General features: G+C 70.3%; 54 protein-coding genes (2 of these 54 only partly in view). 36 read left to right on the plus strand and 18 right to left on the minus strand.

Annotated elements, in window-relative coordinates:
• From pyrH to ABD295_RS03185, 4 genes are all read left to right on the plus strand, one after another.
• Positions 1-469 carry the 3' portion of a UMP kinase gene (gene pyrH / locus ABD295_RS03170; RefSeq protein ID WP_344302156.1) on the plus strand. Its footprint begins 245 nt before the window's first position, so 469 of the gene's 714 nt are visible here — the last part of the coding sequence; its start codon lies beyond the left edge, outside the window; it ends in the stop codon at positions 467-469.
• A gap of 79 nt (positions 470-548) precedes the next feature.
• Positions 549-1,103 carry a ribosome recycling factor gene (gene frr / locus ABD295_RS03175; RefSeq protein ID WP_344302702.1) on the plus strand — a complete coding sequence of 185 codons (555 nt, stop codon included), beginning with the start codon at positions 549-551 and terminating at the stop codon, positions 1,101-1,103.
• Between the two features lie 30 nt (positions 1,104-1,133).
• Positions 1,134-2,024: a phosphatidate cytidylyltransferase gene (locus tag ABD295_RS03180; protein WP_344302157.1), complete on the plus strand. Its 891-nt coding sequence runs from the start codon at positions 1,134-1,136 to the stop codon at positions 2,022-2,024.
• The gene (locus tag ABD295_RS03185) at positions 2,021-2,533 is read left to right on the plus strand and encodes a histidine phosphatase family protein (protein ID WP_344302158.1); all 513 of its coding nucleotides are present in this window, start codon (positions 2,021-2,023) and stop codon (positions 2,531-2,533) included. The genes ABD295_RS03180 and ABD295_RS03185 overlap by 4 nt, the downstream gene beginning before the upstream one ends.
• A gap of 17 nt (positions 2,534-2,550) precedes the next feature.
• On the opposite strand, the gene ABD295_RS03190 is transcribed toward ABD295_RS03185, so the two are convergent.
• Positions 2,551-4,608 carry a hypothetical protein gene (locus ABD295_RS03190; protein ID WP_344302159.1) on the minus strand — a complete coding sequence of 686 codons (2,058 nt, stop codon included), beginning with the start codon at positions 4,606-4,608 and terminating at the stop codon, positions 2,551-2,553.
• Positions 4,605-5,126, minus strand: a complete 522-nt coding sequence (locus ABD295_RS03195) for a TadE family protein (protein WP_344302160.1) — start codon at positions 5,124-5,126, stop codon at positions 4,605-4,607. The genes ABD295_RS03190 and ABD295_RS03195 overlap by 4 nt, the downstream gene beginning before the upstream one ends.
• Before the next feature lie 127 nt (positions 5,127-5,253).
• Here ABD295_RS03195 and ABD295_RS03200 point away from each other — a divergent pair, with 127 nt between their 5' ends.
• From ABD295_RS03200 to rlmN, 3 genes are all read left to right on the plus strand, one after another.
• Complete coding sequence (locus ABD295_RS03200) at positions 5,254-5,559, plus strand: hypothetical protein (RefSeq protein ID WP_344302161.1); 306 nt, start codon at positions 5,254-5,256, stop codon at positions 5,557-5,559.
• A gap of 61 nt (positions 5,560-5,620) precedes the next feature.
• Positions 5,621-5,986 (plus strand): hypothetical protein, encoded by a 366-nt coding sequence (locus tag ABD295_RS03205; protein ID WP_344302163.1) that lies wholly within the window; start codon positions 5,621-5,623, stop codon positions 5,984-5,986.
• Positions 5,987-6,025: 39 nt separating this feature from the next.
• The gene (gene rlmN, locus ABD295_RS03210; RefSeq protein WP_344302164.1) at positions 6,026-7,138 is read left to right on the plus strand and encodes a dual-specificity RNA methyltransferase RlmN; all 1,113 of its coding nucleotides are present in this window, start codon (positions 6,026-6,028) and stop codon (positions 7,136-7,138) included.
• A 6-nt stretch (positions 7,139-7,144) separates the two neighbouring features.
• Here rlmN and ABD295_RS03215 read toward each other — a convergent pair whose 3' ends face one another.
• Genes ABD295_RS03215 through ABD295_RS03230 form a run of 4 tightly spaced genes read right to left on the minus strand, consistent with a single transcriptional unit; the run spans position 7,145 to position 9,887 of the window.
• Complete coding sequence (locus tag ABD295_RS03215; RefSeq protein WP_344302165.1) at positions 7,145-7,555, minus strand: type II toxin-antitoxin system VapC family toxin; 411 nt, start codon at positions 7,553-7,555, stop codon at positions 7,145-7,147.
• Positions 7,556-7,562: 7 nt separating this feature from the next.
• A complete protein-coding gene (locus ABD295_RS03220) occupies positions 7,563-7,793 on the minus strand; it encodes an AbrB/MazE/SpoVT family DNA-binding domain-containing protein (protein WP_344302167.1) in 231 nt (76 codons plus the stop codon).
• 56 nt (positions 7,794-7,849) lie between these two features.
• Positions 7,850-8,944, minus strand: coding sequence for an LOG family protein (locus ABD295_RS03225; protein WP_344302169.1), 1,095 nt, complete (start codon positions 8,942-8,944; stop codon positions 7,850-7,852).
• 31 nt (positions 8,945-8,975) lie between these two features.
• The gene (locus ABD295_RS03230) at positions 8,976-9,887 is read right to left on the minus strand and encodes a serine protein kinase RIO (RefSeq protein WP_344302171.1); all 912 of its coding nucleotides are present in this window, start codon (positions 9,885-9,887) and stop codon (positions 8,976-8,978) included.
• 345 nt (positions 9,888-10,232) lie between these two features.
• On the opposite strand from ABD295_RS03230, the gene ABD295_RS03235 reads away from it, so the two are divergent.
• Positions 10,233-11,675, plus strand: coding sequence for a M1 family metallopeptidase (locus tag ABD295_RS03235; RefSeq protein ID WP_344302172.1), 1,443 nt, complete (start codon positions 10,233-10,235; stop codon positions 11,673-11,675).
• Positions 11,676-11,710: 35 nt separating this feature from the next.
• On the opposite strand, the gene ABD295_RS03240 is transcribed toward ABD295_RS03235, so the two are convergent.
• Both ABD295_RS03240 and ABD295_RS03245 read right to left on the minus strand, forming a co-directional pair.
• Positions 11,711-13,099 (minus strand): NAD(P)/FAD-dependent oxidoreductase, encoded by a 1,389-nt coding sequence (locus ABD295_RS03240; protein ID WP_344302173.1) that lies wholly within the window; start codon positions 13,097-13,099, stop codon positions 11,711-11,713.
• Positions 13,084-13,566: an Lrp/AsnC family transcriptional regulator gene (locus ABD295_RS03245; RefSeq protein WP_344302174.1), complete on the minus strand. Its 483-nt coding sequence runs from the start codon at positions 13,564-13,566 to the stop codon at positions 13,084-13,086. The genes ABD295_RS03240 and ABD295_RS03245 overlap by 16 nt, the downstream gene beginning before the upstream one ends.
• A gap of 171 nt (positions 13,567-13,737) precedes the next feature.
• Here ABD295_RS03245 and ABD295_RS03250 point away from each other — a divergent pair, with 171 nt between their 5' ends.
• Genes ABD295_RS03250 through ABD295_RS03270 form a run of 5 tightly spaced genes read left to right on the plus strand, consistent with a single transcriptional unit; the run spans position 13,738 to position 19,245 of the window.
• On the plus strand, positions 13,738-14,985 hold the full coding sequence (locus ABD295_RS03250) for a polyamine ABC transporter substrate-binding protein (RefSeq protein WP_344302176.1): 1,248 nt from the start codon (positions 13,738-13,740) through the stop codon (positions 14,983-14,985).
• Between the two features lie 3 nt (positions 14,986-14,988).
• A complete protein-coding gene (locus ABD295_RS03255) occupies positions 14,989-16,110 on the plus strand; it encodes an ABC transporter ATP-binding protein (protein WP_344302177.1) in 1,122 nt (373 codons plus the stop codon).
• Positions 16,107-17,015 (plus strand): ABC transporter permease, encoded by a 909-nt coding sequence (locus ABD295_RS03260; protein ID WP_344302178.1) that lies wholly within the window; start codon positions 16,107-16,109, stop codon positions 17,013-17,015. Before ABD295_RS03255 ends, ABD295_RS03260 begins: the two co-directional genes overlap by 4 nt.
• Complete coding sequence (locus ABD295_RS03265) at positions 17,015-17,824, plus strand: ABC transporter permease (protein ID WP_344302179.1); 810 nt, start codon at positions 17,015-17,017, stop codon at positions 17,822-17,824. The genes ABD295_RS03260 and ABD295_RS03265 overlap by 1 nt, the downstream gene beginning before the upstream one ends.
• Positions 17,825-17,853: 29 nt before the next feature.
• Complete coding sequence (locus tag ABD295_RS03270) at positions 17,854-19,245, plus strand: NAD(P)/FAD-dependent oxidoreductase (RefSeq protein WP_344302180.1); 1,392 nt, start codon at positions 17,854-17,856, stop codon at positions 19,243-19,245.
• 134 nt (positions 19,246-19,379) lie between these two features.
• Here the strand turns inward: ABD295_RS03270 and ABD295_RS03275 are convergent, their stop codons facing one another.
• A complete protein-coding gene (locus tag ABD295_RS03275) occupies positions 19,380-20,783 on the minus strand; it encodes an aspartate aminotransferase family protein (protein WP_344302181.1) in 1,404 nt (467 codons plus the stop codon).
• Between the two features lie 193 nt (positions 20,784-20,976).
• Between ABD295_RS03275 and speB the strand changes: the two genes are divergently transcribed.
• Both speB and ABD295_RS03285 read left to right on the plus strand, forming a co-directional pair.
• Positions 20,977-21,978 (plus strand): agmatinase, encoded by a 1,002-nt coding sequence (gene speB, locus ABD295_RS03280; RefSeq protein WP_344302182.1) that lies wholly within the window; start codon positions 20,977-20,979, stop codon positions 21,976-21,978.
• On the plus strand, positions 21,978-23,600 hold the full coding sequence (locus ABD295_RS03285) for an amidohydrolase (protein ID WP_344302183.1): 1,623 nt from the start codon (positions 21,978-21,980) through the stop codon (positions 23,598-23,600). The genes speB and ABD295_RS03285 overlap by 1 nt, the downstream gene beginning before the upstream one ends.
• 114 nt (positions 23,601-23,714) lie before the next feature.
• On the opposite strand, the gene ABD295_RS03290 is transcribed toward ABD295_RS03285, so the two are convergent.
• The gene (locus ABD295_RS03290) at positions 23,715-24,938 is read right to left on the minus strand and encodes an LCP family protein (protein WP_344302184.1); all 1,224 of its coding nucleotides are present in this window, start codon (positions 24,936-24,938) and stop codon (positions 23,715-23,717) included.
• A gap of 124 nt (positions 24,939-25,062) precedes the next feature.
• On the opposite strand from ABD295_RS03290, the gene ABD295_RS03295 reads away from it, so the two are divergent.
• Both ABD295_RS03295 and ABD295_RS03300 read left to right on the plus strand, forming a co-directional pair.
• Positions 25,063-26,496 (plus strand): gamma-aminobutyraldehyde dehydrogenase, encoded by a 1,434-nt coding sequence (locus tag ABD295_RS03295; protein WP_344302185.1) that lies wholly within the window; start codon positions 25,063-25,065, stop codon positions 26,494-26,496.
• Between the two features lie 164 nt (positions 26,497-26,660).
• On the plus strand, positions 26,661-27,893 hold the full coding sequence (locus tag ABD295_RS03300) for a saccharopine dehydrogenase family protein (protein ID WP_344302186.1): 1,233 nt from the start codon (positions 26,661-26,663) through the stop codon (positions 27,891-27,893).
• On the opposite strand, the gene ABD295_RS03305 is transcribed toward ABD295_RS03300, so the two are convergent.
• The gene (locus ABD295_RS03305; RefSeq protein WP_344302187.1) at positions 27,890-28,939 is read right to left on the minus strand and encodes an LLM class flavin-dependent oxidoreductase; all 1,050 of its coding nucleotides are present in this window, start codon (positions 28,937-28,939) and stop codon (positions 27,890-27,892) included. The two genes, ABD295_RS03300 and ABD295_RS03305, sit on opposite strands and share 4 nt — an antisense overlap.
• A 59-nt stretch (positions 28,940-28,998) precedes the next feature.
• Positions 28,999-30,342, minus strand: a complete 1,344-nt coding sequence (gabT, locus tag ABD295_RS03310; RefSeq protein WP_344302188.1) for a 4-aminobutyrate--2-oxoglutarate transaminase — start codon at positions 30,340-30,342, stop codon at positions 28,999-29,001.
• Between the two features lie 26 nt (positions 30,343-30,368).
• Between gabT and ABD295_RS03315 the strand changes: the two genes are divergently transcribed.
• From ABD295_RS03315 to ABD295_RS03345, 7 genes are all read left to right on the plus strand, one after another.
• Complete coding sequence (locus ABD295_RS03315) at positions 30,369-32,264, plus strand: propionyl-CoA synthetase (RefSeq protein ID WP_344302703.1); 1,896 nt, start codon at positions 30,369-30,371, stop codon at positions 32,262-32,264.
• Positions 32,265-32,310: 46 nt separating this feature from the next.
• The gene (gene dxr / locus ABD295_RS03320; protein ID WP_344302189.1) at positions 32,311-33,417 is read left to right on the plus strand and encodes a 1-deoxy-D-xylulose-5-phosphate reductoisomerase; all 1,107 of its coding nucleotides are present in this window, start codon (positions 32,311-32,313) and stop codon (positions 33,415-33,417) included.
• Between the two features lie 8 nt (positions 33,418-33,425).
• Complete coding sequence (locus ABD295_RS03325; RefSeq protein ID WP_344302190.1) at positions 33,426-34,781, plus strand: M50 family metallopeptidase; 1,356 nt, start codon at positions 33,426-33,428, stop codon at positions 34,779-34,781.
• A 25-nt stretch (positions 34,782-34,806) separates the two neighbouring features.
• On the plus strand, positions 34,807-35,958 hold the full coding sequence (ispG, locus tag ABD295_RS03330) for a flavodoxin-dependent (E)-4-hydroxy-3-methylbut-2-enyl-diphosphate synthase (RefSeq protein WP_344302191.1): 1,152 nt from the start codon (positions 34,807-34,809) through the stop codon (positions 35,956-35,958).
• Positions 35,959-35,964: 6 nt separating this feature from the next.
• Positions 35,965-37,221, plus strand: coding sequence for an MFS transporter (locus tag ABD295_RS03335; RefSeq protein ID WP_344302192.1), 1,257 nt, complete (start codon positions 35,965-35,967; stop codon positions 37,219-37,221).
• 9 nt (positions 37,222-37,230) lie between these two features.
• A complete protein-coding gene (locus tag ABD295_RS03340) occupies positions 37,231-38,079 on the plus strand; it encodes a GNAT family N-acetyltransferase (RefSeq protein ID WP_344302193.1) in 849 nt (282 codons plus the stop codon).
• Between the two features lie 401 nt (positions 38,080-38,480).
• On the plus strand, positions 38,481-38,873 hold the full coding sequence (locus ABD295_RS03345; protein ID WP_344302194.1) for a DoxX family protein: 393 nt from the start codon (positions 38,481-38,483) through the stop codon (positions 38,871-38,873).
• Here the strand turns inward: ABD295_RS03345 and ABD295_RS03350 are convergent.
• Positions 38,812-39,864 (minus strand): hypothetical protein, encoded by a 1,053-nt coding sequence (locus ABD295_RS03350; protein ID WP_344302195.1) that lies wholly within the window; start codon positions 39,862-39,864, stop codon positions 38,812-38,814. The two genes, ABD295_RS03345 and ABD295_RS03350, sit on opposite strands and share 62 nt — an antisense overlap.
• A gap of 75 nt (positions 39,865-39,939) precedes the next feature.
• Positions 39,940-40,935 (minus strand): hypothetical protein, encoded by a 996-nt coding sequence (locus tag ABD295_RS03355; RefSeq protein ID WP_344302196.1) that lies wholly within the window; start codon positions 40,933-40,935, stop codon positions 39,940-39,942.
• Positions 40,936-41,132: 197 nt separating this feature from the next.
• Here ABD295_RS03355 and ABD295_RS03360 point away from each other — a divergent pair, with 197 nt between their 5' ends.
• The 3 genes from ABD295_RS03360 to ABD295_RS03370 all read left to right on the plus strand — a co-directional run bounded on the left by ABD295_RS03360 (position 41,133) and on the right by ABD295_RS03370 (position 44,152).
• Positions 41,133-42,902 (plus strand): proline--tRNA ligase, encoded by a 1,770-nt coding sequence (locus tag ABD295_RS03360; protein ID WP_344302197.1) that lies wholly within the window; start codon positions 41,133-41,135, stop codon positions 42,900-42,902.
• Between the two features lie 3 nt (positions 42,903-42,905).
• Positions 42,906-43,631, plus strand: a complete 726-nt coding sequence (locus tag ABD295_RS03365; RefSeq protein WP_344302198.1) for an HAD family hydrolase — start codon at positions 42,906-42,908, stop codon at positions 43,629-43,631.
• Between the two features lie 383 nt (positions 43,632-44,014).
• Positions 44,015-44,152 carry a hypothetical protein gene (locus ABD295_RS03370; protein WP_344302200.1) on the plus strand — a complete coding sequence of 46 codons (138 nt, stop codon included), beginning with the start codon at positions 44,015-44,017 and terminating at the stop codon, positions 44,150-44,152.
• Here the strand turns inward: ABD295_RS03370 and ABD295_RS03375 are convergent.
• Complete coding sequence (locus ABD295_RS03375) at positions 44,142-44,576, minus strand: ferritin-like domain-containing protein (RefSeq protein WP_344302201.1); 435 nt, start codon at positions 44,574-44,576, stop codon at positions 44,142-44,144. The genes ABD295_RS03370 and ABD295_RS03375 overlap by 11 nt on opposite strands.
• The gene (locus ABD295_RS03380; protein ID WP_344302202.1) at positions 44,573-45,088 is read right to left on the minus strand and encodes a hypothetical protein; all 516 of its coding nucleotides are present in this window, start codon (positions 45,086-45,088) and stop codon (positions 44,573-44,575) included. Before ABD295_RS03380 ends, ABD295_RS03375 begins: the two co-directional genes overlap by 4 nt.
• A 78-nt stretch (positions 45,089-45,166) precedes the next feature.
• On the opposite strand from ABD295_RS03380, the gene rimP reads away from it, so the two are divergent.
• From rimP to ABD295_RS03425, 9 genes are all read left to right on the plus strand, one after another.
• Positions 45,167-45,652: a ribosome maturation factor RimP gene (rimP, locus tag ABD295_RS03385; protein WP_344302203.1), complete on the plus strand. Its 486-nt coding sequence runs from the start codon at positions 45,167-45,169 to the stop codon at positions 45,650-45,652.
• A gap of 2 nt (positions 45,653-45,654) precedes the next feature.
• Positions 45,655-46,623, plus strand: a complete 969-nt coding sequence (nusA, locus tag ABD295_RS03390; protein ID WP_344302204.1) for a transcription termination factor NusA — start codon at positions 45,655-45,657, stop codon at positions 46,621-46,623.
• 173 nt (positions 46,624-46,796) lie between these two features.
• Positions 46,797-47,117 (plus strand): YlxR family protein, encoded by a 321-nt coding sequence (locus ABD295_RS03395; RefSeq protein ID WP_344302205.1) that lies wholly within the window; start codon positions 46,797-46,799, stop codon positions 47,115-47,117.
• 157 nt (positions 47,118-47,274) lie between these two features.
• A complete protein-coding gene (gene infB, locus ABD295_RS03400; RefSeq protein WP_344302207.1) occupies positions 47,275-50,061 on the plus strand; it encodes a translation initiation factor IF-2 in 2,787 nt (928 codons plus the stop codon).
• A 144-nt stretch (positions 50,062-50,205) separates the two neighbouring features.
• Entirely contained in the window at positions 50,206-50,661 is a 456-nt protein-coding gene (gene rbfA, locus ABD295_RS03405; RefSeq protein ID WP_344302208.1) for a 30S ribosome-binding factor RbfA, read from the plus strand.
• The gene (truB, locus tag ABD295_RS03410; protein WP_425573952.1) at positions 50,658-51,563 is read left to right on the plus strand and encodes a tRNA pseudouridine(55) synthase TruB; all 906 of its coding nucleotides are present in this window, start codon (positions 50,658-50,660) and stop codon (positions 51,561-51,563) included. Before rbfA ends, truB begins: the two co-directional genes overlap by 4 nt.
• 121 nt (positions 51,564-51,684) lie before the next feature.
• Positions 51,685-52,542: a hypothetical protein gene (locus tag ABD295_RS03415; protein ID WP_344302209.1), complete on the plus strand. Its 858-nt coding sequence runs from the start codon at positions 51,685-51,687 to the stop codon at positions 52,540-52,542.
• 75 nt (positions 52,543-52,617) lie between these two features.
• A complete protein-coding gene (locus ABD295_RS03420) occupies positions 52,618-53,559 on the plus strand; it encodes a bifunctional riboflavin kinase/FAD synthetase (protein ID WP_344302210.1) in 942 nt (313 codons plus the stop codon).
• A 7-nt stretch (positions 53,560-53,566) separates the two neighbouring features.
• On the plus strand, positions 53,567-54,580 hold the full coding sequence (locus ABD295_RS03425; RefSeq protein WP_344302211.1) for a hypothetical protein: 1,014 nt from the start codon (positions 53,567-53,569) through the stop codon (positions 54,578-54,580).
• A gap of 109 nt (positions 54,581-54,689) precedes the next feature.
• Here the strand turns inward: ABD295_RS03425 and ABD295_RS03430 are convergent, their stop codons facing one another.
• Together ABD295_RS03430 and ABD295_RS03435 are read right to left on the minus strand one after the other, a co-directional pair.
• Positions 54,690-54,932, minus strand: a complete 243-nt coding sequence (locus ABD295_RS03430) for an HPr family phosphocarrier protein (protein WP_344302212.1) — start codon at positions 54,930-54,932, stop codon at positions 54,690-54,692.
• Positions 54,933-55,005: 73 nt separating this feature from the next.
• On the minus strand, positions 55,006-57,115 hold the 3' portion of the coding sequence (locus ABD295_RS03435) for a PTS fructose transporter subunit IIABC (RefSeq protein ID WP_344302213.1). 5 nt of this gene lie beyond the right edge of the window; the window shows 2,110 of its 2,115 coding nt (coding positions 6-2,115); its start codon lies beyond the right edge, outside the window; it ends in the stop codon at positions 55,006-55,008.

A 57,115-nucleotide genomic window follows, 5' to 3' on the forward strand; every position in this document is an offset into this window, starting at 1 on the left:
CCTGGCCCTCCAGGAGTTCCTCGAGCAGCGCGGCATCGTCACCCGGGTCCAGACCGCCATCGCGATGGGCCAGATCGCCGAGCCCTACATCCCGCTGCGCGCCATCCGTCACCTCGAGAAGGGTCGCGTCGTGATCTTCGGCGCCGGCATGGGGCTGCCGTTCTTCACCACCGACACCGTGGCCGTGCAGCGCGCCCTCGAGACCCACTGCGACGCCGTCCTGTTCACCAAGAACGGCGTCGACGGCGTCTACTCCGCAGACCCCCACCTCGACCCCACCGCGACGAAGTACGACGAGCTGACCTACGACGAGGCGATCAGCAAGAACCTCCGGGTGATCGACCAGACGGCGTTCACCCTGGCCCAGGAGAACAAGATCAAGCTCATCGTGTTCGGGCTCAAGCCCGAGGGCAACGTCCTGCGGGTCGTCGAGGGTGAGAAGATCGGCACACTGGTCAGCTCTGGCTGAGCCCCGCCCAGGCGAGCCCCGGCGAGACCACCCTCCCGTCGTACCCCGCAGCACCCGACCGAGCAGGAGCACCTCCGTGATCAACGACATCCTCAACGACGCCGACCAGAAGATGGACAAGTCGGTCGAGTCCACCCGCGAGGAGTTCTCCGCTGTCCGGGCCGGGCGCGCCAACCCCAACATGTTCAGCAAGATCACCGTCGACTACTACGGCACGCCCACCCCGCTGCAGCAGCTCGCCTCCTTCAGCAGCCCGGAGGCCAAGACCGTGCTGATCGCGCCCTACGACATGAGCCAGATCGGCGCCGTCGAGCGCGCGATCCGCGACTCCGACCTCGGCGTCAACCCGGCCAACGACGGCAAGGTCCTGCGCTGCGTGTTCCCCGAGCTGACCGAGGAGCGGCGCAAGGAGTTCATCAAGGTGGTCCGGGCCAAGGCTGAGGACGGCCGCGTGTCGGTGCGCAACATCCGCCGTCATGCCAAGCAGAGCCTGGAGAAGCTCGCGAACGACGGCGAGGTCGGCAAGGACGACGTGACCGGCGCCGAGAAGCGACTCGACGCGCTGACCAAGGCGCACACCGACAAGATCGACGACCTGCTCAAGCACAAGGAAGCCGAGCTCCTCGAGGTCTGAGGTCCTCCTCATGTGTGCCGGAGCCGCTCGATGACCACCTCGCCCGCGGCGCCGCCGTCACCTGCCGGCCCGCCGGCGCGCGACCACGGCCGCGCCGGTCGCAACCTTCCCGCAGCGGTCGCTTCCGCCGTGGTGCTGCTGGCGGCGATCGCGTCGTCCCTGGTCTTCTGGAAGACCGCCTTCATGCTCATCGTGGTGGTCGCCGTGGTGGTCGCGGTCTGGGAGCTCCACAAGGGCTTCTCGGCCAAGGGCATCGACCTGCCCGAGCAGCCCCTCATGGTGGGCGGCGCGGTGATGGTCGTCGTCGCCTACTTCTGGGGCACCGACGCCCTCGTCACCGCCACCGCCGTCTCTGCCCTGGTGGTCATGCTGTGGCTGCTTCGCCGCGGCGTCGCGGGCTACGTGCAGAACGCCACGGCGTCGGTGTTCACCCTGCTCTACGTCCCCTTCCTCGGCTCCTTCGTCGCGCTGATGCTGGCCGAGGGGGGGAGCACCGGCTTCGACCGGTTCGACCAGGGTGTGAAGGGCGTGCTGACCTTCATCCTGGTGACGGTCGCCTCCGACACGGGCGGGTACGCCGCCGGCGTCCTCTTCGGCAAGCACCCCATGGCCCCGGTGATCTCGCCGAAGAAGTCGTGGGAGGGCTTCGCCGGGTCCCTGGTCTTCTGCGTCGCCGCGGGAGTGGCCCTCGTGGTGCTGATGCTCGACGGCGACTGGTGGGTCGGGGTCGTGCTGGGACTCATCGCGGTGGTGATGGCGACCCTCGGCGACCTCTGCGAGTCGGTCATCAAGCGTGACCTCGGCATCAAGGACATGAGCCAGATCGTCCCTGGGCACGGTGGGCTGATGGACCGGCTCGACTCGCTGCTCGCCACGATCGCCCCGATCTGGCTGTTGCTGCACGTGACCGTGTTCGCGTGATCGCAACGGCAGGCGTCTGGCTGGTACGCCACGGCCGCCCACTCGTCGACCGGAGCCTGCCGGCGCACGCCTGGCCGCTCGACCCGGCGCACGCCGCCGACGTGCTCGCCCTCCGGCCGCGGCTCCCTGCGACGGCCCTCTGGTTCTGCTCGCCCGAGCCCAAGGCCCTCGGCACCGCCCGGCTGCTGACCGAGCGACCGGTCGAGGTCGTCGGCGACCTGCGGGAGCACGAGCGGGCGGCGGGTTGGATCGAGGACTTCCCGTCGGCAGTCCGCCGTGCCTTCGACGAGCCCGACGCGACCGCGGCGCCGGGTTGGGAGCCGCTGGCGCCATGTCGACGACGGGTGGTCGCGGCGTACGACGTGATCCGGGCGGCGCACCCCGACAGCGATCTCGTCCTGGTGGGGCACGGGACCGCCTGGACGCTCCTGGCCGCGCACGTGCGCGGAGACGCGCCAGACCTGAGGGCGTGGGAGCGCCTGGGCCTCCCCGACGTCATCGTGCCCTGACGGCCCCGACCAAGGACCTAGCGGACCAGGCCCACCAGGCCGAGGTCCGGCAGGGTCACGGCAGAGTTGGGGTCGACCTTCATCAGCACGCGCGTCCCCGCGCCGTTCAGCTCGAGGCTGCTGCAGATGTACTGCGCGTTGGTCAGGTTCAGCAGCGCACCACCACTGAGGATGAACGGCTCAGCGTTGGGGGTCATGAAGATCCCGCGGACGTTGAAGATGCCACCACCAGTCATGTTGTAGGTGTCCGAGCTGTTCGTGCCGCTCTCTGCCCACAGCGCCAGGTCCTCGGGCCCGTTGATGTCCGACCAGGCAGCGGCGCTACCCGGCAACGGGTCCATCGTGCTGGGGTCGAGCGTGGCATCGACGGAGTCGGGGGCAGTCCAGTCGATGTCGCCGCCGGTCTGGGTGAACTGCCCGTAGCCGCGACCGGAGTTGATGCCGGGGCAGGGCGCTGCCGTGGGTGGGGTGCCGCTGGTCGTAGGCACGCACCCGGTCGAGCTGCCGCCCATCATGAACGTCGTCGTACGGCACAGCCGGAGCAGGCCGCCGGTCTGCTTGAAGACGCCCGACCTGACGAACAGCGTCGCCTTGCTCGAGCTCTGCCCGGAGCCGCACAGGCCGGTGGCGCCGAGATTGGCTGCGTTGTTGTTGACCTCGACCGAGGCGTTGTTGCCCAGGTCGATGGCGCTCGCGTTCGCGACGTGGTTGCCGATGTAGACCTTCGTCGCGTTGGGCATCCGCAGCGTGCGCGCGGGATTGAGCCAGCCGCGGAAGTAGATCGTCCCGGCGTCGAGCGTGAGTCCGGCGGTGTCGCCGATGAACTTCCCGTTGCAGTCCACATAGAGACGCGATGCCGACGTGAGGCTCAGGGCCGTGACCTGGGCCGGGGTCGGCTTGCACGCATCGACGCTGGCGGGGAACTTCGTCCAGCCGGTGATCGGTCCCGTCGCACCCGTGGCGAAGACGCCGGTGGCGGCGGAGATCGCTCCCTTGACGCCCGTGAAGTACCGCTCGTCGACCAGACGTCGCGTGACGAGGCTGCGCCCGACCACCTCCTGGCTGGTGCCGCCGGTAGTCAGGGCGGTGCTGCCGTGGACGTTGTCCAGAGAGTCACGGATGACCGTCCCCGACAACCCGTTGGTCAAGGCCACCGACGAGATCAGGCCAGGCTTCGATGGGTCGGGAGAGGTGGGATTGGACACCAAGGGGCCCGCGAACGCGACGATGCCGTTGCCGCCACCACCGATGAAGACGTTGGAGTTGCTGCCTCCGGTGCAGCCGACGCCGTCGCCGTCGCTGTGGATGGTGCCGGGCTGCGAGATCCCGTTGTTCGAGACTGCGCCGAACACGTGCACGTAGGAGTCACCACTGTTGGATCCGGTGCGCAGTACGGGGCAGCCGGTCTGCTTGAGGAGCAGGAGAGCAGGGGCGCTGTCGCCCGGTTGGGCCTTGACCCGACCGACGCTGCGGATGCTGGTGACCAGGTCGGACTCGGTCGCGAGACTCCCCAGCCCCGGGGTGCGGCTCTGGGTGATGGTGATGGCCAGCTGGTCGCAGCCGGCCTGAGAGGCCAGCCCGGTGTCCGAGCTGGAGGCTGGGAGGGAGTCCTCGGTCCAGCCAGACCCGGTGAACGTGTAGCCGCTCTCGATCTTGATGTCGAACGACGCTCCGCCCGACTCCCCGGACCAGGTCCAGACCGCCCACGTCGACTTGTCGGTCGGCTTGCAGGCCTTCTTGCGCAGAGAAGCGTCTGTACAGCCGCTGGTGCTGGCCGCGCCCAGGCCGTTCTTCCAGCCGGTAGTGGTGTCGACCCCGGCGAAGCGGCCACTGTTGCGCTGGAGGTACTGCGCCGCGGTGCAGACGCCGATGTAGGAGTGGGGGTAGCCGTCCCCCGCGTTGAGGGCGTGCAGGCCCGCCAGGGTGGCGGAATCGGCCGCCGACTTGTCGATCTGGCGGTCGACCCGCACCAGACCCAGGTCCAGCACGAAGGCAGCGGCGACCATCAGCAAGGTCATGAAGAGCGCGACCATGACCAGGACGGCCCCGCGCTCGTCGCGATCCCGGCGGCTCACTTCGCCGTGCATGAGGTTCCCACGACGCGGCCGTAGTACGCCACGGACTGCGCCCCGATGGTCAGGTCGAGCTCAGTGACGACCAGCTGGATCTGCTCGGGATGGGCCATCCACACCCGCACCGCGCAGCTGCCGGCCGCCATCCCGCTCGGCGCGCTGGGTGCAGTACCGCAGGCGCTGCCGCCGTTCGAGGCCAAGGTGACGCCGGCGGCCGTCACGAGGTCGACGCAGATCTCGTCGTCGGTGGGCGAGGAGCCGGTGCTGCCGAAGTAGGTCTGCTGCACCCGCGTCTGCACTGACGACGCCCAGGTCGCAGGGACGGTGGCGTCGGCGGCCGCGCCGTAGCGCGCCGCCTCGCGCACCGCGTTGGTCGCGGTCAGGTGGTTTGAGTAGACGAGACCGGTGGTGACGGTCCCCATCAGGAGCGTCAGCAGGACAGGGACGATCAGGGCGAACTCGAGCGCGGCCGCGCCGCGCTCGCTGCGCTTCCGGTCGAGGCCGGAGGGATGTGTCGACACCTGAGCCTCCTTAGGACACGTCAACCCCACCAGAAGTAGGGCTCGCCAACTGTGACGGACGACTTTGGACAACGTGACGCGGAACGGCTCACCCGGACGGGGCCTGCACCGGTGCATGCTGTGCTCCGTGGAGCGCGAGACGAGCTGGCTCGCCGTCGTCGGCGGCGTGCTCGGAGGCGTCGTCGCGTTCGGCATCTGGACGATGCTGATGGTGGCACTGGCGTACGGAGTCACCGCGGCGATGGGGGACACCGGCGGGACCGTCGTGCTGCTGACGCTTCTCGTGGTGTCGCTGGGCGCAGCGCTCCTCCTCCTTGTCCTGCCCGGCACCCGGCACGCAGCCTCCGGCCTGGTCGGGGGACTGGCGGGCGGCTTCCTGGTGACCGCCGCCGGCACCGTGCTCCTCGCGCTCGCCGCGGGCTGGTCGCTCTGAGCCGGCGCCCGTTCGGCGAGGTGTCACCCCCCGGCGTACGGCCGGAACTAGCATGAAGTCGATGGGCATCCACGACGTCGAGGACCGCACGATGGCCGGCGAGCCGGCCCGGCAGCAGCCGCCGGACTGGTGGCACCGCGACCACCCGACCTTCACCGCGTTGTCCGGCTTCTTCAGCGGCATCGCGTTCCTGTGTCTGGTGCCCGCCTCCTATGTCGCACTCACCCGGCTGCTCGTCTCGGACGAGACGGCTGAGGCGCTGTTCCCCTTCGTCATCGTGCTGCTGGCGGTCCCGATCGGGCTGGTGGTCACGGCAAGCACCCGCCGGTTCGGCAAGTACATGCTGCTCGGCATGGCGCTGTGCGCCCTCGTGGTCGCGGGCGTCGCGTCCGTGGTGATCTGGGCGCTCGCGCGAGGCGAGCTCTAGATTCGCCCCAGCCTTCGCGCTGCGGGACACTGGAGCGTCATGGTCACCCAGCTTCCGCTCGTCTTCGACGCTCCGCGTCGCGGCAAGCCGCCGCGCCACCTCGCCGACCTCACCGTCGACGAGCGCGTAGAGCTGCTCAAGGAGAAGGGCCTGCCGGGGTTCCGGGCCAAGCAGCTGTCGGCCCACTACTTCGCGCGCCTGGTCGACGACCCCGACCAGATGACCGATCTGCCCGCGGACCAGCGGCACGCGCTGGTCGAGGCCCTGCTGCCCACGCTGATGACACCGGTGCGCACCCTCGAGGCCGATGGCGGCACGACCCGCAAGACGCTGTGGCGGCTGCACGACGGCGCACTGGTCGAGTCGGTGCTGATGCGCTACCGCGACCGCACCACCGTGTGTGTCTCCTCGCAAGCCGGCTGCGGCATGGCCTGTCCCTTCTGCGCGACCGGTCAGGGCGGCCTGCAGCGCAACATGTCGACCGCCGAGATCGTCGAGCAGGTCGTGGCGGGCGCCCGATCCCTCGCCCGTGACGAGGTACCGGGAGGACACGGACGGGTCTCCAACGTGGTCTTCATGGGCATGGGAGAGCCGTTGGCCAACTACAACGCGGTCATCGGCGCCGTACGCCGGCTCACCGAGCCGGCCCCGGCCGGCCTGGGCATGTCGGCGCGCGGCGTCACCGTCTCGACCGTCGGGCTGGTCCCGCGGATGCGGCAGCTCGCCGACGAGGGGATCCCCGTCACGCTGGCTCTCTCGCTGCACGCTCCCGACGACGAGCTCCGCAACGAGCTGGTCCCGGTCAACACCCGCTGGAACGTGCAGGAAGCCGTCGAGGCGGCCTGGCACTACGCCGCCACGACCAAGCGTCGGGTCTCGATCGAGTACGCCATGATGCGCGGCATCAACGACCAGGGCTGGCGTGCCGATCTCCTCGGCGACGTCCTGCAGTCCTACGGCGACTGGGGCTGGGTGCACGTCAACCTCATCCCGCTCAACCCGACCCCGGGCTCGAAGTGGACCGCCTCCGACCCGGCCGACGAGCGCGAGTTCGTGCGCCGGCTCGAGGCCAAGGGCATCCCGACGACGGTGCGTGACACCCGGGGCAGCGACATCGACGGCGCCTGCGGTCAGCTCGCGGCCGTCGAGTAGGACCGATCAACCCGGCGAAGCCGGCGAGTCCAGATCGACGGTGGGGAAGAACGTGCGATAGCGATGCGCGTCCCGGGTCAGCAGCCGATAGCGACCCACTGCGGCGTGCGCACCGATGTAGAGATCGGGGAGGGGTGCGCGACGGACTCCACCGCGCCTTCGGTAGGCGAGAAAGGCCTTTCCGGCGACAAAGCCGGCGCTGTAGGGCAGTGGCTCTCGGCGGAACACGGTCTCGGGCAAGAAGGCATCGAGGTGCTCGATGCGATCGAAACGCGTCGACACCTCTGCGTAGACGACGGGGTTGACGCAGACCTGGCCCAGGTCGATGGCCCTGGCAAGCGCGTCGGCTGACCAGCCGGACCATGTCGCGTCCTCGGTCGCGATGTCGAGCAGGACGTTGGAGTCGACCAGCGTCACCGTCGACTCACTCCCCACGCAAGAGCTCCATCAGCTCGTCGGTGGTGGGTCCGCCCTTTGCTGCAGCGCCGCGCATCCGCTCGACGACGCGGTGGCCGACCGTGGTCGCGGTGCTGCGATGGACGATCCGGAGCGTGACTCCGTCCTCGACCACGTCCACCTCGTCTCCCTCGAAGAAGCCGTGCTTGTGCCGCAGCTCGGCTGGGATGGTGACCTGCCCCTTGCTGTTCAGACGCATCTCGCTCCTCCGTGTCTGGTATTACCCAGGATACGTGTCGGATAGATCCAGCGCCATCAACGCGTCGCTATGACGGCGGCGGCTTCCTCGGGCGAGTCGACCAGGTGCACGCGCGACTCCATCGTCCGCTCGCGCGCGAGCGCCTCGAGAAGAGGCCACGCAGGCAGCCGCTCGGTCCAGTGCTCACGCCCGACGAGCACCATCGGCGCCACGCTCGCGGGGTCGGCGTAGTAGTTCTCGCAGGCGTCCTGAAAGACCTCTTGCACCGTGCCGGCCGCACCTGGCAGGAACACGATCCCCACGTCGCAGACCTCGAGCAGGATCGCCTCCCGAGTCGAGTTGCGGAAGTACTTCGCGATGGCGGTCGCGAAGACGTTGGACGGCTCGTGGCCGTAGTGCCACGTGGGTATGCCCAACGTGCTCGTCAACGTGCTCCCCGCGTCGTCGTCGACGAGATCGGTCACCGCGAAGGCGGCCGCGACCCAAGCGGCGACGTCGGGACGGTACGACGGCACGCTCGCCAGCACGCCGAGGGCACGCTCGAGGAGCGCGGCGGGGGAGCGGGCAGTGAGCGCGCCGAGGTTGGCTGCCTCCATCGCGCCCGGCCCGCCCCCGGTGGCGACCACGTGGGCGACGCCGAGCGCGCGTCCGAGATAGGCGGCGGCGGCGTACTCCTCGCTGCCTCGGACCAGCGCGTGGCCGCCCATGACGCCGACGAGGTGCCGCCCGCGGACCCAGTCGAGGAGCGCGCCGTCGACGGCGTGATCGTGCAGGGCGCGGGCGAGGGAGCGCTCCCGGTCGGCCGGGAGCCGTGACCAGGCGTAGGTGCGGGCGTCCAGAGAGTCGGCGTACGACGAAGCGTCGTAGAGCTCGCGACCGGTGTAGAGGGACGACCGTCCCGTGTCGACCGGGACGTCGGGGATCCGGGGCAGGACCACTGCGCCACGAGCTTGGAGCGCGGCCTGGTCGGCGACGGTGCACGCGACCAGCACCACCCCGGCCACGTCGACGGCAGCGAGGGCGTCTTCGTGCGTGCGCAGGTCGAGGTCGTGCAGGTGCCAGCCGCGCATGGAGGTGGCTCCCGCGGCGAGACGGCGGTCGAGGTCGGTCAACGACGCGACCTCGACCGTCCGCCCGCGGGTCCGCCTCACGTGCCGACCTTAGGACCTCGGGAGCACGGTCCTAGAACGAGGTGGAGATGATGTCCCCGAAGAGCTCGTGCTCGTCGACCTCGAGCCCGCGCGACCTGAACCAGCCACAGACGTTGGTGAGGTCGCGCAGCAGGAAGTCCATGCCTTGCGGGTTGCCGACCAGGTCGACCACCTGCGGAAGGTCGATGATCACCAGGCGCTCGCCCGCGGCGAGGATGTTGTACGCCGACAGGTCGCCGTGCACGAGCCCGGCCTGGGCCATGGTGGCGACGGCCTCGTGCAGCTGCTCGAAGTACCACCCGAGCAGCGCCGGGTCGGGCCGGGTCTGGGCGAGCCGAGGCGCGGTCTCACCGTCGGCGGTGATCCACTCCATCAGGATCTCCGAGCCGTCGACCTGCACCGGATAGGGGACCGGCAGGCCGAGCGTCCAGCAGCGCTTGAGTGCATCCCACTCGGACGTGACCCACTGACCGGCTGCCATCACGCGACCCCAGGTGCTCTTGGCCTTGACCGCGCGGTTGTCGCGCGAGCGCTTCATCGAGCGGCCTTCGGTGTACAGCGCCGAGCGGTGGAAGGTGCGGTGTTCGGTGCTCCGGTAGCGCTTGGCGACCATCACGACGCCGTTGTCGGGGTCGTGCTGGTCGGCACGCTCGACCAGGAAGGCGTCGGCCTCCTTGCCGGTCTTGAGGATGCCGAGCTCGGTGTCGACGGCGCCGCGCGAGGTCACCACCCAGTCGGGGCGTGGCTCCGGGCCGCGGCACAGCGGCTCGACGTCGTACCAAGTCGTCCACCGTTGGGTGGACTCGTCGATCTCGTCGTAGGTGGAGAAGTCGAAGACGAACCGCGAGTCGATCTCGTCGAGCGACTCGCTCTGGCTGCGTGGTGGAAAGAGGTGTGGGAAGGCGTCAGACGGGTCGTCGTACGCCGGAAGCTGTGAGGACAACGGAGGTGCTCCAAGAAGTCGAGAGGGTGTGGTCTGAGGACAGGCCAACGACAGTCGTGGTCATGTCACGCTCCTCTCGACGGGGCACGGCCGGCGCCGCACGGTGACAACAGGGTGCGGCACGCAGCAGGTGGGCGCAACCGCTTTTCAACCGCACGACCGGGGCGGCGAACGTTCACTATCTAAATCAGAGTAACTTACTCATATAACGATGCGAGACGCCGACGCCCACGCTGAGCCGAAGTCCTGCCCGCGGCGGCGTGGGAGCCCGCGCCTATGCTCGACGCCGTCCGGCAAGGACCGCCGATGGAGCCTTGTCAGCATCGACCCGACGGGATCTTGCGCATGCCCCGCTCCGCACGCCGCCACCTCGGCTCCGCCGCGGCGGCCCTCGCACTCACCGTCGCCGCCACCGGAGCCGCGCCGCCGCTCGCTGCGGTCGCCGGGGTCGATAGGCTCGCCGAAGCAGGCGCTCCCGGCATCGGGGATCCCTACTTCCCGCTCGACGGCAACGGCGGCATCGACGTGCTGCACTACGACGTCCGCGACCGTTACGCCTTCGGCAGCCGACGCCTCACGGGGCGCACCCGGCTCGACGTGCGTGCGACCCAGGCCCTGACGTCGTTCCACCTCGACCTGCTGCTGGCGGTCAGAGGAGTGCACGTCGACGGCGCCAAGGCTGCCTACCGCAAGGTCGGCAAGCACGAGCTGCGCATCACGCCGGCCCGACCGCTCGCCTCGGGCCAGGAGTTCCGGGTGACGGTCGCCTACGCCGGCAGACCCGCGACCAAGTCGTACGCCGGCGAGAGCAACTGGCTGGCCAACGCCCACGAGGTCGTCACCATGAACGAGCCGCACATGGCTCCGTGGTGGTTCCCCGCCAACGACCACCCGCTCGACAAGGCGACCTTCGACCTGAGGATCACCGTCCCCAAGGGCAAGCAGGTCATCGCCAACGGTCTGCCCCAGGGTCAGCGCACCCGCGGCGCCTGGACGACGCACCACTGGCGCGCAGCGGACCGGATGGCGACGTACCTCGCCTTCTTCGCCGCGGGCGACTTCGCCGTCGACCGCGGCACGTCCGGCGGGGTGCCGTGGATCAACGCCGCGTCCCGGCACCTCCCCGGCAACGGCCCGAAGGTCGCGCTGCGGTGGCTCGGCAAGACGCCGCGGATCACCAAGTGGCTCGCGAGCGAGCTGGGCGAGTACCCCTTCCGGAGCAACGGAGGGCTGGTCACCAGCCTCGGGGTCGGCTTCGCGCTCGAGAACCAGACCCGCCCCACGTACCCCTACGTCGGCGGCGGCTCGACCTGGCTGCTCGTGCACGAGCTGGCGCACCAGTGGTTCGGCGACTCGGTGTCCATCGCCGGGTGGCGCGACATCTGGCTCAACGAAGGGTTCGCGAGCTACTTCGAGTACCGCTGGGCCGAGACCCACGGCGGGCAGAGCGTCGACAGCTGGCTGCGCCACACCTACACGTTCTACAACGCCGGCGACGGTTTCTGGGCGCTGTCGGTGGCCGACCCCGGGGCCCGGCAGATCTTCAGCGGGCCCGTCTACGAGCGCGGCGCGCTGACGCTGGCGGCCCTGCGCAACGTGGTCGGCGACGACGCCTTCGGCTCGATCCTGCGCACGTGGGTGGAGGAGCGCCGCGACGGCAACGCCACCACCGCCGACTTCGTCGCTCTTGCCGAGCGGCTCAGCGGCCGTGACCTCGACGCGTTCTTCGAGGCCTGGGTGTACGCCGGCGTGAAGCCGGCCGACACCGTGGCCAACGGTCTCGGCTGAGAGGCGTCTCGAAACCCGGTGAGGTGCCCCCGATCTCAGTGCCCGCCCAGGAGCGGCGCCATCGCCTTGGCGACCAGGCTCGGCCGACGGGTGAGCCGCTCCTCGGCGTCGGCGAAGGTCATCGCGCGCAGCCCGGCGTTGATGCCGAGCCAGCGCAGCGGCTCGGGCTCCCACTTCTTGGAGCGGTGGCCGACCCACGGCAGCCGGGTCAGGTCGGAGTCGCGGCGGAGGATGAGGTCGCGCAGCGTGCGGCCCGCGAGGTTGGTGGTGCCGACGCCGTCGCCGACGTACCCGCCGGCCCAGGCGAGCCCGGTGGCCTGGTCGAGCCCGACCGAGGCGCACCAGTCGCGCGCGATGCCCAGCGCGCCGCCCCAGGTGTGCGTGATCCGCGCGTCCGCCACTGACGGGAACAGGTCGACCAGGGTGCGTCGCAGTCCGTTGAACACCCGGGGCTCACGGTCGTACTCCGGCTTGGTGCGGGACGCGAAGTGGTACGGCGCACCGCGGCCGCCGAAGACCAGCCGGTCGTCGTCCGTGCGCTGGCCGTAGATCAGCAGGTGCCGGTAGTCGGAGAAGGTCTCGCGGCGGGCCAGCCCGATCTCGGCCCAGGTGGAGGCGGGCAGCGGCTCGGTGGCGAGGACGAGCGAGTACACCGGGATGACCGCACGCCGCTGTCCCGCCAGTGACGGCGTGTAGCCCTCGGTGGCACGCACCACGACCTCGGCCCGCACGACGCCGTCGGGGGTCACCGCCCGACCGGGCTCGATGCGCGTCACCCGGGACTGCTCGACGATGCGGACGCCGCGACGCTCGACCTCCTCGGCCAGCCGCCGGACCAGCAGCGCCGGGTGGATCGCGGCGCAGTCGGGCGTGTAGACCGACCCACGCGTCCGGGTGGCGCGCAGGATCTCCGCAGTGGCCGCCGCGTCGAGCAGGGAGAGGTCGTCGCGCCCCCAGGTCCGCGTCGCGTGATCGACCTCCTCGCGGGCCCGGCGCAGCTGGGGAGCCGACCGCGCGATCACGATCGTGCCGCCCTTGGCGAACGGCACGCCGAGCCGGTCGGCGACCCGGCCGACCTCGTCGACCGTGGCGCGCATCGCCTCGTGCTGAGCGGTCGCCTTCTCCCGCGACGAGCCCGGGAGCGCGGCGAGCGCGTCGTGCGAGGTCGGGAAGAGCGCCGAGCACCAGCCGCCGTTGCGCCCGGACGCGCCGAAGCCCGCGACCTCCGCCTCCACCACCACGATCCGCAGCGTGGGGTCGGCCTCCACCAGGTAGTACGCCGCCCACAGTCCTGTGAAGCCCGCGCCGACGATCGCCACGTCGGCGTCGAGCGTGGTGTCCAGGCGGGGCCGCGGTGTCCAGGAGAGCCGGGGGTCGGCGTGCCAGAGCGAGAGCCCGGCGTAGGCGGTCAGCGCACGCCCCACGAGTAGGTCTGCTTGACGAGCTTGAGGTACATGAACGTCTCGGTGCCGGCCACGCCCTCGATGTTGCGGATCCGGTCGCTGACGAGCTCGAGCAGGTGCTCGTCGCTCTCGCAGACCGCCTCGACCAAGAGGTCGTAGGGTCCGGAGGTGACCACGACGTAGTCGACCTCGGGCAACGCCGAGATGGTGTCCGCGATCTGGAGGACGGGGCCGCTGAGCCGGATGCCGATCATCGCCTGGCGGGCGAACCCGAGCTCGATCGGGTCGGTCACGGCGACGATCTGCATGACGCCGCTCTCGATGAGCCGCTGGACGCGCTGGCGGACCGCGGCCTCGGACAGGCCGACGACCTTGCCGATGGCGGAGTAGGAGCGACGCCCGTCTTGCTGCAGCTGGTTGATGATCTCCTTGGAGACCTCGTCGAGCTGGACGCGGACCCGGGGGGCGCCATCGCGGTCGTTGTTCACGGAGGTCACCGTCTCACCCCCTGTACGGCTGGTCAAAGCACCACACGGACACGGCGCGTCCTGCGGATTCCGTTGCAGGGGGGTTACGACACGAGGGATTTCCTTGTCGCTGGGGGTGTGGCGTGACACGATCCCGGCACGGGGACGACATCGCGCGAAGGAGCTTGGTTGATGGCAGAACTGTGGCGACCACGACGAGGGGACACCCCGGCGGACCGGTTGGCGGCCGACTTGGCCCGGCGCCTCTACGGCACGCAGCGCAGAGTGTCCCGGCGCGGTCTGCTCAAGACCGCCGGCGTCTCCGCCTTCGCCCTCTCGAGCAGCGGCCTCCTCGCGGCGTGCGGCACCGAGGGCACCCAGCAGACAGCTGACACCTGCACCAGCAAGGACATCAGCGACACCGACAAGAAGCTGGTGTTCTCCAACTGGCCGCTCTACATCGACGAGAAGGGCAAGAAGCTTCCGACACTCGAGGACTTCGAGAGCGAGTCGGGCATCGACGTCACCTACAACACCGACGTCAACGACAACAACCAGTTCTTCGCCAAGGTGCGCAACCAGCTCGGCGCCTGCGAGCCGACCGGCCGCGACATCTTCGTGCTCACCGACTGGATGGCCGCGCGGGTGGTCAGCCTCGGCTGGACGCAGGAGCTCGACATGGCCAACATGCCGAACGTCGAGGCCAACCTGGTCGAGAGCCTGCGCAACCCGTCGTGGGACGAGGGCCGCAAGTACTCCGTGCCGTGGCAGAGCGGCCTCACCGGCATCGCCTACAACGAGAAGGTCACCGGGCCGGTCGCGAGCTTCGAGGAGCTGGTGACCCGGGCGGACCTGAAGGGCAAGGTCACGCTGCTCTCGGAGATGGGCGACACGATGGGCTTCGTGCTGAAGCTGACCGGTGCCGACCCCAACGACTTCAGCGAGGACGAGTGGGGGGCCGCGCTCGACCGACTCCAGGAGATCGTCGGCTCCGGCCAGATCCGGCAGTTCACCGGCAACGACTACACCCGCGGCCTCGGCAACGGAGACATCGCCGCGTGCGAGGCGTGGTCCGGCGACGTGATCGCCATGCAGTACGACCAGCCCGAGATCAAGTTCGTTGCTCCCGAGGAGGGACTCTCCCTCTGGAGCGACAACATGATGGTGCCGAACAAGGCCGACCACAAGGCGAACGCCGAGGCCCTCATGAACTACTACTACGAGCCCGAGGTTGCGGCGCGGCTCGTCGCCTGGGTCAACTACATCTGCCCGGTGCAGGGAGCCCAGGAGGCGATGGAGAAGGTCGACCCGTCGCTGGTCGACAACCCGTTGATCTTCCCGACCGCCGAGGAGCTAGCTGCGACGTTCAGCTTCATGTCCACGGACACCAAGACTCGTGAGCAGTACGACAAGGACTTCAACCAGGTGATCGGGGCCTGACAGGTGAGCGGTTCCGACCTCGTCATCCAAGGTGTCACCAAACGTTTCGGTTCCTTCGTCGCCGTCGACGATCTCGACCTGACCGTCCCAGAGGGCGCGTTCTACGCGTTGCTCGGACCCTCAGGCTGCGGCAAGACGACGACGCTGCGCATGGTCGCCGGTCTCGAGACCCCCACCGAGGGGTCGATCTCCCTCGGTGAGCAGGTGATCACCGACCTCAAGCCCTACAAGCGGCCGGTCAACACGGTGTTCCAGAGCTATGCGCTCTTCCCGCACCTGACGATCTTCGAGAACGTCGCCTTCGGCCTCCGTCGCCAGGGCAAGAAGGACGTCAAGCAGCAGGTGGGCGAGATGCTCGAGCTGGTCGAGCTCGGGCAGTACGCCGAGCGCAAGCCGACCCAGCTCTCCGGCGGGCAGCAGCAGCGCGTGGCGCTGGCCCGGGCGCTCATCAACCGACCCAAGGTGCTCCTCCTCGACGAGCCGCTCGGCGCTCTCGACCTCAAGCTGCGCAGGCAGATGCAGATCGAGCTGAAGCGGATCCAGACCGAGGTCGGCATCACGTTCGTCCACGTCACCCACGACCAGGAGGAGGCCATGACGATGGCCGACAACGTGGCCGTGATGAACGCCGGCGTGATCGAGCAGCAGGGCGAGCCGGTCGAGCTCTACGAGCACCCGCAGACCACGTTCGTCGCCAACTTCCTAGGGCAGTCCAACCTCATCCGGGGAGAGGCGAGCGCCGACGGCTCTCACGTGCGCATCGACGTGGAAGGGGCGGCGCTGCGAGCTCCGAGGGGACGTGCCGCGACGGAGTCCGGCGGGGTCTGGCTCGGCATCCGGCCCGAGAAGGTGTTCCTGTCCGAGGCGGGCACGGAGTCCCAGGACGGCTCCAACGCCCTGCGGGACGGCGTGATCACCGACGTCAGCTTCATCGGCGTCAGCACGCAGTACCTCGCCAAGATGCCGTGGGGCCAGGAGCTCATGGTCTTCGAGCAGAACACCGGCGCCCGCAAGGGCTTCCGGGTCGGTGACAAGGTCGACCTCCACTGGATGCCGGACCACACCTTCCTGCTCGACGCCCAGCAGGACGCGTCAGCGGGAGTCGAGCGCGAGGACGCTCTGTGAGCACAGTCCACGGGGGTGCTCCAGCGGAAGCGGCGGCGGTCGCCGCGGTGCCGGACACCGGGCGCAAGTCCGGGTTGACGGGCTACCTCCTGCTCGCGCCCGCCGGTCTGTGGCTCACGCTCTTCTTCATCGTCCCGCTGGTCAGCCTGATCAGCACCTCGCTCTACGACCCCGCAGGCTCGCTCGAGAACGGCTACGCCATGACCGGGCACGTCGGCAACTACACCTCGGTGCTGGCCGACTACTCCGAGCAGTTCCTCCGCTCGCTCGGGTACGCCGCGGTGGCGACCGTCGCCTGCATCCTGCTGGGCTACCCCCTGGCGTACGCCATCGCCTTCAAAGCAGGCCGGTGGCGCAACCTGATGCTGGTCGCCGTCATCGCGCCGTTCTTCACGTCGTTCCTGATCCGGACGCTCTCGTGGCAGCTGATCCTGAGCGACGAGGGCTGGGTCGTCGACATCCTCAAGTTCGTGCAGGTGCTCGGTGACGACGGACGTCTCTTGGCGACACCTCTCGCGGTCGTCACCGGCCTGACCTACAACTTCCTGCCCTTCATGGTGCTGCCGCTCTACGCATCGCTGGAGAAGATCGACCCGCGCCTGCACGAAGCCGGTGCCGACCTCTACGCGTCACCGTTCACGACCTTCCGCAAGGTGACGTTGCCACTCTCCCTCCCGGGTCTTGTCGCGGGCACGCTGCTCACCTTCATCCCGGCCGCCGGCGACTACATCAACGCCGAGCTGCTGGGCAACACCCGCACCCAGATGGTCGGCAACGTCATCCAGAACCTCTTCGACGGAGGCTCCTACCCCGAGGCAGCAGCACTGTCGGTGACGCTGATGGCCGTCATCGTGGTGATGGTGCTGGTCTACATCCGGAGAGCCGGCACAGAGGAGCTGGTGTGATGACCCGCATCGGGAAGTGGATCGGCGACCACCTGATCCTCGGCATCGGGCTGCTGGTGCTGCTCTACATGTTCGTGCCGATCTTCATCGTGATCCTGATGTCCTTCAACGCGCCCAAGTCGCGCATCGGCTACCGGTTCGACGGCTTCACCCTCGACAACTGGCTCAACCCTTGTGAGCCGTTCGGGATCTGCGACTCGGTCGTGCTCTCCATCCAGATCGGCCTGCTCAGCACGCTCTGCGCGACGATCCTCGGCACGTTGATGGCCTTCGCGCTGGTGCGGCACCGTTTCCGCGGCCGGGCCGTGGCCAACGTCTTCACCTTCCTGCCGATGGCCTCGCCCGAGATCGTGATGGGCTCCTCGCTGTTGGCGCTCTTCGTCACCGCGGGGTTCGCGGGCGTCCTCGGATTCTGGACGATCCTCATCGCCCACATCATGTTCTGTCTCTCGTTCGTGGTGGTCACGGTGAAGGCCCGGCTCGCAGGTCTGGACCCTCGACTGGAGCAGGCGGCCATGGACCTCTACGCCAACGAGTGGCAGACGTTCTGGCGGGTGACCTTCCCCCTGGTCTTCCCCGGCATCGTCGCCGCGGCGCTGCTGAGCTTCTCGTTGTCCTTCGACGACTTCATCATCACCAACCTCAACTCCGGTCAGGCCGTGACCTTCCCGATGTACGTGTGGGGCGCCGCCCAGCGCGGCATCCCGCCGCAGATCAACGTGATCGGCACCGTGATGTTCCTGCTGGCGCTGGCCCTGGTGCTCGCCGGTGAGGTCAACAACCGGCGCCGAGCCCGGGCACGTGCTTGAGTCGAGGCGAGGCCGACTAGCGTGATGCCGTGCATCGAGCGCTGACGTCGGCCGATCCTCGGGTCCTGTGGCTCACCGACCCGGACCGCCCCTCGGCGCTGCCCGCCCTCAGCGCCGACACGACGGCCGACCTGGTCGTCGTGGGCGGCGGCTACACCGGTCTCTGGACGGCGCTGCGTGCCCGCGAGCGCTACCCGGACCTCGACGTGCTCCTGCTCGACGGCGGCACCTGCGGCTGGCAGGCGTCCGGCCGCAACGGCGGTTTCGCGGACGCCTCGCTGACTCATGGCTACGGCAACGGGGTCGCGCGCTGGCCCGACGAGATCGCCGAGCTCGACCGGCTGGGGGAGGCCAACCTCGACGCGATCGAGGAGACGATCCGCCGCTACGACATCGACTGCCGGTTCGAGCGCAACGGCGGGCTCGACGTGGCGACCGAGCCGCACCAGGTCGACGAGCTGCGCGAGCTGGTGGAGGCGCGCCAGGCGGCCGGACACGACGTTCGGCTGCTCGATGCCGACGCCACGCGCGCCCTGGTGAACTCGCCGACGTACCTCGCCGCGCAGCACGATCCCCACGGCACCGCGCTGGTCGAGCCCGCGCGACTCGCCTGGGGGCTTCGGGCGGCCTGCTACGACCTCGGCGTCCGGATCCACGAGCACACCCGCGTCACGGGTCTGGAGGCGGACGCGGCGGGCGTGGTGGCCACCACCGACGCCGGCGTGCAGGTGCGCGCCGGGCGCGTCGCGCTCGGCACCAATGCCTTCACACCGTTGCTGCGCCGGCTGCGACTGATGACCGTGCCGGTCTACGACTACGTGCTGGCCACCGAGCCGCTCTCACCCGCGCAGCGCGACGCGATCGGCTGGGCCGAACGCCAGGGTGTCGGCGACGCGGCCAACCTGTTCCACTACTACCGCCTCACCCGTGACGACCGCATCCTCTGGGGCGGGTACGACGCCGTGTACCGCTACGGCTCGTCGATCCACCCCGAACACGAGCAGTCGGGCCGCACCCACGACCTGCTCGCCGAGCAGTTCTTCCAGACCTTCCCCCAGCTCGAGGGGCTGTCCTTCACCCACCGCTGGGCCGGCGTCATCGACACCTGCACGCGGTTCTCGGCCTTCTTCGGCACCGCTCACGGCGGCAGGACGGCGTACGCGCTCGGCTACACCGGTCTCGGTGTCGCCGCGACCCGCTTCGGCGCCGACGTCGTGCTCGACCTGCTGCACGGCGAGGACACCGAACGCACCCGTCTGGCCATGGTGCGCGAGAAGCCGTTGCCCTTCCCGCCCGAGCCGTTCCGCTCGGTCGGCATCAACCTGACGCGCTGGTCGCTCGAGCGCGCCGACGCGCAGGCCGGCCGTCGGAACCTGTGGCTGCGCGCCCTCGACAAGGCGGGCCTGGGCTTCGACAGCTGACTGCTTGTTGAGTTGGCCCGGAGGGCCCCTCGACTTGGCCCTCCGGGCCCCTCAATCCGTTGCTGTCGTTGCTCTTGACTTTCGCTGGCGCCCGGAGGGCCAAGTCGAGGGGCCCTCCGGGCCAACTCAACAGCTCAGAGCAGCGTCCAGGCTTTCTCGAGCACGACGCGCAGGATGGACTCCATCTCGTCGAAGTGCTCCTGGTCGCAGACCAGCGGGGGAGCGAGCTGGATGACCGGGTCGCCACGGTCGTCGGCGCGGCAGTAGAGGCCCGCGTCGAAGAGCGCGCGGGACAGGAAGCCGCGCAGCAGCCGCTCGGACTCGTCGTCGTCGAAGGTCTCCTTGGTGACCTTGTCCTTGACGAGCTCGATGCCGTAGAAGTACCCGTCGCCGCGCACGTCGCCGACGATCGGGAGGTCGGTGAGCTTCTCCAGCGTGGAGCGGAAGGTGCCCTCGTTGTCGCGGACGTGCTCGTTGATCTTCTCGTTCTCGAAGACGTCGAGGTTGGCCATCGCGACGGCGCAGGACACTGGGTGCCCGCCGAAGGTGTAGCCGTGCAGGAAGGAGTTCTGGCCCTTCAGGAACGGCTCCATCAGCCGGTCGGAGGCGATCATCGCGCCGAGCGGGCTGTAGCCGGAGGTGAGGCCCTTGGCGCAGGTGATGATGTCGGGCTGGTAGCCGTAGCGCTCCGCGCCGAACATGTGGCCGAGCCGCCCGAAGGCGCAGATGACCTCGTCGGAGACCAGCAGCACGTCGTACTGGTCGCAGATCTCGCGCACCCGCTCGAAGTAGCCGGGCGGGGGCGGGAAGCAGCCGCCGGAGTTCTGCACCGGCTCGAGGAAGACGGCGGCGACGGTGTCGGGGCCCTCGAACTCGATGGCCTCGGCGATCCGATCGGCGGCCCAGCGGCCGAACGCCTCGACGTCACCGTCGCCCGACGGGGCACCGGCCATCTCGTGCGCGCGGTAGAAGTTGGTGTTGGGGACCCGGAACGTCGAGGGCACCAGCGGCTCGAAGGGCGCCTTCATGCCGGGGATGCCGGTGATGGAGAGAGCGCCCTGCGGGGTGCCGTGGTAGGCGATCGCCCTGCTGATGACCTTGTGCTTGGTGGGCTTGCCGGTGAGCTTGAAGTACGCCTTGGCGAGCTTCCAGGCCGACTCGACGGCCTCGCCGCCGCCGGTGGTGAAGAAGATGCGGTTCAGGTCGCCCGGGGCGTAGCCCGCGACGCGCTCGGCCAGGGCGATCGCCTGGGGGTGCGCGTAGGACCACAGCGGCATGAACGCCAGCTCCGAGGCCTGCTTCGCGGCGGCCTCGGCCAGCTCGCGGCGGCCGTGGCCGAGCTGGTTCACGAACAGACCCGCGAGACCGTCGAGGTAGCGGCGGCCCTGGTCGTCGTAGATGTAGACGCCCTCGCCGCGCACGATGGTGGGCATCTCGTTGTCGGCGTAGACCGAGTGGCGCGAGAAGTGCAGCCAGAGATGGTCCTTCGCGGCCTGCTGCTGACGCTCCCGATCCTGGGGGTCGAGGGGGGTCGTCATGAGTCATATCCTCCTTGGCTGGTGTCAGCCCATCGTCTCGTCTCCGCCCACAACGCACAAGCGAATCCGCAGGAATCGTAGGTGAAGACGACGGAATTCGCAGATTTTGGACAGGGTGTCAGCGTGGCGCTGCCTCCCGGTGCGCTGGTAGGACTGTCCACCTGGGGAGGGCCAGCCTAGGAGAGGGGCGACCATGACGAGGTACGGCGCGCAGTTCGGACCGGACATCACCTTCCTCGGCGTGCCCGCTGCCGACCTCGACGAGCCGGCGACGTACGCCGACGCGGACGTCGTCATCGTGGGCGCGCCCTTCGACTCCGGCACCTCGCACCGGCCCGGCACACGGTTCGGACCATCCTCGATCCGGGGCACCGACTACCTCGCCCACGACGGTTCGCGACCGCACATGGCGCTGCGCGTCGATGCCCTCCAGGACCTGCGCGTCGTCGACGTCGGCGACGTGGAGATGCCCCCCGGCGAGATCGAGGTGGCGCACGCCGCTCTGGAGGCGGCGGTGTACGCCGTCGCGCAGACCGGCGCGGTCCCGCTCGTGCTCGGCGGCGACCACTCGATCACCCGGGCCGATGCGACCGGGGTGGCCCGGCACCGTGGGTTCGGCCGGGTCTCGATGATCCACTTCGACGCGCACGCCGACACCGGTGACATCGAGTTCGGGTCTCTCTACGGGCACGGACAGCCGATGCGGCGGCTGATCGAGTCCGGCGCCCTGCGGGGAGACCGGTTCCTCCAGATGGGCCTGCGCGGCTACTGGCCCGGCCCCGAGACGCTGGGCTGGATGGCCGAGCAGGACATGCGCTCCTACGAGATGACCGAGATCGTGAAGCGCGGTCTGGGGGCCTGCCTCGACGAGGCCTTCGAGATCGCTCTCGACGACTGCGACGCGGTCTTCCTGTCCGTCGACATCGATGTCTGCGACCCGGGCCACGCTCCCGGGACGGGCACGCCCGAGCCCGGCGGGCTCTCGTCGCGCGAGCTCCTCGACGCCGTACGCCGGATCTGCCGCGAGCTGCCCATCGCCGGCATCGACGTCGTGGAGGTCTCGCCGCCCTACGACCACGCCGAGATCACGACGTACCTCGCCAACCGGGTCTGTCTCGAGGCGCTCTCGGGGCTGGCCGTGGCCAAGCACGGTATCACCCACGACCCTGCCGGCCCGCTGCTCGAGGGGCGCTGATGGGCACGCTCTTCACCAACGGCGCCGTCTTCGACGGGCACCGCTACCTCGGCGCGCGGTCGGTGCTGGTCGAGGACGGCCGCGTCACCTCGGTGGTCGAGGAGGTTGCGCAGCAACCGTCACGAGACCACGACGTCGTCGACCTCGGCGGTGGCCTGGTCTCGCCGAGCTTCACCGATGCCCACGTGCACCCGATCCAGGGTGGGCTGGAGCGGCTGCGCTGCGACCTGTCGGAGCTCTCGACGCGCGAGGAGTACCTCGCCGCCATCAAGGCGTACGCCGACGCGAACCCCGACCTCGAGTGGATCCTCGGTGGTGGCTGGGGCATGCCGGCCTTCCCGGGCGGCAACCCGACGGCCGCCGACCTGGACGCCGCGGTGCCGGGCCGGGCGGTCTTCCTGCCCAACCGCGACCACCACGGCGCCTGGGTCAGCTCGCGTGCGATGGAGATCGCCGGTCTCGACCGCGACACCCCGGACCCGCCTGACGGGCGGATCGAGCGCGACGCCGACGGCCACCCGACCGGCACCCTGCACGAGGGGGCCACCGCCTTGGTCTCGCGGTTCCTCCCACGCACGACCGGCGCGGACTACTACGCCGCGCTGCTGGCCGGCCAGGCCTACCTGCACTCGCTCGGGGTCACCGCCTGGCAGGACGCGATCGTGGGCGCGTACTCCGGCATGGACGACCCCGCGTCGACGTACACCTCGGCCGCCGCCAACGGCGACCTGCGCTCGCAGGTGGTCGGCGCGCTGTGGTGGGAGCGCCGTCTGGGCGTCGAGCAGGTCGCCGACCTCGTGGGCCGCCGGGACGCGATGACGGCCGGACGCTTCCGCGCGACGACCGTGAAGATCATGCAGGACGGTGTCGCCGAGAACGGCACGGCCGCGATGCTCGACCCCTACCTCGACAGGTGCGGGCACGCGACCGAGAACCGCGGCCACTCCTTCGTGGAGGCCGGGTCACTGCGGGAGGCGGTGACGGCGCTGGACGCGGCGGGCTTCCAGGTGCACGTGCACGCGATCGGCGACCGCGGGATGCGGGAGGCGCTCGACGCCTTCGAGGGCACCGACCCCGAGCGCCGGCACCACATCGCGCACCTGCAGCTCATCCATCCCGACGACGTGCCGCGCTTCGGCGCGCTGGGGGTGGCCGCCAACATGCAGGCGTTGTGGGCGTGCCTCGACGAGCAGATGATCGACCTGACGCTGCCGTTCCTGGGGGAGACCCGGTCGGCGTGGCAGTACCCCTTCGGCGACCTGCACCGCGCCGGCGCCCGCCTGGTCGCCGGCAGCGACTGGCCGGTCTCCACGCCGGACCCGCTGGCCGCCATCCACACCGCGGTGACCAGGACGGCGTACGGCGACGAGGGCCGCGCGGGGTCCGAGCCCTTCCTCCCCGAGCAGGCGCTGGCCCTCGAGACCGCCTTCGCGGCGTACACCTCCGGCTCGGCCTGGATCAACGGCCGCGACCGCACGGACGGCGGAGGAGTCCTCGCACCCGGCGCGGCCGCCGACCTGGTCGTCCTCGACCGCGACCCCTTCTCCGGACGGCCCGAGGAGATCGGCGCCGCCCGCGTGGTCTCCACCTGGATCGACGGCGAGCGGGTCTTCGGCGGCTGAGGCGGGCCATCGAGCGCATGAGCTGCAGGGCGGAGGTGGGGGTCTCGTGCACCAGGAAGAGGGTGGCGCGCTCGTCGATCACGGGGTGGTGACGAGTCGCTGAACCTTCGGGGGTCAGCTGACCTCGTCCTCGTCGGGCAGCTCGTCGTCGGGATTGCGGCGCAGGTAGGCGCCGACCCGGTCGGACTCCATCGCGTCGAAGAGCACCTTGGCGCGGCGCTCGTCGACCACCACGATCGAGCCGGCGGCCGGATCGGTGGCGGTGCCGGAGTTGGGCAGCGTCACGAACCGCACCTTGTCACCGTCGAGCCCGCGCAGCCCGAAAGCGAGTCGTCGGATCTCGTTCTTGGGCCAGTCGTCCGTCGTGAGGTGACCGGTGATCGCTCTGAGGGTGGCGGGGAACCGGGTGACCGAGCCGACGGTCTCCTTCGAGAGCATCTTCTTCATGACCGCGCGCAGGAAGTTCTGCTGCCGGTCCACGCGGTCGAAGTCGCCCTGCGTGAGGCCGTAGCGCATCCGCACGTACTTGAGCGCCAGCACTCCCTCGAGGTGGACCTCGCCCTGCTTCCACTCCTGGTCCTGCTTGGAGTCGTAGACGTCCTCGGGGATGTAGACGTCGACGCCGCCGATCGCGGAGGTCAGCTCGCGGAACCCGTTGAAGTCGATGATCGCCATGTGGTCGATGTGCAGGCCGCTGAGCTCCTCCACGGTGCGCCAGGTGCCGAACGGGCCGTACTGCGAGAACGCCTCGTTGATCTTCGCCTCACCGTGCTCCTCCCCGTCCTGGTCGTAGATCGGCACGAACGAGTCGCGGGGGATCGAGACGAGGTACGCCGCCTTCCGGTCGGCGGGGACGTGCACCACCATCAGCGTGTCGCTGCGGTAGGCGCCGGGGTTCCACGCGCCGTCCTCGAGCAGCTCGGCCACGGTGGGCTTGTCGACGAGCTGCTCGGGGTCGTCGGCCCCCATGAGCAGGATGTTCAGCGACGTGTTCGGCGGCTTCTCGGGCCGTCCCTCGTCGTCGTTCTCGAACGGGGTGGCGATCTGCGTGATGTCGCCGAGCGCGTCGTTGAGGGTCCACAGGTACGCCGACACCGAACCCGCGACGAGCACCGACAGCGCCGTCACGATCGCTGCGAACCGTCGGTAGCCGTGCCGCCACTGCAGCACGGCGAGCACGAGCCCGGCGATCACCAGCACCAGGGCCAGGCCGACCGCGAGCCCGAGGTAGGCGTCGCGGTTGAGGAACCACACAGCGAGCAGCCCGACGGGGGCCACCACCATCACGACGAGGACCGGGCGACGGAGGTCCCGCAGGAAGGACGGCAGCGACGGCATGTGCGCATCGTCCCATCTCGTCTCGCCGACACAGCCATCGTCACCCCCGGCTGCGACGACGGATTCCGTCGTGGAATCGCGCTGCCTCTACAGAATTCGCAGGCCGCTGGCTAGGCTCCCCGCCATGGCCGACCAGACCTTCAAGAACGTCATCAACGGAGAGCTCGTCGACTCGGTGTCGGGGAAGACCTACGACGTCATCGACCCGACCACCGGCGAGGTGTACGCCCAGGCGCCGATGTCGGGCGCCGAGGACGTCGACCGCGCGTACGCCGCCGCGGCGACTGCCTTCGAGGAGTGGGGCGACAGCACGCCGCAGGACCGGGCCCGCGCGCTGCTCAGGATCGCCGACTCCATCGAGGCGCGCGCCGAGGAGATCCTCGCCGTCGAGTCGAAGGACACCGGAAAGCCCCTCGGCCTGACCATGTCGGAGGAGATGCCCTACGCGTCCGACCATTTCCGGTTCTTCGCCGGCGCGGCCCGGATCCTCGAGGGCCGTTCGGCCGGCGAGTACATGGCCGGCCACACGTCGTACGTGCGCCGTGAGCCGATCGGCGTGATCGGGCAGGTGACGCCGTGGAACTACCCGCTGATGATGATGATCTGGAAGATCGCGCCCGCCCTCGCCGCCGGCAACACGATCGTCCTCAAGCCCAGCGACACCACGCCGGCGTCGTCCACGCTGCTGGCCGAGCTGGCCCAGGAGTTCCTGCCGCCGGGCGTGCTCAACGTCGTGTGCGGCGACCGGGACACCGGGCGTCAGCTGATCGAGCACGACACCCCGCAGATGGTCGCGATCACCGGCTCGGTGCGCGCCGGCATGGAGGTCGCCAGGTCGGCGGCCGCCGACCTCAAGAAGGTGCACCTCGAGCTCGGCGGCAAGGCACCCGTCGTCGTCTTCGACGACGCCGACATCGAGGCGGCCGCGGGGTCGATCGCCGAGGCGGGCTACTTCAACGCCGGCCAGGACTGCACGGCCGCCACCCGGGTGATCGCCGGCCCCGGGGCGTACGACGACTTCGTCGCCGCGCTGACCGACGCCGCCAAGGGCATCAAGACGGGCATGCCCGACGACGAGGACGTGCTCTACGGGCCCATCAACAACGCCAACCAGCTCACGCACGTGAGCGGGATGGTCGACCGGTTGCCGGACCACGCGACGCTCAACACCGGCGGCAAGCAGCAGGGCGAGGCGGGCTACTTCTACGAGCCCACCGTGCTCTCCGGCCTGCGGCAGGACGACGAGCAGATCCAGACCGAGATCTTCGGGCCGGTGATCACCGTGCAGAAGTTCTCCGACGAGGCCGAGGCGGTGAAGTGGGCGAACGGCGTGAAGTACGGCTTGGCCTCCAGCGTGTGGACCAAGGACCACGGCCGAGCGATGCGGATGACCAAGCGGCTCGACTTCGGCTGCGTCTGGGTCAACACCCACATCCCGTTCATCTCCGAGATGCCGCACGGCGGCTTCAAGCACTCGGGCTACGGCAAGGACCTGTCCGTCTACGGCTTCGAGGACTACACCCGCCTCAAGCACGTCATGCACTTCTTGGGTGAGTGAGGTCTCGACTGCGCTCGACCACCGAACCGCTCGACCACCGAACCGCTCGACCACCGAACCGCTCGACCACCGAACCGCTCGACCACCGAACCGCTCGACCACCGAACCGCTCGACCACCGAACCGCTCGACCACCGAACCGCTCGACCACCGAGAGTGAGCAACATGAGAATCCTGCTGGTCGGCGCCGGCGGTGTCGGCGGTGCGTTCACCGCGATCGCCGCACGCCGTGACTTCTTCGAGCGGATCGTGGTCGCCGACTACGACGTGGCACGGGCCGAGAAGGGCGCGGCCACCGACGAGCGCTACGCCGCGGCGCAGATCGACGCGTCGTCCGCCGACTCGGTCGAGAGCCTGTGTCGCGAGCACGGCATCACCCACGTGATGAACGCCGTCGACCCTGTCTTCAACATGTCGATCTTCGAGGGCGCCTTCGCTGCCGGTGCCGACTACGTCGACATGGCGATGTCGCTGAGCAAGCCGCATCCCGACGCGCCGTACTCCAAGTGCGGGGTCAAGCTCGGCGACGAGCAGTTCGCGCAGGCGAGCCGCTGGGAGGGCGCCGGACGACTCGCGCTCGTCGGGATGGGGGTCGAGCCAGGTCTGTCCGACGTGTTCGCGCGGTACGCCGCCGACCACCTCTTCTCCGAGATCGACGAGCTCGGCACCCGCGACGGCGCCAACCTGGTCGTGACCGACGACGACGGCAACGAGGTCTTCGCGCCCTCGTTCTCGATGTGGACGACGATCGAGGAGTGCCTCAACCCGCCGGTGATCTACGAGAAGGCGCGGGCCGAGGTCGACGGCGGCTGGTTCACGACGCCGCCGTTCAGCGAGCCCGAGGTCTTCGACTTCCCCGAGGGCATCGGCCCGGTCGAGTGCGTCAACGTCGAGCACGAGGAAGTGCTTCTCATGCCGCGCTGGGTCGACTGCAAGCGGGCGACCTTCAAGTACGGGCTGGGTGACGAGTTCATCAACGTCCTCAAGGTGCTCCACACCCTCGGTCTCGACAAGACCGAGAAGGTGCGGGTCAAGGGCGTCGAGGTCAGCCCGCGTGACGTCGTCGCGGCGGTGTTGCCGGACCCCGCGACCGTGGGCCCGCGGATGAAGGGCAAGACCTGCGCCGGGCTCTGGGTCACCGGCACAGGGAAAGACGGTCAGCCGCGGTCGACGTACCTCTATCACGTCGTCGACAACGAGTGGACGATGCAGGAGTACGGGCACCAGTGCGTGGTCTGGCAGACCGCGATCAACCCCGTGGTCGCGCTCGAGCTGATCGCTCGCGGCATCTGGTCCGGGGCGGGCATCCTCGGCCCGGAGGCCTTCGACGCGCAGCCGTTCCTCGACCTGCTGACGGAGTACGGCTCGCCCTGGGGACAGGTGGAGAAGCAGCCTTAGTCGAGGGCGGCTGTGAGGAGCCGGAGCGTCTCCTCCCGGGTGACGGACCGGTCGGCTGCCGAGCCGGCGTACGCCCCCGCGACGGGGTGCAGCATGACCTCGTCGACGTCGTACGTCGTTGCCAGCTCGCGCACCTGCTCGGCGGCTGCCTTCGCGTCCCCGACGATCCAGCGGTCGAGCATGCCGGTCGCCAGGGCGTGGTGCTCGTCGGGGATCGTCACCGTCTCGGCCTCGTCCACGAGTCTCTGGGGTGCGAGCCGGCCGCCCGTGCGCAGGGCGAGCATCGACAGCAGGTTGGGCAGCACGAGCCGCTCTGCCTCCTCGTGGGTGTCGGCGACCACGGCGTTGACGGTCAGGAACGTGCGCGGCTCGGGGTGCTCCTCGCTGGGCCGGTAGTTCTCCCGGTAGAGGGCGAGCGCCTCTGCTGTGCCGCGACCCGAGAAGTGGTGGGCGAAGACGTACGGCAGGCCCTTCTCCGCGGCCAGGCGAGCGGAGTAGTCGGAGGAGCCGAGCAGCCAGACCGGGGCCACGCTCGTGGCCGCCGGGGTGGCGTTGAGGGCGTGCATGGTGCCGCCGACGCGCAGCCCGGCGCCGCCCGGCGACATCATCGTGATGATGTTGTCGACGTAGTGCGGGAACTGCTCGACCGCGTCGTCGGTCACGCCCCCCGCCCCGTGGCGGAGGGCAAAGCTGGTCACCGGGTCGGTGCCTGGCGCGCGGCCGATGCCGAGGTCGATGCGCCCGGGGTACGCCGCCTCGAGCAGCGCGAACTGCTCGGCCACCACCAACGGAGCATGGTTGGGCAGCATCACCCCGCCGGAGCCGACCCGGATCCGCTCGGTGGCGGCCGCGACCATCGCGACCAGGACCGGCGGGTTGGTCGCCGCCACCGCCGGCATGTTGTGGTGCTCCGCCAGCCAGTAGCGCCGCATGCCCAGCTCGTCAGCAACCCTCGCCAACGACCTGGTCGCGGCCAGCGCGTCACCGGTCGTCTGGTCGGAGCGCACGGGCACCAGGTCGAGCACGGACAGCGCAGGTGTGGTCACCTGGGCACAACCTCAGCTGATCGCCGGCCTATTCCGACCTCCTCGACCACCGGTCGGCCTCAGGCGGTCTGGGCGAAGGCCTCCGCGACCACGTCGAACCCCTCGTTCAGCAGGTCGTCGCCGATCGACAGCGGGGGCAGGAAGCGGAAGACGTTGCCCCAGGTGCCGCAGGTCAGGGTGACCACGCCGGCCTTGTGGCAGGCCGCGTTGACGGCGGCGGCGCGGGCGGCGTCGGGCCTGGTGGTGCCGGGCTCGCAGAGCTCGATCGCCATCATGGCGCCGCGACCGCGGATGTCGCCGATGACCGGGTGGTCGGCCTGGAGTGCCTCGAGCCGGCCGCGCATCAGGTCGCCGATGGCCCGGGCCCGCGAGACGAGGTTGTGCTCGCGCATCTCCTCGATCGAGCCGAGCGCACCCGCGCAGGCAACCGGGTTGCCGCCGTACGTACCGCCCAGGCCGCCCACGTGGACGGCGTCCATGAGGTCGGCGCGGCCGGTGACGCCCGCGAGCGGCATGCCGCCCGCGATGCCCTTGGCGGTGGTGACCAGGTCGGGTACGACGCCTTCGTGGTCGCACGCGAACCAGTCGCCGGTGCGACAGAAGCCGGACTGGATCTCGTCGGCGATGAACACGATGCCCTTGTCGGCGGTCCACTGACGCAGGGCCGGCAGGAAGCCGTCGGCCGGCACCACGAAGCCGCCCTCGCCCAGGATCGGCTCGATCGCCAGGCAGGCGAGGTTGTCGGCGCCCACCTGCTTCTCGAGCACGTCGATCGCGAGCGCCGCCGCGTCCGGGCCGGACAGCCCGTCGCGGAACGGGTAGGACATCGGCGCGCGGTAGACCTCGCCGGCGAACGGACCGAAGCCGTTCTTGTAGGGCATGTTCTTGGCCGTCATCGCCATCGTGAGGTTGGTGCGCCCGTGGTAGGCGTGGTCGAAGACCGCGACCGCGTCGCGGCCGGTGGCCACCCGCGCGATCTTGACGGCGTTCTCGACCGCCTCGGCACCGGAGTTGAAGAGCGCGGACTTCTTCGCGTGGTCGCCGGGGGTCAGCTCGGCGAGCTGCTCGCAGACGTCGACGTAGCCGTCGTACGGCGTGACCATGAAGCAGGTGTGCGTGAACGCCGCCACCTGCTCCTGCACGCGCCTGACGACGCGTGGGGCCGCGTTGCCGACCGACACCACGGCGATGCCGGAGCCGAGGTCGATGAGGGAGTTGCCGTCGACGTCGACGAGCACCCCGCCCCCGGCCGCCTCGATGAAGACCGGCAGCACGTTGCCGACCCCGTCGGCGACGAACGACTTCTTGCGGGCGAGGCGAGCGGACGACTCGGGTCCGGGGATCTCGGTGACGAGGCGACGCTCCTGCGGGAGCGTCGGGCCACCTTCGGCAGGCTGGGGCATGGCTGGAGACTAGTAAGAGTGAGACGCTGACCGCCATGGGTGCCTACCGCGCGACGTACGACCGTTCCCTGCAGGACCCTGAAGGATTCTGGCGGGACCAGGCGAGCCTGGTCGACTGGATCCGGAAGCCCGACAAGATCCTGGACGACAGCCGGGCGCCGTTCTACCGCTGGTACCCCGACGCCAGCCTCAACACCTGCTTCAACGCCCTCGACCGGCACGTCGTGCGCGGTCACGGGGACAGGGTCGCGCTGGTGCACGACTCGGCGTACGACGGGAAGTCCCGGTCGATCACGTACGCCCGCTTGCTCGAGGACGTGGCAGCGTTCGCCGGCGCCCTCCAGCAGCTCGGGGTCGGCAAGGGGGACCGGGTCGTCATCTACCTGCCGATGATCCCGGAGGCGGCGATCGCGATGCTCGCCTGCGCCCGCATCGGGGCGGTCCACTCCGTCGTGTTCGGCGGCTTCGCGCCGGCGGAGCTGGCGGTGCGCATCGACGACGCCCAGCCGAAGGTCGTCGTGTCGGCGTCGTGCGGCATCGAGCCGACCCGGGTCATCGAGTACAAGCCGATCCTCGACAAGGCCCTCGAGCGCGCTCACCACAAGCCGGACGCAGTGGTCCTCAAGCAGCGACCCCAGGCCGAGGCGACCATGGTCGACGGGCGCGACCTCGACTGGGAGGACGTGATGCGCGCGGGCCGCGCCAACCCGGCAGCGTGCGTCGAGGTGGAGGCGACCGACCCTCTCTACATCCTCTACACCTCCGGCACCACCGGGAAGCCGAAGGGCGTCGTGCGCGACAACGGCGGGCACGCGGTGGCGCTGGCCTGGTCGCTGCCGAACATCTACGGCGTGGGAGAGGGCGACGTCTGGTGGACCGCGTCCGACGTGGGCTGGGTGGTCGGCCACTCCTACATCGTCTACGCGCCGCTGCTCACGGGCGCGACGACGATCCTCTACGAGGGCAAGCCTGTCGGGACGCCCGACGCCGGCGCCTTCTGGCGGGTCATCGCCGACCACAAGGTGAAGGCGCTCTTCACCGCGCCGACGGCCTTCCGGGCGATCAAGAAGGAGGACCCGGAGGGACGGCTGCGGGCGGCGTACGACGTCTCGAGCCTGGAGACGCTCTTCCTGGCGGGGGAGCGGACCGACCCCGACACCTACCACTGGGCCAGCGACTCGCTCGGCGTTCCCGTCATCGACCACTGGTGGCAGACCGAGACCGGTTGGCCCATCGCGGCCAACCTGCGCGGCCTCGAGCCGATGCCGATCAAGCCCGGCTCGCCCTCGGTCCCGGTGCCGGGCTGGGACGTGCGGGTGCTCGACGAGCGCGGCCAGGAGGTGCCCGCCGGTACGGAGGGCGCGATCTGCGTGCGGCTGCCGCTGCCGCCAGGGGCGCTCCCGACGCTGTGGAACGACGACGAGCGGTTCGTGGCGTCGTACCTCTCGGCGTTCGAGGGCTACTACCTGTCGGGCGACGGTGGCTACATGGACGAGGACGGCTACCTCTACGTCATGGGGCGCACCGACGACGTGATCAACGTGGCCGGCCACCGCCTCTCGACGGGCTCGATGGAGGCGGTGCTCGCCCAGCACCCAGCCGTCGCCGAGTGCGCCGTCATCGGCGTGGCCGACCAGATGAGGGGTCAGCTGCCGCGCGGCTTCGTCGTCCTCAAGGCCGGCGTGGACAGGGACCCCGACGAGCTGGCTCGCGAGCTCGTGCAGCTGGTGCGCGACGAGATCGGCGCGGTCGCGGCGCTCAAGGACGTGAGCGTGGTGGGCGGCCTCCCCAAGACCCGCAGCGGCAAGATCCTGCGCAAGACGATGCGAGAGATCGCCGACGGGCACGACCCCGCGGTGCCCTCGACCATCGAGGACGCCGCGGTCCTCGACAGCTTGAGGCCGGCGCTGCGCCGCGGGTGACAGCCGGTGACACGGACGCGGACCTCGATGTCGGCAGAATGGCGTCGTGACGCGACGTGACGTAGTGGTCCTGGGGTCGACGGGGTCGATCGGGACACAGGCGCTCGACCTGGTGCGAGAGAGCCCGGACCGGTTCCGCGTCGTCGGGCTCACGGCCGGCGGGTCGAACCCCGAGCTGTTCGAGAAGCAGGTGGCCGAGTTCGCGCCGGCGTACGCCGGGCTGGGCGAGGACGCCTCGTCCGAGGCGGCCGCGATGGACTGCGACGTCGTCCTCAACGGCATCACCGGTGCCGTGGGGCTGCGGCCGACGCTGGCCGCGCTCGAGGCCGGCAACACCCTGGCGCTGGCCAACAAGGAGTCGCTGATCGTCGGCGGCCCGCTCGTCACCCGGCTCGCCGCCCCCGGGCAGATCGTGCCGGTCGACAGCGAGCACTCCGCGCTCGCGCAGTGCCTGCGCGCAGGCCGCGCGGAGGAGGTACGCCGCCTCGTGCTGACCGCGTCGGGTGGCCCGTTCCGCGGCTGGTCGGCCGACCGGCTGCGCGACGTGACACCCCAGCAGGCGTTGGCGCACCCGACGTGGGCGATGGGTCCCGTCATCTCGATCAACTCCGCCACCCTCGTCAACAAGGGACTGGAGGTGATCGAGGCGCACCTGCTCTTCGGGCTCGACTTCGACCGGATCGAGGTCGTGGTGCACCCGACGAGCGTCGTCCACTCGATGGTGGAGTTCATCGACGGCTCGACCATTGCGCAGGCGAGCCCGCCGACGATGCGCATCCCCATCGCGCTCGCGCTCGCGTGGCCCGACCGGGTGCCCGCGGCCGGGGCGCCCGTCGACTGGACCCGACCCGAGACGTGGGAGTTCTTCCCGCTCGACGACGAGGCGTTCCCCGCCGTCGCGCTGGCCCGTGAGGCGGGGGTCGCTGGCGGCACGGCGCCGGCGGCGTACAACGCGGCCAACGAGGTCTGCGTGGAGGCCTTCCTCGACGGCCGGATGAGCTTCGCCGACATCGTGCCGACCGTGCGGATGGTGCTGCACGCCCACGCGGCAGCCGAGGCCCCGGTATCCTCGGAGGCGACCGACCTGACCGTCGACGACGTGCTCGCCGTCGACTCCTGGGCCCGCGAGAGGGCCCTCCTGCCCACCGCCTAGGGGACCAGATGACCGCGCTGCTCTACGTGCTGGGCGTCGTCGTCTTCGTGGCCGCGATCCTGGTGTCGATCGGTCTGCACGAGCTCGGTCACATGATCCCGGCGAAGGCGTTCGGCGGGAAGGTCACCCAATACTTCATCGGCTTCGGCCCGACCGTGTGGAGCAGGCAGGTCGGCGAGACCGAGTACGGCGTGAAGGCGATCCCGCTCGGCGGCTACGTCAAGATCGTGGGGATGCTGCCGCCGGGCGCCGACGACCTCGGAGAGGTCGAGCACGACGAGAACGGCGAACGGGTCCTGCGGGTCCGCAAGTCCAACACCGGCATGTTCACCCAGCTCATCTCCGACGCACGCGCGGCGGAGTGGGAGCACGTGAAGCCCGGTGACGAGGGTCGGCTCTTCTACCGCATGGCGTGGTGGAAGAAGGTCGTGGTGATGGCGGGCGGCCCGACCGTCAACATCCTCATCGCCTTCTTCCTCTTCTGGGGCGTCTACGCGACGTACGGCAACCCGGTCGAGCCGAACGTCGAGCCGGTCGTCGAGGAGGTCCTCGACTGCGTCGTCCCCTACTCCGAGGACGGACGCACGTGCGAGCCCACCGACGAGGTGACCCCTGCCAAGCTCGCCGGCCTCCAGCCCGGCGACGAGTTCGTCGCCGTCAACGGACGGCCGGTGACGTCGTGGGAGGAGCTCCAGGACCAGATCCGCAGCAACTCCGACGGCGAGGTGACGCTGCTCATCGACCGCGGCGGAGAGCAGCTGGAGGTCACCACCAACACCATCGTCACGGCACGGCCCATCAGCGAGGACCCGACGGACGAGACGCTGACGCAGGTGGGCTTCCTCGGCGTCCAGCCCACCGTGGACGGGCTCGTGCACGGCGGTCCGCTCTACACCGTGCGTGACATGGGCGACAAGACCGTGCACAGCCTGCAGGCCCTGGCCCAGCTGCCGGTGAAGGTCTGGGGCGTCGCGAAGGCGATCGTCGGCGTCGAGGAGCGAGCGGCCGACAGCCCGGTGAGCATCGTCGGCGGCGGCCGGATCGCAGGTGAGACCGCGTCGACCGACCTGATCCCCAACGACAGCAAGATCGCCTTCCTCGCGTTGATCGTGGGCGGGTTCAACCTCTTCATCGGGCTCTTCAACTTCGTGCCGTTGCTGCCGCTCGACGGCGGACACATCGCCGGCGCACTCTACGAAGCGCTGCGCCGCGGGCTCGCGCGCCTGCGCCGCCGGCCCGACCCGGGCTACGTCGACGTCGCGCGGCTGCTGCCGGTGGCGTACGTCGTCGCCTCGGCGCTCCTGGTGATGGGGGTCGTGCTCATCGTCGGAGACCTCGTGGCCCCCGTCGACACCGGCTTCTGACGCTCCCGCCAGTAATCTCTGAGGCATGACGTCCGTCGGTCTGGGCATGCCCGCGCTGCCTCCTCCCGTGCTCGCCCCCCGCAGGAAGACCCGGCAGATCCAGGTCGGCAAGGTGGGCGTCGGCAGCGACCACCCGATCTCGGTCCAGTCGATGACGACCACGCTGACCTCCGACGTCAACAGCACGCTCCAGCAGATCGCCGAGCTGACCGCCACGGGCTGCGACATCGTCCGGGTGGCGTGCCCCAGCCAGGACGACGCCGACGCGCTTCCCGAGATCGCGCGGCACTCGCAGATCCCGGTGATCGCCGACATCCACTTCCAGCCCAAGTACGTCTTCGCGGCGATCGAGGCCGGCTGCGCCGCCGTCCGCGTCAACCCCGGCAACATCCGCAAGTTCGACGACCAGGTGAAGGAGATCGCCGCAGCCGCCAAGGACCACGGCACCTCCATCCGCATCGGCGTGAACGCAGGATCGCTCGACAAGCGGCTGCTGGAGAAGTACGGCAAGGCCACTCCCGAGGCGCTCGTCGAGAGCGCGGTGTGGGAGGCGGGCCTCTTCGAGGAGCACGGCTTCCACGACTTCAAGATCTCGGTCAAGCACAACGACCCGGTCGTGATGGTGCGGGCCTACGAGCTGCTCGCCCAGGCCGGGGACTGGCCGCTGCACCTCGGGGTGACCGAGGCGGGGCCGGCGTTCCAGGGCACGATCAAGTCGGCGGTGGCCTTCGGTCACCTGCTGAGCCAGGGGATCGGCGACACCATCAGGGTCTCGCTGTCGGCACCTCCGGTCGAGGAGGTCAAGGTGGGGCTGCAGATCCTCGAGTCGCTCAACCTCAAGCCGCGGCGGCTCGAGATCGTCTCGTGCCCGTCCTGCGGTCGCGCCCAGGTCGACGTCTACAAGCTCGCCGACGAGGTCACCGCCGGGCTCGAGGGCATGGAGGTCCCGCTGCGGGTGGCCGTGATGGGGTGTGTCGTCAACGGTCCCGGTGAGGCCCGCGAGGCCGACCTGGGCGTCGCCTCGGGCAACGGCAAGGGCCAGATCTTCGTCAAGGGCGAGGTGATCAAGACCGTCCCCGAGTCGCAGATCGTCGAGACCCTCATCGAGGAGGCCATGCGGCTCGCCGAGCAGATGGAAGCCGTCGAGGGCTCCGAGCCCTCCGTCAGCGTCAGCTGACTGCGGGTGGCCGACCCTGGGCTGCTCCAGGACAAGGAGTTCGTCCGCTACCTCGTGTCGCGGGGTCTGAGCGGGTTCGGCAGCATGGCGACGTACATCGCGTTGCCGGTCCTGGTCTACCGCACCAGCGACGACCCGGGCCTGACCGCACTGGTCGTCGCGCTCGAGGCGACGCCGTACCTGCTCTTCGGCCTGCTCTCCGGGGCGCTGACGGACCGCTGGAACCGCCAGAGGGTCATGGTCGCCGCCGACCTGCTGAGTGCCGCGCTGCTGCTCACCATCCCGGCCGCCGCCGCGCTCGACGCGCTGACGCTGCCGCACGTCATGGCGGTCGCGTTCCTCGGGCCGACCATCGGGGTGTTCTTCGACGGCGCCGTCTTCGGAGCCATCCCGATGCTCGTCGGGCGGTCCCGGATCGCCGAGGCCAACTCCTACGCATGGAGCCTGCAGAGCGCGATCGAGATCGTGGCCCCCGCAGCCGTCGGTGCGCTGCTCGCCGTGGTCGCGCCTGCGTGGTTGCTGGGCTTCGACTCCGTCACCTTCCTCGTCAGCGCGATGCTGCTGGCGCGCATCGGGCGCCCGATGTGGGACGCCGCGCGACCGCGCGACCCGCTGAGCGTGCGGGTGGTGGTCCGCGACGTCCGCGAGGGCCTCGCCTTCCTCCTCCGGCATGAGGGCGTCCGCTCGATGACCGTGATCGGCACGCTGATGATGATCAGCACGGGCGGCTACATGGCGCTGACCGTCGTCTGGCTCGACCGGGTGCTGGGTCTGGGCACCGAGGGCTGGCGGTTCGGGATCACGTACGTCGCCTGGGCGATCGGCGGCCTGGCCGCCTCCCTGTCCATCCCGCACCTCGTCCGGTTCGTGCGTCCGGCGAGGATCACCCTGGTCGCGGTGCCGATCTCGGCGGCCGTGGGCGTGGTGACCTCCCGCGTCACGCTCTGGTGGCTCGCGGCCCTTCTCTACCTCGTCTGGGCGGCCGCCCTCACCCTGGTCGTCGTCAACTCCATCAGCTATCGCCAGGCCGTCACGCCCGAGCACCTGCAGGGCCGCGTCAACACGGCAGGCCGGATGCTCAGCTGGGGCGTGGGCTGGACGGGCGGAGCGGCCTTGAGCGGCGTCGTCGTGGGTGCCATCGGCGTGCGGCCGACCGGCCTCGCCTTCGCCGGCATCGCGTGTCTCGCGGCCGTGTTCGCCTGGGCCTCGCCGCTGCGGCGCATCGCCGTCGAGCCATCCACAAGCGTGCGGGTCGGCGCGTAGGCTCGCCCCGTGCTGACCACCGACCGCGGGATCCGGGTGCTGGGGCCTGCGGACCTCGACGAGTTCCTGGCGTTGACCGCGCGGGACCCGGTGGCCAACGTGTTCGTCGAGTACCGCGGCCGCAGCACCCGGCTCGACACCCGCTGGCTCGGCGGCGAGGTGTGGGGCAGGTACGACGCCGGCGGCCGCCTCACGTCCGCGTGCCACGTGGGCGCCAACCTGGTGCCGGTCGAGGCCGACGAGGAGGCCGCGCGCGCCTTCGCCGAGCGGGCGCTGGCCAAGCCGCGCACCATCTCGACGATCGTCGGTGCACACGCCGCCGTCGAGGCCTTCTGGGACGTCGTCGGCCCGGAGTGGGAGGACGTGCGCGAGCTGCGCTGGCGCCAACCTCACCTGCTGATCGACCACGACCCTGCGGTCGAGCCCGACCCCGCCGTGCGCCGCAGCGTGCGCTCCGACTTCAACAACCTCTACCCCGCCTGCGTGGCGATGTACGAGGAGGAGATCGGCGTCTCGCCCGAGGCTGCCGGTGGTCGGGAGATGTACCGCGCCCGCGTCCTCCAGCTGATCAGCCGCGGCTGGTCGTTCGCCAGGTACGACGCCGGGCGGGTCGTCTTCAAGGCCGAGGTGGCCTGCGTGTCACCGACCGCCGCGCAGGTGCAGGGGGTCTGGGTGCCCGAGGACCGGCGCGGCGAGGGCCTCGCCACCCGCGGGCTCGCCGCCGTCGTCGAGGTGGTGCGGCGCGAGGTCGCCCCGACCGTGTCCCTCTACGTCAACGAGTGGAACACCCCCGCTCGTGCCGCCTACGCCCGCATCGGCTTCCGCGAGACCGCCCGCTTCTCCACCATCATGTTTTGACCGAGCAGCCGATCCGGAGGAACGAGGGATCGGCGTGGCGAGGTCAGGTCGAGCAGTCCCGCGGCTGAGCCTGCGAAGCCGCGCAAGGGCGTGTCGAGACCCGGCGAGCGTGGTCTCGATTGACCGCTCGCTCCGCTCGCTGCTCGACCACCGGCGGGGGTGTCGAGACCCGGCGAGCGTGGTCTCGACTGACCGCTCGCTCCGCTCGCTGCTCGACCACCGGCGGGGGTGTCGAGACCCGGCGAGACGGGAGCTCGACTGACCGCTCGCTCCGCTCGCTGCTCGACCACCGGCGGGGGTGTCGAGACCCGGTGAGCGTGGTCTCGACTGACCGCTCGCTCCGCTCGCTGCTCGACCATCGACCGTGGCCGTCGCCGGGGCGTCCACCTACGGTGGTCCACATGAGCCTGCCCAAGGACGTCGCCCTGCTCGCGGGCATCTTCGCGGTCTCCGGCGCGATCCACCTGTCGCGCCCGGAGGTCTACGAGCCGCTGATGCCGGCCTTCGTCCCGGCGCACCGCGAGGTGATCCTCGCCTCGGGGGTCGCGGAGCTGGCCTGCGCGGCGGGGCTCGTGCACCCGCGCACCCGGCGGCTCGCGGGCCTGGTCTCCGCGGGGCTCCTGGTCGTCGTCTTCCCCGGCAACCTGAAGATGGCCGACGACGCCCGGCGCAGCCGGAGCACCCGCTTCAAGGCGATCGCCTACGGCCGGCTGCCGCTGCAGGCGCCGATGATCAGGACCGCGTGGCGGGCCGCGCGAGCCACGGCGCCAGGGGGTCCATCAGGCGGTTCGTGACGGAGGGGCGCAGGTCCGGCGCCGGCCCCAGCTTGGATGCGCGCTCGCATTCGGTGCGCACACAACGCACCAGCGCGGTCCGCTTGGTCGTGTGGGTCTGCAGCAGGAGCGTGCGCGCTCGCTCCCAGGTGACCATCCCGAAGTAGTACGGCGCGTCGTAGGTCACCAGGCGCCGCCCCGAGACGCTCCGCACGATGACGCGGTTGGGGCCGAGCCCGTCGGCGAGGAGGTCGACCAGCGCCATCCGCCTGCCGTCGGGGGAGAACTCGTCGACCCGCTCGGTGCACGACCGCGACAGCCGGCTGCTGGGGTCGGAGAGCGAGGAGACGACCGAGCAGCCGCCACGGAACGGATCTGCGTCGAAGACGGCCAACCGGTCGGTGGACAGGTCGGCCTTGTAACCGGCGTCCTTGGCGAGCCGCTCGCGCAGCCCGGTCCCCAGGTCCCAGCGCCAGGTGCGCGCGGGGTTGGTGCTGCCCACGACGCCCACGCCGTCCGCGACGTCGAGGACGGACGCGAAGCCGGGCACGGTGGTCTGTTCCTGGACTGCTCCGGTCATCGCGTCGTGCACCGTGAGCAGCGTCTCCCGGGCCTTGATGCGGGTCTTCGGGACGACAAGCCGGTCGCCCTCGGTCGCCAGCACGGTTGCGTACGCCTCCTGGCTGCGCAGCAGCATCGTCGCGGACCCGTCGCCGTCGACCCGCCACACCTTGGGCGTGCGCGCGTCCTGGCTGCTCCAGACCACGAAGCCGTCGCCCGACCGGCCGACCATGACGGCGTTCGGAGCCGGCAGGGGGAGTGTCCGGTCGCCGTCCACGATCCTCCCGTTGCGGATCATCGGGATCGACGCATCCTCGCCCCGCGAGAGCTCGGTCGGGTCGACGGTGATCGTCGGTGCAGCCGCGGCCGCAGCGTGAACCACCGTCACCGGGGCGGCGAACGGCAGGGTCAGCGCCGCGAGCACCGACGGCAAGAGGTGGCGCAGACGCATGGTGACTCCCAGCTGCCTGTCAAGACCGGACTGTTCGAGCCTACTCGTCGAAGGACGTGGCGCCCGACGGTGCGCTCACGGTGTCTTGTGCGCCTTGATCGCCGTCGCCCTCTCGCAGCCGCCGGAGTCGCAGCGGACGACGGCTCCCTTGGTCTTGGCGAAGGTGTCGGCGAGCACGTGCGTGCCGTCCTCGAACCAGATACGGCCGAAGTACGCCGGCGCGTCGTACACGCCCAGCTTCCTGCCGCTGATCTTGCGCAGCGTGAACCGGTTCGGGCCGATGCCGTCGGCCAGGATGTGAGTGGTCGCGATGCGCGTGCCGTCCGGCGACCAGGCCTCGACCGCTTCGGCGCACGAGCGCCACACGACCTTGCTCGGGTTGGAGAGCCTCGACACCGCCGTGCAGCCACCCTGGTAGGGGTCCTTGGTGAACGTCGCGAGCCGGTCGGTCGCGAGGTCGGCCTCGTAGCCCGCCTGCTCCAGCACGCGGACGGTCTTGTTGCCCAGCACGTCCCAGGCCTGGGTCCCGACGGGAGCGGACCCGCCGACGATCGCGACGCTTCCGTCGTAGTCGAGGACCCTTCCGTAGCCGTCGATCTGAGTCTTCAGCGTGACGTCACCGGTGCCGGCGTCGTACCGGCGCAGCACGGTGCTGCCGGTCGGCCGCGGGCTCCTGGAGGACTTCGAGGCAACGAAGGAGGTGCCGTCGTCCGACAGGGTCGCGTCGCTGAGCGAGCCACCGCGCACGAGCGTCTTGCGGGCACCCTGGGGAGTCACGCGCACCACGACCTCCTTGTCGCGCTTGGAGTCGTAGCCCTGGACGAGGTAGCCGTCGAGGACCTTCCCGACGATCCTGGTGACGCCCTTGGGCAGGTCGACGCTGATCTCGCCGTCGACGAGCACCTGCCCGACGACGTACGGCGTAGCGGGCGCGGCGCCCTTGCTCAGCTTGCTCAGCACGATCTTCTCCGGGGCTGCTGCGGCGGGGCTCACGGTGCTGCCGAGCAGGGCGGTGGTGATCAGTGCGGTGGTGATCAGGGCGGCGAGTGGGCGCCAGGACGGGCTCTTCATGGGTGATGGCTCCGGGTGCGTAGGTGGCTTGGTCGGGTCAGGTGTCTCCAGGGGCGACGTGAGGTAGACGCAACACCTCTACCCGAGGTTGCTCGATCGGCGCCACCATTTCGGCGCGGCGCGCTGTCCGCGGGCGTACGCGCCGCAGACGCGTAACCGAATCGCGGTGGCCCGCCGCCGCGCCGTAGCCTTGCCGCATGATCCTTCGGATGTCGACGCTCTTCGTGCGCACCCTGCGCGAGGACCCCAACGACGCGGAGGTGCCCAGCCACCGGCTGCTCGTCCGTGCCGGCTACATCCGGCGCGTCGCGCCGGGCATGTACACCTGGCTGCCGCTGGGACTGCGGGTGCTGCGCAAGATCGAGCAGATCATCCGCGATGAGATGAACGCGATCGGCGCCCAGGAGCTGCTGTTCCCCGCGCTGCTGCCGCGCGAGCCCTATGAGGCGACCGGCCGCTGGACCGACTACGGCGACGGCATCTTCCGCCTGAAGGACCGCAAGGGGGCCGACTACCTCCTGGGGCCGACCCACGAGGAGATGTTCGCGCTCATCGTCAAGGACCTCTACTCGTCCTACAAGGACCTTCCCCTGTGGATCTACCAGATCCAGACGAAGTACCGCGACGAGGCACGACCCCGTGCCGGCGTGCTCCGCGGTCGTGAGTTCGTGATGAAGGACTCCTACTCGTTCGACGCCACCGACGCCGGGCTGGACGTGTCCTACCAGGCCCACCGTGACGCCTACATCCGGATCTTCGACCGACTCGGCTTCGAATACGTGATCGTCAAGGCGACGTCGGGCGCCATGGGCGGGTCGAAGTCGGAGGAGTTCCTCGCCAAGGCCGCCGTGGGGGAGGACACCTACGTCCGCTGCACCAGCTGCGACTACGCCGCCAACGTCGAGGCGGTCGCCACCCGCCCGCCCGCGCCCGTGGCGTACGACGGCGTGCCCGCCGCGCACGCGGAGGAGACGCCCGACACCCCGACCATCGACACGCTGGTCGACCACCTCAACGAGAAGAGGCCGCGCGACGACAGACCCTGGGCGGCGGGCGACACGCTCAAGAACGTGCTCGTGGTCATCAAGCACCCTGACGGCACCAAGGAGCCGCTGGCGATCGGCGTGCCCGGCGACCGCGAGATCGACCTCAAGCGCCTCTCCGGCCAGCTCGAGCCGCTCGAGGTCGAGGCGATGGACGAGGATGAGCTGCGCAAGCACCCCACCCTCGTCAAGGGCTACATCGGCCCCGGCGCCCTCGGCTCGGACGGCACCTCCGGCATCCGCTTCGTCGTGGACCCCCGCGTCGTCGAGGGCACCCGTTGGGTGACCGGCGCCAACGTCGAGGGCCAGCACGTCCTCGACCTCGTGGTCGGGCGGGACTTCACGCCCGACGGCACCATCGAGGCCGCCGAGGTCCGCGACGGCGACCCCTGCCCCAACTGTGACGACGGGGTGCTCGAGAGCGCGCGCGGCATCGAGATGGGCCACATCTTCCAGCTCGGCCGCCTCTACGCCGACGCGCTCGGCCTCCAGGTGCTCGACGAGAACGGCAAGCTCGTCACGGTCACGATGGGCTCCTACGGCATCGGACCCTCACGGGCCGTCGCCGCGATCGCCGAGAACACCCTCGACGAGCTGGGGCTGTGCTGGCCGCGCGAGGTCGCGCCTGCCGACGTGCACGTCGTTGCGACCGGCAAGGACGAGGCCGTCTTCGAGGCGGCCGCGTCGCTGGTCGCCGACCTGAGCGCCCGTGGGGTCGAGGTGATCTACGACGACCGTCCCAAGGTGAGCCCGGGAGTGAAGTTCAAGGACGCCGAGATCCTGGGCGTCCCGACCATCGTGACCGTTGGTCGCGGCCTCGCGGACGGGGTGGTGGAGGTCAAGGACCGCCGGTCCGGTGAGCGCACCGACGTCGCGGTCGCCGAGGCGGCCGCCTACTTGGCGAGCCTGGCCGGGAAGGGCTAGCCGGTGGAGGGGCTCGACGCCGTCATCTTCGACTGGGGCGGCACCCTCAACCGGTGGCACGACATCGACTTCCACGAGGAGTCGTTCGCCCTGGCCCAGGCCGTGGGTGCCGCGGGCGACCACGACCACACGGTCAACGCGGCGGCCCTGCACGCCGCCGGCCAGACGGTCTGGGGCTGGTCGCGCGACCACCAGCGCAGTGCGACCATCGAGGACCTCTTCGCGGAGGCCGGCCTCGAGCACGATCCCGAGCTCCTGACGGCGTACTTCGAGTTCTGGGAGCCCTACACGCTCACCGACCCCGACGTGCTGCCGATGTTCGAGGAGCTCCGGGCCGAGGGGCTCAAGGTCGGCATCCTCTCCAACACCATCTGGCCGCGCGAGTGGCACCACCGCATCTTCGAGCGCGACGGGTTGATGCCGCTGATCGACGGCGACGTCTACAGCTCGGAGATCCCCTGGACCAAGCCGTCGCCGATGGCCTTCCAGGCGGCGATGGACGCCGTGGGCGTCCAGGACCCCGGCCGCTGCGTGTACGTCGGCGACCGCCTCTTCGACGACATGTGGGGTGCCCACAGCGCCGGGATGCTGGCCGTCCACGTGCCGCACAGCAACATCCCGGCCGTGCAGATCGGGCACACCGAGGGTGATCCGGACGGCGTCGTGCAGCGTCTCGCAGACGTTCCCGCGGTGCTGCGTCAGATCACCGGGCGCATCCGCCCCACCTGACCCAGGCCCTGTCCTGCATGGCCACGGCGCCAGTTCGCAATAGTGCATTGAGCGCATCTTCTGCAGGTTGTTGCAGTGCGAAAAGGTGAGGAACTGTTCTGCTCGGATCCCCCCTTGAGCGCATGCATACTTTTGCAAGAGGTTCCGAAGGGATGCTGGCCCGGACGAACCCAGCGCCGTACGACCAGGGTCTTTGCTGACAGACCCGCATATCGGTCCGCGACCTTGTCAGTCCGGGGGAGATCTCGGGACTTCCCCGGAAGGCAAGCTCGCGGACCGCTGTGTGAACGATCCCTCGACAGGCCCCGAGCATCGCTCGGGGCCTGTCGCCATTTGCGTGCTGCCCGCGGATCTTTGACCTTCGGGACCTGAACAGCCGGCTGGTGGACTGCAAGTACCTCGGCATCGCGACCTTCCCCTGGGACTACGCCCGCACAGGCGGGACCGACCACCGGCTGCCCGAGGGCGCGGAGCAGCAGATGTTCGGCGCCTACGCGCCTGAGGATCGACTCAGGAGCTGATGAGGTCGGCGGCGCCCGGGAGGATCCCGGGTGCCGCTCCCATGTCCACCTGCCGCACGGCGGCCCCCATGAGGGCGGTGACCGCCCAGCGGCGCTGGTCGCCGACGGTCTCGGCGACCAACGCGGCGTACGTCGCCGCGCACCCGTCCTCGAGCGCGGCTGCCGCGGCCCCGATCGCCTCGGGGGTGTCCAGGTCGTCGGGTGCGTCGTAGGCCACCTCGCTGGCCACCGGCTCGACGCCCAGGTCCCTGAGGGTCCGGGTCAGCTGGTCGCGTTGCGACCGGTGCGTGACGTAGGCGTCGCGCACGGCGGCATACAACGTGGGGGTCGCCGACTGGGACGTCCGGCCACCGAGGGCGCCGTAGATGTAGACGGCGGCGTGCTCGGCGGCCAACGTCTCCTGGAGCGCGTCGACGGCCGTCATGGCGCCTCCGGCAGCGCGGCCAGGTGCGCTGCGACACCCGCACCCATGCTCGCGAGCATCCGGGCGAAGGCCCCGCTCGCTGCCCGCACGGACGTGCGACCCAACATCCGCTGGTGGCTCGCCTCGGCGCCGCGGACCTGGGTGAGCGCCGCCGCCGGCCCGTCCGGGGTGATCGGGACACCCGTCGGCACGGCGTCCGACCCCGGTCCGACCTGGTCGAGCAACGCGAGGTGGGCCTCGTGCATCGCCTGCAGCCCGGCCAGCGGCCGGCGGAGGCGCGGGTAGCGCGACCGTGCTGCCTCCACCAGCCCGAGGATGCCGAGCACGCTGAGCCGGAGCCGGTCGCCGAGCTCGACGTCGGCGTCCTCCGACACCGCTGAGGGGACACCGGACGTCGGTGCTGGAGCCGGTTCCCGCTCAGCTCGCGGGTCGAGGTCGCAGCCGGCGAGCAGCGCCGCTCCGCCCCCTGCCAGCACGACCCTTCGGGTGGCGGTACGGCGGGACGCGAGCACCCGCCGACCCTACCCACGACGTGCCGGGGCGACCGCTATCGTGGGTCGTTGACAACAGCACACAGGAGGTCGGAGCACATGAGCCGAGCACCGGACGCGGTTCGCGACCGGATCGCGCAGGAGCTGACCGGACCCCTGGGTGCTCTCGGCCTAGACGTCGAGGCCGTCGAGGTCACCCCCGCTGGCAAGTACCGGGTGCTGCGCATCGCGATCGACGGCGACGAGGGGGTCTCCCTCGACACCATCTCCGACGCGACCCGGGCCGTCACCGAGACGCTCGACGCCTCCGACGTGATGGGCGAGCTGCCCTACACCCTGGAGGTGACCTCCAGAGGTGTCGACAGGCCCCTGACCCTGCCGCGTCATTGGCGCCGCAACGTCAGCCGGCTCGTGAAGGTCTCGCTCGTCGAGGGTGGTTCCGAGCACGAGGTCACCGGCCGGATCACCCGGGCCGACGAGGAGTCCGCGGTGCTCGACGTGGACGGCACCGAACGCGTGCTCGCGTACGACGACGTGGCCAGCGCCCTGGTCCAGATCGAGTTCGACCGTCGAGGAGACAACTGACCATGGACATCGACCTGAGCATCCTGCGGATGCTGGAGCGCGAGAAGGAGATCTCGTTCGAGGTCCTCGTCGAGGCGATCGAGCAGGCGCTGCTGACGGCGTACCACAAGACCCCGGGGGCGCAGGAGCACGCGCGCGTCGTGCTCGACCGCAAGTCCGGCCACGTGACCGTGTTCGCCTCCGAGCTCGACGACGAGGGCGAGGTGGTGGGGGAGTACGACGACACCCCTGACGGCTTCGGCCGCATCGCGGCCACGACGGCCAAGCAGATCATGCTACAGCGGCTGCGCGACGCCGAGGACGACGTGCGCTTCGGGGAGTTCTCGGGCAAGGAGGGCGACCTGATCTCCGGCGTCATCCAGCAGGGCCGCAACCCCGACGACGTGATGATCGACCTGGGCAAGCTCGAGGCGATCCTCCCCGTGGGCGAGCGCGTCCCCGGCGAGCGCTACCAGCACGGCGAGCGCATCAAGACGCTCGTCGTGTCGGTCCGCAAGGGCATGCGCGGCCCCCAGGTCACCCTGTCGCGGTCGCACCCCAACCTCGTGAAGAAGCTCTTCGCGCTCGAGGTGCCCGAGATCGCCGACGGCACCGTCGAGATCGCCGCGATCGCCCGCGAGGCCGGTCACCGGACCAAGATCGCGGTCAAGTCCACGGTCCCGGGGGTGAACGCCAAGGGCGCCTGCATCGGCCCGATGGGCCAGCGGGTGCGCAACGTGATGTCCGAGCTGCACGGCGAGAAGATCGACATCGTGGACTGGGCCGACGACCCGGTCCAGCTCGTGGCCAACGCCCTGTCGCCGGCGCGGGTGACCGCCGTCGAGGTGCTCGACGCCGACGGCCGCTCCGCGCGGGTGGTCGTGCCCGACTTCCAGCTCTCGCTCGCCATCGGCAAGGAGGGCCAGAACGCCCGCCTGGCCGCCCGCCTCACCGGCTGGCGCATCGACATCAAGTCCGACGAGGCAAGCTGACCGCGAGGAACGAGCGGTCGGCGCCGCCTCGAGGAGGTTGTGTAGCCCTCGCGGCTGAGGCACGAGGCCGCGAACAGGGCGTCTCGAAACCCGGTGAGACGAAGGCTGACGACGGGGACGCCACGCAGGCAGCCGGTTAGGCGTTCAACCGCCCCATGACTAGACTGGTGACAGTGGCTCGTACATCGATGCGTCCTGCCCTGATCGTGGGGGAGGGCCCCGTCCGCACCTGCGTCGGGTGTCGTGCGCGGGCCGCGAAGAGCGAGTTGTTGCGGGTGGTCTCCGGCAGGGACACGCACGGCCAGGCGGCCGTCGTACCCGATCCGGATGCCACCGCGCCGGGCCGTGGGGCGCACCTGCACCCCACGTCGGCGTGTTACGACCTCGCGGTGCGGCGGCGAGCGTTCGCCCGGGCCCTCCGGTCCGACGAGCGGCTGGCCACCGAGCCGGTGGGGGACTACCTCGCGTCGCTCGCAGCAGCACCCAGCACCTGAAGCATCAGCACCTGAAGCAACACCGACCAGAGACTGGAGCAGCAGCTCATGAGCACTCGATGAGTAACTCCCGATGAGTTTGCACCACCCATAACGGTCTCGAGCCCCGCCCGACAATTCGGGCACCAGAACCGGGTCTCGAGCCAGAAGGAGAAACGTGGCTAAGACCCGAGTTCACGAACTCGCCAAGACTTACGGCATCGAGAGCAAGGATGTGCTCGAGAAGCTGAAGGAGATGGGCGAGTTCGTCAAGTCGCCCTCCTCGACGATCGAGCTTCCCGTCGAGATGCGGTTCAAGAAGATGTACGGCGAGGCGCTCTTGGCCTCCCAGAAGCCCGCCGACAAGCCGGCCGACGCACCCGCGGCCGCGCCGGCCAAGCCCGCGGCCAAGAAGGCCGCAGCGCCCGCACCCGCGGAGACCGAGGCCCCGAGCGGCGCCGCTGCACCCGCGGCTCCGAAGCCCGGCCCGGCCAAGGCCGCCGAGCCGGCCCCCGAGCCGGTGGTCGAGCAGGCTGCCCCGGCCGCTGAGGTCGTCGAGTCCACCGAGGCTCCCGAGGCACCGGCTGCGAAGGGCGACGACGGCAAGTCGCCGGCCCCGCGCCCGGTCGGCCGACCAGGTGCCCCGCGCCCCGGCAACAACCCGTTCGCCTCCTCGCAGGGCATGGGCCGTCGGCCCGCGCCCGCTCCCGGCACGCCGGGCGACGCGGCGATCCCGCGTCCGCCGGCCGCCCGTGAGGGCGGCGCGGCCGCACGACCCGGCATGCCCAGGCCCAACCCGGCGATGATGCCGAAGTCGCCTGGTCAGTTCGGTCCCGCCGGTCGCGGTGGCCCCGGTGGTGCCGGCGGTCCCGGCCGTCCCGGCGGTGGTCCGGGCGGACGCGGCGGCGCTCCCGCGCGCGGTGGCGCTCCGGGACGCGGTGCTCCCGCCGGTGCCGGCGCAGGTGCTCCCGGTCGCGGCGGTCCCGGCTTCGGCGGTGGACCCGGTGGCGGACGTGGTCGTCCCGGCCAGCGCGGCCAGACGCAGGGCGCGTTCGGCCGTCCCGGCGGCCCGTCTCGCCGTGGACGCAAGTCGAAGCGCGCGCGTCGTCAAGAGTTCGAGCAGATGGAAGCCCCGACGATCGGCGGCATCCGCGTCCGCAAGGGCAACGGCGAGACCGTCCGCCTGGCGCGCGGCGCCTCTCTGACCGACTTCGCCGAGAAGATCAACGTCGACGCCGCTTCGCTGGTGCAGATGCTGTTCTCCCTGGGGGAGATGGTGACCGCGACCGAGTCGGTCAACGACGCCACCCTCGAGCTGCTGGGCGAGGAGCTCAACTACATCGTCGAGGTCGTGTCCCCCGAGGACGAGGACCGCGAGCTGCTCGAGTCCTTCGACCTCGAGTACGGCAGTGACGAGGGCGACGAGAGCGACCTGGTCATCCGGCCGCCGGTCGTCACCGTCATGGGTCACGTCGACCACGGAAAGACCAAGCTCCTCGACGCGCTGCGCGACGCCAACGTCGTCGACAAGGAGGCCGGTGGCATCACCCAGCACATCGGTGCCTACCAGGTCCACACCGAGGTCGACGGCAACGACCGTCGCATCACCTTCATCGACACCCCGGGTCACGAGGCGTTCACCGCCATGCGTGCGCGTGGTGCGCAGGCCACCGACATCGCGGTGCTGGTGGTCGCGGCCGACGACGGCGTGATGCCGCAGACGGTCGAGGCGCTCAACCACGCGAAGGCGGCCAACGTGCCGATCGTCGTGGCGGTCAACAAGATCGACAAGGAGGACGCCGACCCGACCAAGGTGCGCGGTCAGCTCTCCGAGTACGGCCTGGTGCCCGAGGAGTACGGCGGCGACGCGATGTTCGTCGACGTGTCGGCAAAGGCGGGGCTCAACCTCGACAAGCTGCTCGAGGCGATCATCCTGACGGCGGACGCATCCCTGGACCTGCGGGCCAACCCCCACCAGGACGCCCAGGGCCTGGTCGTCGAGGCCCACCTCGACCGCGGTCGCGGTCCGGTGGCCACGGTGCTCATCCAGCGCGGCACGCTGCGCGTGGGCGACACGATCGTCGCGGGCCCGGCCTACGGCCGCGTCCGCGCGATGCTCGACGAGCACGGCGGCAACATCGAGGAAGCCGACCCGTCGCGTCCGGCCATGGTGCTCGGCCTGACGTCGGTCCCAGGCGCCGGGCAGAACCTGCTGGTGGTCGAGGACGACCGCACGGCACGCCAGATCGCCGACAAGCGCGAGGCTCGCGAGCGGGCGGCCAACCAGGCCAAGCGCCGCGTGCGTCGTACGCTCGAGGACTTCATGGCCTCCATGGAGAAGGGCGAGAGCCAGGAGCTCAACCTCATCCTCAAGGGCGACGTGTCCGGTTCGGTCGAGGCGCTCGAGGACGCGCTGTCGCAGATCGACGTGGGCGAGGAGGTCAGCCTCCGGGTCATCGACCGCGGTGTCGGTGCGATCACCGAGACCAACGTCGACCTCGCGGCCGCCTCCGACGCGATCATCATCGGCTTCAACGTCCGCCCGCAGGGCAAGGCGACCGAGATGGCCGACAAGGAGGGCGTGGAGATCCGGTACTACACCGTGATCTACCAGGCCATCGACGAGATCGAGGCCGCGCTCAAGGGCATGCTCAAGCCGGAGTTCGAGGAGAACGTGCTCGGGCAGGCGCAGATCCGCGAGATCTTCCGCTCGTCCAAGCTCGGCAACATCGCCGGCTGCATGGTCACGTCGGGCACGATCCGCCGCAACGCCAAGGTGCGCCTGCTGCGCGACGGTGCCGTGGTGGCCGACAACCTCGACCTGGCGTCGCTGCGCCGGGAGAAGGACGACGCGTCCGAGGTCCGTGAGGGCTTCGAGTGCGGTCTGGTCCTGCGCAACTACCAGGACATCAAGATCGACGACGTCGTCGAGGCGTTCGAGATGCGGGAGATCCCGCGCAGCTGAGCACGTTGAGCTGGCCCTCCGGGCCCCTCGAGTCGGCCCTCCGGGCCCCTCGAGGGCCCGGACGGCCGGCTCGGGTGCTTGGACAGGGGCCCGGGGGGCCAACTCAAGGGGCCTGCAGGGCCAACTCAACGAAAGAGCTTTGTCATGACCAGCCCGCGGGTGCGCAAGATCGCCGACCGGATCCAGGTCATCGTGGCGGAGATGCTCGAGCGACGGGTCAAGGACCCGCGACTGGGCTTCGTCACCGTGACCGACGTCCGCGTCACCGGAGACACCCAGCAGGCCACGATCTTCTACACCGTGCTGGGTGAGGACGAGGAGCTGGCCGGTACGGCAGCGGCGCTCGAGTCGGCCAAGGGGCTGATCCGCTCCGAGGTCGGCAAGCAGCTCGGCATGCGCCACGTCCCTTCGTTGACCTTCGTGCCAGACGCGCTGCCGGAGTCGGCTCGGCACCTCGACGACGTGCTGGCCAAGGCGCGGGCGCTGGACGAGGCCGTGGCCGCGTCCCGGGTCGAGACCTACGCCGGCGAGCCGGACCCGTACAAGAAGCCCCGGGAGCCTGAAGACGTCGCCGACGCCGACGAGCCTGACGAGGCGTGAGCGGCGGCGGCGCCCACGGCAGGGCCGGCCCGACCGGGCTGGTCGTCGTCGACAAGCCCGGCGCGATGACCTCGCACGACGTCGTCGCGCGCGCCCGCCGTGCGCTCGGCACCCGCAAGGTCGGGCACGCCGGGACCCTGGACCCGATGGCGACGGGCGTGCTCGTGCTCGGCGTCGGCAGGGCGACCCGCCTGCTCGGCCACCTGCTGGCGACCGAGAAGACCTACGTCGCCACCGCACGCCTCGGGGTCAGCACGACGACCGACGACGCCGAGGGCGAGGTGACCGGCGCGACGCCGGCCGGGCAGCTGGCGGAGCACGACATCCGTTCGGCCCTGGCGCGCTTCGTCGGCGACATCGAGCAGGTGCCGACCGACGTCTCGGCGATCAAGGTCGACGGCCGCCGCGCCTACGAACGCGTGCGCGCCGGTGAGGAGGTCGAGCTCCCGGCGCGGCCGGTGACCGTGCACGAGATCGAGGTCCATGACGTCCGTTCCGTCGCGGACTTCACCGACGTGGACTTCTCCGTGCGTTGCTCCAGCGGTACCTACGTCCGCGCCCTGGCGCGGGACCTCGGTGCCGCCCTCGGCGTCGGGGGCCATCTCATCGCCCTGCGACGCACGGCGGTCGGGGCGTTCGGCCTCGACGTCGCCGTGACCCTGGAGGACCTGGCGGAGCGGGGCAAGGAAGCCCTCGTCCCGATCGCGGCCGCCGCGCGCGACACCTTCGACTCGCGCGACCTCGACGACGCGCTCGCGGCCGACGTCCGCTTCGGCCGGCAGCTGCGCATCGACCTGCCCGACGGCATCCCTGTGGCCGTCTTCGCGCCGGATGGCGAGTTCCTGGCGCTGTACGAGCGCAAGAGCCAGGGCGTCGCCGCCGCCGTGGCCGTCTTCGTCTGACCTGGCTGGTCTAGTCGACCCGAAAGGGTGTTGGGCAAAGTGCCTCGTCGAGGGCATGGTGGCGGCCAGCAATCCGACCAAAGTCGATGGTCGGTCGATCGGCAACAAACGGGGAGAACACATGTCAGCACCCAAGTACCGCGCTGCCCTCGCGAGCCTCGCGCTCGCAGGCGCGGCCAGCCTCACGGTCGTCGCAGCCTCCGCCCCTGCCCAGGCGGCGACCGCACCGGTACCGGTGAGCATCAGCAAGGGCCACGTCGTGACGATGCCGACGACGCTCCAGCCCGGGGTCACCGAGTTCACCGTCTCGACGAAGCGGAAGCGCGCAGACTTCCAGCTCGTCATCCCGGCCGCGGGCTACACGCCCCAGGAAGCCGCGAGAGACATCGAGAAGGGCCTCGACAGAGGCAAGGTCAAGCCCCTCAAGAGGTTCGAGGCCAACGTCACCCTCGCCGGTGGCACGGCTGCCATGGCCGACCACCCGGGCACCCTCGTCGTCACCTTGACGCCGGGCACCTACTGGGCGCTCGACGTGGGCACCACCGACCCCGCCAAGTTCCTCCCGGTCACCGTGACGGGGGCCGACACCGGCAACGTGATGCCCGCTTCGGCGCAGATCAAGGCCAAGTCCGCGGCCAAGTGGGCTGGCAGCCCGAAGTCCATCCCGAACAAGGGCCTGCTGACCTTCAAGAACGCCGCGACCCAGAACCACTTCGTGGAGATGGTGAAGCTCAAGAAGGGCAAGTCGCTCAGCGACTTCAAGAAGTGGTTCCTCAGCGAGACCGGTCCGTCCGGTCCGCCTCCGGTCGACTTCAACAAGGGCCTGTCGATGGGCGTCGTGAGCCCGGGGTTGAGCGAGACCGTCAGCTACAAGCTGCCCAAGGGCAACTACGTCATGCTCTGCTTCTGGCCTGACGCCTCCATGGGCGGCATGCCGCACGCCTTCATGGGCATGATCCGCGGGATCAAGCTCAAGTAGCAGCCTGACGCAGCACCACCGACGAAGCCTCCCGTGCCGGTAGCCACGAGCGCCGGTATGGGAGGCTTTCGTCTCGTGCGGACCTGGCGAGACGTCTCCGAGGTGCCGGCCGATCTCGGCCGGACCGTCGTCACGATCGGCAACTTCGACGGTGTCCACCGTGGGCACCAGAAGGTCCTGCACGAGGCGCGCGAGGTCGCGTCCGAGCTCGGGGTCGGGACCGTCGTGGCCGTCACCTTCGACCCGCACCCGTTCGCGGTGCTCAGGCCGGAGCACGCGCCGGTGACGCTCTCCTCGATCGCGCAGCGCAGCGCGCTCCTCGTCGAGCACGGTGCCGATGACGTCCTGGTCGTGCCCTTCAGCCGCGAGATCGCGAGCTGGGCGCCGGAGGAGTTCGTCGACCGGGTGGTCGTGGGAGCCCTCCACGCCCGGGGCGTGGTGGTCGGGGCCAACTTCCGCTTCGGCCACAAGGCCGCCGGCGACGTGGCGCTGCTGACCCGCGAGGGCGCGGTGAAGGACTTCACGGTCGTGGGAGTGGCGCTCGATGGTGGGCCACAGGTGTGGTCGTCGACCTACGTCCGCAGCTGTCTCGCCGCGGGCGACGTCGAGGGCGCCGCCGAGGCCCTCGGCCGGTCGTTCACCGTCGTTGGGGTCGTCGTCGAGGGCGACCGGCGCGGCCGCGAGCTCGGCTACCCGACCGCCAACGTGCCTGTGGGCTCGGTGGCCGCTCCCGCCGACGGTGTGTACGCCGGCTGGCTGACCCGTCGTGACACCGGCGAGCGGCTCCCGGCCGCCATCTCGGTCGGCACCAATCCGACCTTCGACGGGGAGCGCTCCCGCCGCGTCGAGGCCTATGTCCTCGATCGCGACGATCTCGAGCTCTACGGCATCGAGGTCGAGATCGGCTTCGTCGCCCACTTGCGGGGGATGATCCGGTTCGCCGGTGCCGACGCGGTCAACGAGCTGGTCGAGCAGATGGCCGACGACGTGCGCCGCGCGCGCGAGCTGCTCGCGTGACCACCGCATGACCGAGGACCCGGAGACCACCGTCCGGGCCACCGAGCGGTGGCTCGACGCGCACGGACTGCCGTGGTTCGTGGAGTCGCAGGGCGTCGCGGTCAGGCGTCGGCTCTCGCGCGGCCATCTGGTGCGTGTAGGGCTCTTGGCGCTGCTGGTCGCGGTGGGAGTGGGCATCTCCGTCGGGTGGTGGCGCGACACCGCGGCCGGTCTGGCGTGGGGCGAGACCGCGTTTGCCGCGCTGGTCGCCGGGTGGGCGCTGCGTTCGCTCTACGGCAGCGCGGTGGCGGGCTGGGCGGCGCGGCGTACCCTCCGCTCGCTCGGTCTCCTCTTCCCGCTCGCGTCGCGGGCGCTGCCGCTGCTGCTGCTCTTCATCACGTTCCTCTTCATCAACACCGAGGTCTGGCAGGTGACCTCGGCGCTGGACACCGGCGTGCTCTGGCAGGCCGTGCTCGTCTTCGCCGTCATCGGGGTGGGCTTCCTGCTGGCCCGGCTGCCCGAGGAGCTCGAGGAGTACGACGCGGAGCTCACCGCCGAGACGGTCGTGACCGCGTGCACCGGCACCCCGGTCGAGCAGGCTGCGGCGGAGCTGGAGGTCACCGAGGAGATGCTCGAGCGGCACTCCGACGTCGTCGGCCTCGAGCGCGGCAACCTCGTGCTGGTCCTGCTCATCGCGCAGGCCATCCAGGTGCTGCTGCTCTCGATCGCCGTCTGGGTGTTCTTCCTCGTCTTCGGCAGCGTGGCGATCCAGGACGAGGTGATCCTCGACTGGGTCGGCCACCGCCCCCACTACGCGCCCGGCTTCGCGCTGGTGAGCCTGGAGCTGGTGAAGGTCTCGACGTTCCTCGCGGCGTTCGCAGGGCTCTACTTCACGGTCTACGCCGTGAGCGACGCCAACTACCGCAAGCAGTTCTTCACCCGGATCCGCCGGGAGCTCGAACGGGCGGTCAGCGTGCGACTGGTCTACAGGTCGTTGCTGGAGAACGGCGGGTCGGAGCCTCGTCGACCTGAGCAAAGCTGAGTCGGCGCCTCGTCGACCCTAGAAGGCCTGGGTGGGCGCGAAGTCGGCGGGCGAGGTCGAAGAAGCGCCGACTCGACGGTCGTGGAGTCGACGAAGCGCCGACTCGCCGTCAGGCGTCGAGGTCCTGCTCGACCAGCGCAGCGATCTTGTCGACGGCGTCCTGGTCGTCGCCGGCGACCTCGACGGTGTCACCATGACCGGCGCCGAGGGTCATGATCAGCAGCGACGAGCTGGCGTCGACGCCGTTGATCGTCACCTCCGAGCCCAGCTCGGACGCGGCCTCGGAGATGAGCGCGGCGGGACGGGCGTGCAGGCCGACCGAGGATCCGACGACGACGGACTTGCTGGGCATACGTTCTCCTAAGGGTGGGGTTCGTTGAGGGTAGTGGGTGGGTCGGGTGCGTGGGCCGGGGTCGGTTGGGTGGTCAGACCGTGGCCAGGTCGGTGTCTTGCGTGCCCATCGACTTGAGCACCACGACGAGAGCGCCGCCCACGAGCGTCCCGGCGACCAGGCTGATGAGGTACCCGAACACGTTGCCGACGGCGAACAGCACGAAGATGCCGCCGTGTGGCGCTCGTACGCTGACGTCCAGACCCATCGACAGCGCCCCGGTGACCGCGCTGCCGGCCATGATCGACGGGATCACCCGGAGCGGGTCGGCGGCCGCGAAGGGGATCGCGCCCTCGGTGATGAACGACGCTCCCAGCAGCCAGGCGGCCTTGCCGTTCTCGCGTTCGGCGGCGTTGAACAGGCCGGGTCGGACCGCGGTGGCGAGGCCCAGCGCCAGCGGAGGAACCATGCCGGCCAGCATCACCGCGGCCATGATCTTCAGCTCGGGAGCGTCGCTCGCCAGCGCCGCGCCCCCCACGCCTGCCGCCGCGAAGCTGTAGGCCACCTTGTTGAGAGGTCCGCCCATGTCGAAGGCCATCATCAGGCCGAGGATGATGCCCAGGATGACGGCACTGCTTCCGCTCAGGGAGTTGAGCCCCTCCTCGAGCTGCCCCATCAGCCAGCCGATCGGCTTGCCCAGGACGACGATCATCAGGAGTCCCGCCAGCACCGAGGTGAAGAGCGGGATGACCAGCACGGGCATCAGGCCCCGTGCCCACTTCGGCACCTTCCACCCGGAGATCCAGTGCGCGATCAGCCCGGCGAGCACGCCACCTGCGATGGCGCCGAGGAAGCCGGTCGCGGGCAGGCCGACACCGTCGGGGTCCGCCACACCGAAGAGGTTCGCGGCGAGGCCGCCCATCACGAAGCCCGGCGCGATGCCGGGCCGGTCCGCGATGGCGTAGGCGATGTAACCGGCGAGCGCGGGGATAAAGAGCATGAACGCGGTCTTGCCGATGATGAAGAACAGAGCGCCGATGTAGGCGAGCACGCCGCTGCCGAACAACGCGTGCTCGAGTCCGAGGGCGTCGACGTCGGGCGGGTCGAGCAGCGTGTTGTTGACCGCGATGTCGCCGTAGGGTCCGACGATCTCGTAACCGCCGAGCAGGAAGCTGAGGGCGATGAGGAGACCGCCCGCGGCGACGAACGGGATCATGTAGGAGACGCCGGTCATCAGCACGCGACGCGTGCGACCGCCCCAAGACTCCTCGGCGCCGTGGCTGCCGGCACCACCGGCGTCGCCGCCGGAGCCCTCGACACGCGGCGCGTTCGGGTCGTCGGCGTAGCGCAGCGCCTCGGCGATCATCGCGTCGGCGTCGTCGATCGGTCGCTTCACCCCCGACGAGACCATCGGCTTCCCGCCGAACCGGCCGCGGTCGCGCACGCCGACGTCGACGGCGAAGATCACCGCCGCGGCCTGGGCGATCGTGTCGGGGGCGAGCGGCGTGGAGCCGGCCGATCCCTGCGTCTCGACGTGGATGGTGACGCCGGCGCGCTCGGCGGCCTGCTCGAGGGCCTCCGCGGCCATGTAGGTGTGGGCGATGCCGGTCGGGCACGCGGTGACCGCCACGAGGCTCTTGGGGCCGGACGTGGCGGTTGCGGCCGGGGCGGGCTCGGCCGATGGGGCGTCCGTCGCCGGGGCGGGGGATGACGGGGCGGACGCCGCGGCAGGAGCCACGGCAGGAGCGGGGGCGGGCGCGTCGCCGAGCGCCTCGCGGACCAGGGCCACGACCTCCTCGGGCGTCTGCGCCTCGCGCAGTGCGGTGGTGAACTCGGCCTTCACCAGCGAGCGGGCGAGCTTGGTCAGCAGCTGCAGGTGTGTGGCGTCGCCACCGGCCGGGGCTGCGATCAGGAACGCGATGTCGGCCGGGCCGTCCTTGGCGCCGAAGTCGACGCCGGGGGAGAGACGCGCGAAGGCGAGGGTCGGCTCGTCGACGCCGGTGGTCCGGCAGTGCGGGATGGCGATCCCGCCTGGCAGGCCGGTGGCCGACGTCTCCTCCCGCGCGAAGGCGTCCGCGACCAGCTGGTCGACGTCGGTCGCGCGCCCGGCAGCGCCGACGACCGCGGCGAGCGCACGGATGACCTCGTGCTTGTCGGCGCCGAGCGGCGTGTCGAGGCGTACGAGATCGGGGGTGATGATGTCG

It is taken from the genome of Nocardioides bigeumensis, from assembly GCF_039531755.1.
Lineage (GTDB): Bacteria > Actinomycetota > Actinomycetes > Propionibacteriales > Nocardioidaceae > Nocardioides > Nocardioides bigeumensis.

What these genes read in the sequence shown, in the direction of transcription:
- ABD295_RS03300 (WP_344302186.1), top strand. Translation starts at nt 26,661, where the DNA reads ATGAGAATCCTGCTGGTCGGCGCCGGCGGTGTCGGCGGTGCGTTCACC.
- ABD295_RS03425 (WP_344302211.1), top strand. Translation starts at nt 53,567, where the DNA reads ATGACCGAGGACCCGGAGACCACCGTCCGGGCCACCGAGCGGTGGCTC.
- ABD295_RS03355 (WP_344302196.1), bottom strand. Translation starts at nt 40,935, where the DNA reads ATGAAGAGCCCGTCCTGGCGCCCACTCGCCGCCCTGATCACCACCGCA.
- rlmN (WP_344302164.1), top strand. Translation starts at nt 6,026, where the DNA reads ATGGTCACCCAGCTTCCGCTCGTCTTCGACGCTCCGCGTCGCGGCAAG.
- ABD295_RS03265 (WP_344302179.1), top strand. Translation starts at nt 17,015, where the DNA reads ATGACCCGCATCGGGAAGTGGATCGGCGACCACCTGATCCTCGGCATC.
- ABD295_RS03285 (WP_344302183.1), top strand. Translation starts at nt 21,978, where the DNA reads ATGGGCACGCTCTTCACCAACGGCGCCGTCTTCGACGGGCACCGCTAC.
- speB (WP_344302182.1), top strand. Translation starts at nt 20,977, where the DNA reads ATGACGAGGTACGGCGCGCAGTTCGGACCGGACATCACCTTCCTCGGC.
- ABD295_RS03235 (WP_344302172.1), top strand. Translation starts at nt 10,233, where the DNA reads ATGCCCCGCTCCGCACGCCGCCACCTCGGCTCCGCCGCGGCGGCCCTC.
- ABD295_RS03375 (WP_344302201.1), bottom strand. Translation starts at nt 44,576, where the DNA reads ATGACGGCCGTCGACGCGCTCCAGGAGACGTTGGCCGCCGAGCACGCC.
- ispG (WP_344302191.1), top strand. Translation starts at nt 34,807, where the DNA reads ATGACGTCCGTCGGTCTGGGCATGCCCGCGCTGCCTCCTCCCGTGCTC.
- ABD295_RS03275 (WP_344302181.1), bottom strand. Translation starts at nt 20,783, where the DNA reads ATGACGACCCCCCTCGACCCCCAGGATCGGGAGCGTCAGCAGCAGGCC.
- ABD295_RS03430 (WP_344302212.1), bottom strand. Translation starts at nt 54,932, where the DNA reads ATGCCCAGCAAGTCCGTCGTCGTCGGATCCTCGGTCGGCCTGCACGCC.
- nusA (WP_344302204.1), top strand. Translation starts at nt 45,655, where the DNA reads ATGGACATCGACCTGAGCATCCTGCGGATGCTGGAGCGCGAGAAGGAG.
- ABD295_RS03295 (WP_344302185.1), top strand. Translation starts at nt 25,063, where the DNA reads ATGGCCGACCAGACCTTCAAGAACGTCATCAACGGAGAGCTCGTCGAC.
- ABD295_RS03205 (WP_344302163.1), top strand. Translation starts at nt 5,621, where the DNA reads ATGGGCATCCACGACGTCGAGGACCGCACGATGGCCGGCGAGCCGGCC.
- ABD295_RS03290 (WP_344302184.1), bottom strand. Translation starts at nt 24,938, where the DNA reads ATGCCGTCGCTGCCGTCCTTCCTGCGGGACCTCCGTCGCCCGGTCCTC.
- ABD295_RS03220 (WP_344302167.1), bottom strand. Translation starts at nt 7,793, where the DNA reads ATGCGTCTGAACAGCAAGGGGCAGGTCACCATCCCAGCCGAGCTGCGG.
- ABD295_RS03415 (WP_344302209.1), top strand. Translation starts at nt 51,685, where the DNA reads ATGTCAGCACCCAAGTACCGCGCTGCCCTCGCGAGCCTCGCGCTCGCA.
- rbfA (WP_344302208.1), top strand. Translation starts at nt 50,206, where the DNA reads ATGACCAGCCCGCGGGTGCGCAAGATCGCCGACCGGATCCAGGTCATC.
- ABD295_RS03325 (WP_344302190.1), top strand. Translation starts at nt 33,426, where the DNA reads ATGACCGCGCTGCTCTACGTGCTGGGCGTCGTCGTCTTCGTGGCCGCG.
- ABD295_RS03180 (WP_344302157.1), top strand. Translation starts at nt 1,134, where the DNA reads ATGACCACCTCGCCCGCGGCGCCGCCGTCACCTGCCGGCCCGCCGGCG.
- ABD295_RS03360 (WP_344302197.1), top strand. Translation starts at nt 41,133, where the DNA reads ATGATCCTTCGGATGTCGACGCTCTTCGTGCGCACCCTGCGCGAGGAC.
- gabT (WP_344302188.1), bottom strand. Translation starts at nt 30,342, where the DNA reads ATGCCCCAGCCTGCCGAAGGTGGCCCGACGCTCCCGCAGGAGCGTCGC.
- rimP (WP_344302203.1), top strand. Translation starts at nt 45,167, where the DNA reads ATGAGCCGAGCACCGGACGCGGTTCGCGACCGGATCGCGCAGGAGCTG.
- ABD295_RS03350 (WP_344302195.1), bottom strand. Translation starts at nt 39,864, where the DNA reads ATGCGTCTGCGCCACCTCTTGCCGTCGGTGCTCGCGGCGCTGACCCTG.
- ABD295_RS03250 (WP_344302176.1), top strand. Translation starts at nt 13,738, where the DNA reads ATGGCAGAACTGTGGCGACCACGACGAGGGGACACCCCGGCGGACCGG.
- ABD295_RS03345 (WP_344302194.1), top strand. Translation starts at nt 38,481, where the DNA reads ATGAGCCTGCCCAAGGACGTCGCCCTGCTCGCGGGCATCTTCGCGGTC.